The sequence below is a fragment of the Pseudomonas sp. GW821-FHT05H12 genome, assembly GCF_059419385.1.
This window is the reverse complement of record NZ_JBWKRS010000022.1, coordinates 1-57671: the sequence shown is the minus strand read 5'-3', so window position 1 is coordinate 57671 and position 57671 is coordinate 1. Positions and strand designations below refer to the sequence as shown.

Genomic DNA, 57671 nt, shown 5'->3' with positions numbered 1-57671 from the left:
CTCAGCCAATGGCCGACCATGCGCTCGGCGGTCGTGGCATCAAACAAGTCGGTGGCGTAGGTCAGGGAAGCCCAGATCCCGTCGCCCGTTTCCTGGGTGTCCAGGCTCAGGTCGAACTGGGCACTGCGGGTGTCCCATTCCAGGTTGGCCACTTGCAGGCCCGGTAGCTGGGGCGCGCGCGTGGCAGCCCGGGCCTGGTGGTTGAACATCACCTGGAAGAGCGGGTTGTGGCTCAAGCTGCGCTCCGGCTGCAGGGCTTCGACCAACTGCTCGAATGGCAAGTCCTGGTGGGCTTGGGCCTCCAGCGCGCGACGCTTGGTATGTTGGAGCAACTGGGCGAACGTCATCTGGCCGTCAAGGTTGGCCTTGAGCACCTGGGTATTGACGAAAAAGCCGATCAGCGACTCGGTCTCTACGCGGTTACGGTTGGCAATCGGCACCCCGACCCGAATGTCATGCTGGCCACTGTAGCGGTACAGAAAGGCCTGGAACGAAGCCAGCAGCAACATGAACAGCGTGACGCCTTCGCGCTGGGCCAGGGCCTTGATTTGCACCACCAGACCAGGCTCCAGGGCAATGTCCCGGCGTGCGCCACGGTAACTCTGCTGGGCCGGCCGGCCGTGGTCCAGCGGCAACTCCAGCACCGGCTGCACCCCACCCAGCAACTCGCGCCAGTAATCCAGTTGTCGCGCTTTTTCGCCGGCTTCCATCCAGCTGCGCTGCCACAGTGCGTAGTCTGCGTATTGGATCGGCAATGGCGCCAACACACAGTCCTGGCCTTGACTGCACGCGGCGTAGAACTGCATCAGCTCCTGCACCATCACGCCCATGGACCAACCGTCAGAGACGATGTGGTGCTGCACCAGCACCAACACATGCTCGTCATGCCCCAGGCTGAACAGATTGACCCGCAGCAATGGCCCCTGTTGCAGGTCGAAAGGGCGAGCGATCTCGGCTTCCACCCGGGCCTTGAGCTGGGCTTCCTCGACCGGGCTTTCCATGATCTGGACAGGCGCAACGTCCAGCACTTCCTGGGAGCGTTGCTCACCGTCCAGGTGCAGCCGGGTACGCAGGCTTTCGTGGCGAGCCACCAGCCGGTCAAAACTGCGCTGCAAGGCCGCCTTGTCCAGGGGCCCGCTCAGGCGCAGTGCCCCGGGTACGTGATAGGCGGCGCTGTGCGGGTCCAGTTGCCAGAGAAACCACTGGCGTTCCTGGGCATAGGACAAGGGCGCGTGCTGGCCCTGTTCACGGATCGAGGCAATGGGCAATTGAGCAAAGCTCATGCCCCGGGTTTGCAAGCGTTGGTAGAACTGCTGGCGTTGTTCCAGAGGCAGGCGAAGAAAGCGCGACACCAGGTCGATGTTAGGGTTGGAAAGCATGGTTCAAATCGCCTCTAGTTCGCTCAAAAAGTCACGAAGATCATCAAAATCTTCCGCGCTGCCGGCACGGAAGGTCGCTGCCGCCTGGACATAGGCGCGCAACGACTCGGTCTGGAACACTTCCACCAACGGCACCTCCAGGCCCAACTCGGCCTGGACCCGCGAGGTGATCTGGATCGCCAGCAGGGAATGGCCGCCCACTTCAAAGAAGTTGTCGTTCAGGCCCACCTGCGGCAGGTGCAGTACGTCGGCCCAGATCGTTGCGATCTGTTGCTCCAACTCGGTTTCGGGGGCCACGTAGTGTTGTTGCAATTGGCTGGCGTCCGGCTCGGGCAGGCCCTTGCGGTCGAGCTTGCCGTTGGGAGTCAGCGGCATCTGCGCGAGGAACATGAAGTGCGATGGCACCATGTAGTCGGGCAGACGGGTTTTGAGGGCGCGACGCAGGCTGTCGCGGAACTCGGCCTCGTTGGCCAGCAGTCCATCGGCGGGCACAACGTACGCCACCAACTGTTTGCCGGTCGGGCCCTCCTGGGCCACCACCACGGTTTCACCGACGCTGTCCTGCTCACGCAAACGCGCTTCGATTTCGCCCAGCTCAATGCGGAAACCACGGATTTTCACCTGGTGGTCGACACGGCCAAGGTAGTCCACCACGCCGTCCGGACGGCCACGGGTCAGGTCGCCGCTGCGGTACACGCGGCTGCCGGGTTTGCCGAACGGGTCCGGCACGAAACGTTCGGCCGTGAGCGACGGACGCTCCAGGTAACCCCGGGCCACGCCCTCGCCGCCCAGGTACAGCTCACCCGCCACGCCGATGGGTTGCAGGTTGAGTTGCGCGTCCAGCACATAGCCGCTGCGGTTGCCCAGCAGTGTGCCGATGGGGGCGTAGACAGCGCCGCAGGGGTCGCCTTTGCGGGCTTTCCACAGTAGTGGCGTAACCACCGTTTCAGTCGGGCCGTAGCCGTTGAACAGATACGTCGGCTTGAGTGCACGCCAGGCCAAGTCGTAGCTGGCCTGCGCCACGGCGTCGCCGCCGAAGCAGTAGACCCGCACGGCCGGAGGGTTGCCGTCACGTTCGGCATGCTCGGCCAGCTGTTGCAGGTAAACCGGCGGGAACACGGCCATGGTCACGTTGTGCCGATGCATCTGCGCGTAGGTGTATTCCGGCAGCCACAGGCTGTCGTCGCGGATCAGCACGCTGGCGCCGTTGATCAGCGGGTGCATCCAACCCTCGTGGGAACCGTCGAACGCGAAGGACATGAAGTGCAGTTCGCAGTCGGCCGGGCTGGTTTCATAGCGTTCGCCGGTGGCGATGATGTGCGCCACCAACGGGCCGTGGGACACCGCCACGCCCTTGGGCATACCGGTGGAGCCCGAGGTGTAGATCACGTAGGCCAGGTTGTCGCCGTCCAGCACGACGCTTGGTGCGGTGTCGCTGTAGTTGGCCCAGTCTTCGGTGCGATCAATCGCCAGGGCTTCCAACCCCTGAGGGATCGGCAGTTGCTGCAAGGCGCTGGTGTGGGTCAGCAGCAGTTGCGCGCGGCTGTCTTCCATCATGTACAGCAGGCGGTCGCGGGGGTATTCGATGTCCAGCGGTACGTAAACACCACCGGACTTGAGCACCGCCAGGAACGCCACCATGCTCTCGGCGCTGCGCGGCATGGCGATGGCCACGCGCACTTCCGGGCCGACACCACGGGCGATCAGCGCATGGGCCAGGCGGTTAGCCTGAGAGTCGAGTTCGGCGTAAGTGAGGGTTTGGCCGTCGAACTTGACGGCCACCGCATCGGGGGTTTCGCGGGCGCGGTCACCGACCAGTTCGTGCACCCAGCGTGTGGCCGGGAAGCCTGAGTCGGTACGGTCCCACAGTTGCAGGATGTGCTGTTGCTCTTCGGTGTCGAGCAGGTTCAATTGGCCGACGGTTTGCTGCTGGTCAGCCACCATCGCCTGCAACAGGTTCTGCCAGTGACGCGCCATGCGCTCGATGGTGCTGGCGTCGAACAGGTCGGTGGCGTAGCTCAGCGAAGCGCGCAGTTGCTCCTGGGACTCCTCGATATCCAGGGTCAGGTCGAACTGTGCCACGGCCTCATCCCAGAGAACCGGGCTGATGTCCAACTGCGCCAGGCGCCGCAAATGGCTGCCCGCCAGGCTCACATGGTGGTTGAACGCGACCTGGAACAACGGGCTCAAACTCAGGCTGCGCTCCGGTTGCAGCGCTTCCACCAGTTGTTCGAACGGCAAATCCTGATGGGCCTGGGCCTCCAGGGCACGCTGCTTGACCTGTTGCAGCAGTTGGCCGACGGTGGTGTGCCCGTCGATATCGGCCTTGAGTACCTGGGTGTTGACGAAGAAGCCCAGCAGGCGCTCGGTCTCCACACGGTTGCGGTTGGCAATCGGCACGCCGACGCGGATGTCTTGCTGGCCGCTGTAGCGGTGCAGCAACACCTGATACGACGCCAGCAACAGCATGAACAACGTCACGCCTTCACGCTGGGCCAGGCCCTTGAGGCCGTCGAGCAACGGCGCCGGCAACGCAATGCTCAAGCGCGCGCCACAGTGAGTGGGCACGGCGGGACGCTGGTGATCGAACGGCAGTTCCAGCACCGGCTGCTCGCCGCCCAGCAGGTCGCGCCAATAGTCGAGTTGACGGGCCTTCTCCCCCGCCTCCATCCACTGGCGTTGCCACACGGCGTAGTCGGCGTACTGGATCGGCAGGTCCGGCAGTTGCAGGGGTTGCGCCTGGCTGTAGGCGGCATAGAGCTGCACCAGTTCATCGACCATCACCTGCATCGACCAGCCATCAGAAATAATGTGGTGCTGCACCAACACCAACACATGGTCATCGTCGGCCAGGCGCAGCAAACCGGCGCGCATCAGCGGGCCCGAACGCAGGTCGAACGGCTGGGTGATGCGCGCTTCCACCAACGCCTTCAGGTTTGCCTCGTCGGCCTCGGCCGTGTCGAGCTGAATGCGGGCAACCGGGCTGATCACCTGCACGGTGCGATCAGCGTCCTGCTGCACGTGCGTGCGCAGGCTTTCGTGACGGCTCACCAAGGTATCGAACGCGCGCTGCAAGGCGTCCTGATCGAGCGCGCCCTTGAGGCGCAAGGCGCTCGGCACGTGATACGCCGCGCTGTGCGGGTCCAGTTGCCAGAGGAACCACTGCCGCTCCTGGGCATACGACAAGGCCAGCGGCTGGTCGCGCTCAACCGGTTCAATCGAATGGGTTTCCACCCGCTCGGCGCCCAAAGCCTGGACAAACGCCCCGAGCACCGGCTGATCGAACAGCGCCTTCAGCCCTACCTCAAGGCCCAGGCCGTGGCGCACGCGCGAGATGGCCTGGGTGGCCAGCAACGAATGCCCGCCCAGCTCGAAGAAATGATCGCTCAGGCCAACCCGCTCCACGCCCAGCACTTGCGCCCAGATTGCAGCAACCTGCTGCTCCAGTGCGGTGTGGGGCGCTAGATAATCCCGCGATTGGGCCTCCACTTTCGGCAAGGCCTTGCGGTCGAGTTTGCCGTTGGGGCTCAACGGCATTTGCTCCAACACCATCCACTGGGCCGGCACCATATAGTCCGGCAGGTGCTGGGCCAGGTGGGCGCTCAATACATCGCGCCAGTCGTCACCCGCCTGTTGCAGCACCAGGTAACCCGCCAGGGTTTGTCCGTCGACTGCCAACACGGCCGTTTCACGCACCCACTCGTGCTCCAGCAGGCGCGCCTCGATTTCCCCCAGCTCGATACGCAAGCCACGCAGCTTGACCTGGTGGTCGATGCGCCCGGCGTATTCGATCACGCCGTTGTCGCGGTAGCGCGCCAGGTCGCCGGTGCGGTACAGGCGCTCGCCTTTTACAAACGGGTGGGCAATAAAACGCTCCGCCGTCAGGGCCGGGCGACGGTGGTAACCCCGGGCCAGGCCGACACCGCCCAGGTACAGCTCGCCAAGCACACCAACGGGCGCAGGCTCGAAGTTGCTGTCGAGGATGTAGCACCCGAGGTTGGCAATTGGGCGGCCAATCGGCACCGCGTCGCGACCTTCATCGACGCAGGTCCAGTGGGTCACGTCGATGGCCGCTTCGGTCGGGCCGTACAGGTTGTAGAGCGCGGCCTGCGGCAGCTTGGCGAAGACTTGGATCTGCGCATCCACCGGCAAGGCCTCGCCGCTGCAAACGATGCGGTGCAGGGTATGGCAGGTGGAGACCATCGGGTCTTGCAGGAATGCCTGCAACATCGACGGTACAAAGTGCAGCGTGGTGACCTGCTCGGTGTTGATCAGGCTGACCAGCTTGGCCGGATCGCGGTGATCGCCGGGCGCAGCGACGACCAGGCGTGAACCGGTCATCAACGGCCAGAAGAACTCCCACACCGACACGTCGAAGCTGAACGGGGTCTTTTGCAGCACGCTGTCGCTGGCATCCAGCGCATAGGCTTCCTGCATCCACTGCAGGCGGTTGAGCAGCGCCGAATGACGGTTGCCCGCGCCTTTCGGCTGGCCGGTGGAACCGGAGGTGTAGATCACGTAGGCGAGGTTTTCGCCGTCCAACGTCACGTTCGGATTGGCTTCGCTGAAACCCTCGAAAGCAGACTCACCCAGCACCAGGCATTCCAGCCCGGTCGGGATCGGCAAATGCTCGAGCAGATGGGCCTGGGTCAACAGCAGCTTCACGCCACTGTCGTCGAGCATATAGGCCAGGCGTTCACGCGGGTATTCAGGGTCCAGCGGTACATAGGCGCCCCCGGCCTTGAGCACAGCGAGCAAGCCCACCACCATCTCGATGGAACGCTCTACGGCGAGGCCGACCAGCACATCCGGCCCTACGCCAGCCTCTATCAGGCGATGGGCCAGACGGTTAGCACGACGGTTCAACTCGCTGTAGCTCAAGCGCTGCTGGCCAAACACCAAGGCCGGGGCGTCCGGCGTGTTGGCGGCCTGCGCTTCAATCAGTGTGTGCACACACTGCTGCAACGGGTAGTCGCGGGCGGTGGCGTTCCACTGATGGATTACTTGCTCGCGCTCTGCCTCGGTCAGCGATGGCAGATCTCCCAAGCGTTGTGACGAATCCCTGGCCAGGCCGTGCAACAGGCAGTGGAAATGCTCGGCCAGCTGGTGGATTTCACCTTCAGCAAACAATTGCACGTCAAAGCTGAACTCAAACGCCAGGGACGCCCCAGCGCCCAGCAGTACCGTCAGCGGGTAATGGGTCTGTTCCACGTTTTGTACGTTACTGAACGCAAGCCCGGCCGGCGCCCCGTGGGCCAACGCCTCGGATACCGGGTAGTTTTCAACCACCAGCAGCGTGTCGAACAACGCGCCGCCGCTGGTGCCCGCCCAACGCTGGATATCGAACAACGGCGTGTGTTCGTGCTCACGCAGGGCAAGGTTCAGGTCCTGGACCTGCTGCAACCATTCGCCGACCCGCAACGTCGGACTTGGCGTGGCGATGACCGGCAGCGTATTGATGAACAGCCCCACCTGCTGCTCGACCCCTTGCAAACCCGCCGGGCGTCCGGAAACAGTGGCGCCAAAGGCGACGGTGTCCTGGCCGGTCTGGCGTTGCAGCAACAACAACCAGGCGGCTTGCACCAGCGTGTTGAGGGTGACTTTGTGCGCTTGGGCAAAGGCTTTGAGTTGCGTGGTTTGCGCCGCCGTCAACGCCAGATGCACCGCACCCTTGGCCAATGAAGGATCAGGCGATACCGTGCGAGCCAGGTGTGTAGGCGTTTGCAGCGCTGCCAACTGACCTTTCCAGAAGGCCTCGCTGGCGGACGCATCCTGCGCCTGCAACCAGGCGATGTAGTCGCGGTAATGCCCCTGAATCGGCGCCAACGACTGGCCGGCATAGTGCTGCAAAACCTCGCCGAACAACTGCGCACGGCTCCAGCCATCGAGCAGGATGTGGTGGTTGGTGTAGATCAAATGGAAGCGATCAACGCCCGTGCGGATCAACTTCAAGCTCAACAGCGGCGCCTGTTCCAGCACAAAACCCTGGGCCCGGGCCGACTCGCTCAGCTCATCGAGCGCCGCTTGCTGATCAGGTCGGGACTGCCAGTCATACGCGGCGAACGGCAAGGCGACCTCGCGGTAGACCGCCTGCAACGGTTGCGCTTGGGCGTCCTGCCAGACAAAGCCGGTGCGCAACATGTCGTGCCGGGCCACAACCTGCTCCCAGGCACGCTGGAAGCGTGCGACGTCCAGGCCCTGGATATCGGCGCGCAGCTGGCTGACATAGATGTCGTCCTGCCCTTGTTGATACAGGCTGTGAAACAGCATGCCCTGCTGCATCGCCGACAACGGGTACAGGTCCTGTACCCGACGGGCCGGCAGTGCCAACTCATCCAGTTGTGGCTGGGCCAGTTGTGCCAGGGGCACGTCGGCCGGCGTCAGGCCGCCCTGTTGCGGGTCCACGCAATGGGCGATCAGCGCCAGCAATTCGCGACGGTAATCGTCGGCCAGGCGTTCGATGGTCGCCGCCTGGAACATCTCGCGGCTGAACCCCCAGCTCAGGCTCAGCTCACCGCCGTACACCTGCCCTTCCACCGTCAGCCAGTTGGCCAAAGGCGCCTCGGCGTCCTGGGCCTGGCCGCTGCCTTGAGTGGCCGGCACAAACAGTGCCGAGTCATCGAACTGGCGGTCAAACTGCCCCAGGTAGTTGAAGGTGATACGAGGTACAGCCAACCCTGCAAGGGCTTGGTGAGACTCGGAGGTGCCCATATAGCGCAACAGGCCATAGCCCACCCCCTTGTCGGGGATTGCGCGCAGTTGCTCCTTGACCGCCTTGATCGCGCTCGACAATTCGCCATCGGCTTGCAAACGCACCGGGAACAGGCTGGTGAACCAGCCAACGGTACGGGTCAGGTCGACGTCGTCGAACAGGTCTTCACGGCCGTGGCCTTCCAGTTGGATAAGCGCCGCAGCCTGGCCGCTCCAACGGCCGATGACCCGTGCCAGCGCCGTCAGCAACAGGTCGTTGACCTGGGTGCGATAGGCGGCCGGCGCGTCTTGCAGCAGTTGGCGGGTGTCTTCGGCGTTGAGGCGGATTTCGAGCTGGGTGCCCAGGCGATTCTGCAAGCCGCCTTGAGGGTTATCGCACGGCAGGTCGGCGTCGAGTGACTGCGCCTGCCAGTAAGGCAGTTGAGCCTCCAGGGTCTGCGCATGAGCCTGCAGCCGCTGCGCCCAGTGCTGGTAGGCGCTGGTCTTGGCGGGCAGTGCCGCGTTGCGATAAGCCTGTTGCAAGTCTTCCAGCAGGATGCGCCACGACACACCGTCGACCGCCAGGTGATGGACCACCAGCAACAGGCGCTGAGTGCCATCGGCCAGGCTGATCAAGGCGGCGCGCAACAACGGGCCTTGCGCCAGGTCCAGGCTGCGCTGGGCTTCATCGCACAAGGCGGCCAGCGCTGCATCGTTTTGCGCATGGGACTGCCACAACCCGGACGCGCTGACCGGGGCCCCGTGAGTTTGCTGCCATCCGTCAGCCTGCGCCACAAAACGCAGGCGCAGGGCATCGTGGTGGTTGATCAATCGGTTCAGGGCCGCGTCCAGGCGTGCAGGGTCGAGCGCCTCACGCGGGGTCAGCAGCAACGACTGGTTCCAGTGATGCCGCGCCGGGATCGCCTCGCTGAAAAACGCCTGCTGCACCGGTGTGAGGATCACCTCACCGCTGACCGGGCCCTGGTCGATCACGATGGCCTGCTCGAAGCTTGCCACCCGCGCCAGGCTGCGCACGCTCTGGTACTGGAACAGGTCACGCGGGCTGAGGCGAATGCCCGCCTGACGGGCGCGGCTGACCACCTGGATGGAGATGATCGAGTCGCCGCCCAGTTCGAAGAAGTTGTCGTCCAGGCCGACTTGTTCAAGGCCAAGCACGTCCTGCCAAATCGCCGCCAAGGCGATTTGCAAGGGCTCTTGCGGCGCCTCATAAGCCTGTTGCGGCGCAGCATCCGGCACCGGCAGGGCCTTGCGATCGAGCTTGCCATTGGCGGTGACCGGCAGCTTGGCCAGCGGCACCAGATGGGTCGGCACCATGTATTCCGGCAGGCTGCTGAGCAGCCACGCTTTGAGGTCGGCAGGTTCTTCGTGTTCGAGTACCAGGTAAGCGACCAACTGTTTGCCGCCCTGCACCAGCACCACGGCTTCGCGCACGTGGGGGTGCTGCATCAAGCGCGTCTCGATTTCACCGAGCTCGATCCGCAAGCCGCGCAGCTTGACCTGATGGTCGAGGCGGCCGAGGTATTCGATCACACCGTCGGCGCGCTGGCGCACGCGGTCACCGGTGCGGTACAGGCGCGCACCATCGACAAAGGGGCTGGGCACAAACCGCTCGGCGGTCAGCCCCGGGCGACGATGGTAGCTACGGGCAAGGCCGACGCCGCCCAGGTACAACTCACCGGAAACACCGGCCGGCACCGGGTTGAGCTGGGCGTCGAGCACATAGGTGGCGAGGTTGGCGATCGGGCGGCCGATGGGCACGCTGTCGGCACCTTCGTCCAAGCAGGTCCAATGGGTCACGTCGATGGCGGCTTCGGTGGGACCGTAAAGGTTGTACAGGCCGGCGCCCGGCAGCTTGGCGAACACCTGCAGTTGCGCATCCAGCGCCAGGGCCTCGCCGCTGCACACAATGCGTTTGAGGCTCGAGCAGGCCTGCACACCCGGCTCATGGATAAACGCCTGGAGCATCGACGGCACGAAGTGCAACGTGGTGATGCCGTGGCGACCGATGGTTTCGATCAGCCGCGCCGGCTCACGGTGCTCACCCGGGGCGGCGACCACCAGGCGTGCGCCGGTCATCAGCGGCCAGAAGAACTCCCACACGGACACGTCAAAACTGAACGGCGTTTTTTGCAGCACCGCGTCACTGGCGTCGAGACCATAAGCCTGTTGCATCCAGCACAAGCGGTTGACCAGCGCACGGTGGCTGTTGCCGGCGCCCTTGGGCTTGCCGGTAGAACCGGAGGTGTAGATCACGTAGGCAAGGTTCAGCGCATCGAGGGCGACGGCGGGCGATGCACTGCTGTAACCGTCGAGCCACGACTCGGCCTGATCCAGCACAACCACGTCAATACCTGCGGTCGGCAACAGCGCCAGCAGGCTTTGCTGGCTGAGCAGCAACCGGATGCCGCTGTCCTCGATCATGTAGGCCAGGCGCTCCTGGGGGTATTCCGGGTCCAGCGGCACATAGGCGCCACCGGCCTTGAGAATCGCCAGCAGGCCGACCACCATTTCTACTGAACGCTCGATGCAGATACCCACCAGCCCATCCGGGCCTGCGCCGCGCTCGCGCAAGGCGTGGGCCAATCGGTTGGCGCGAGCGTCAAGCTGGGCATAGCTCAAGGTGGTGGCGCCAAATACCAGCGCCGGGGCATGCGGGGTGCGTTGCGCCTGAGCTTCGATCAGCTGATGGATGCCCTGCTCGGTCGGGTAGGCCTCGGCAGTCCGGTTCCAGCCGTGGATCAGCACCTGCTGTTCGTCGGCAGCCACCATCGGCAATTCGCCGATGCGTTGCTCACCGTCGGCGACCATGGCGTGCAACAGGCGGGTCCAGTGCTCGGCCATGCGTGCAATGGTGGGCGCGTCGAACAGGTCATTGGCATAGGTCAGCGCGGCGTGCAGCGTGCCGGACTTCTCAAAGGTGTCGAGGGTCAGGTCGAACTGGGTGGTACGGCCTTGCCATTCCACCAGGGTCAGTTCCAGGCCGGACGCAGTGCTCACCGAGCTGATATCCGCCACCACCGGCTGGTGGTTGTACATCACCTGGAACAGCGGCGTATGGCTGAGGCTGCGTTCGATCTTCAGCGCTTCCACCAAGCGCTCGAATGGCAACTCCTGATGGGCCTGGGCGCCCAGTGCGTGCTCCTTGATGCCTTGCAGCAGTTCGCTGACGCGGGTCTGCCCGGTCAGCTCGGTGCGCAGCACCAGGGTGTTGACGAAAAAGCCAATCAGCCCTTCGACTTCACTGCGGTTACGGTTGGCAATCGGCACGCCGACACGGATATCACCCTGCCCGGTGTAGCGATGCAGCAGTACGTTGAACGCGCCGAGCAGCAGCATGAACAAGGTGACATTGTGTTTTTGCGCGCAGCTGCGCAACTGCGCCGCCAGGCCCGGGTCGATGGCGAAGTTATGACGGGTGCCCTGGTAGCTCGGCATGGCCGGGCGCGACCGGTCTGTGGGCAGCTCCAATACCGGGTGCTCATCCCCCAGGCGCGCTTGCCAGTAGTCCAGTTGACGCGCCTGCTCCCCCGCTTCCAGCCAGCGCCGCTGCCACAGGGCGTAATCGCTGTACTGGATCGGCAGCGCCGGCAATTGTGGCTGCTCGTTGCGCTCGTGGGCGTCGTAGCAGCGGATGAACTCGTCGATCAGCACGTTCATCGACCAACCGTCGGAGACGATGTGGTGCAGGGTCAGCAGCAGCACGTGTTCGTGTTCGTCGAGCTTGAGCAACTGCACGCGCAGCAACGGGCCGTGCTCCAGGTCGAAGGGCAACAGCGATTGACGGGTCGCGGCCTCAACGACAGCCTGCTCGCGCTCGGCGGGCGCCAGCGCGCTCACATCCAACTGCTCGATGGTCACCTGCGACGTCATCGCCACCTGCAACAGGCGCTCATCGTCCTGGCGCTGGAACACCGTGCGCAGGGTTTCATGGCGCGCCACCAGGCTGGCGAACGCCTGCTCCATCGCGCCCAGGTTCAGCGCGCCCTTGAGCCGCACGGCGCCGGGCAGGTTGTAGGCACCGCTGGCCGGGTCCAATTGCCACAGAAACCACATGCGCTGCTGCGCGTAGGACAGCGCCTGGCGATCCTGTGCCTCCACCCCTGCCGGGATCGGGAACCGGGAAAAATCCACGCCCTCTTTCTGCAAGGCCTGCAGGAACAGTTGGCGTTTTTCCAGGGGCAACCCGATAAACCGGCGAGCAAGTTTCAAGGAGTCTTCAGCATTCATTTCTTGGAGTCCGGAGCAATAGGCGGGAAGCACAAAGGCACGTCGTCCCTATAAAACGAACCGGACAGCGAAAAATTAGCGGGGGATGGGAAGCGCGCAGCGGCGTGTCATCAAGGGTTACACCAAATTCGGCACGACGAATGAACCCGGGCTAGCATTGACGTAAACCACTTTTTGCAACTACATTTAGTTACACGCAGGGAACGCTGTGTCCAAAAATGAAAAATTGCTCGCCAAACTGCTCAATCCGCAGATGGGATTTACCTGGCAGGAGCTCGCCACGCTGCTGTGCCGGCTGGGCTACACACAGATTCAAGGGGCTGGAAGCCGGGTCAAATTCTACAACGGCGACCCCAGTGCAATGATTACGCTGCACAGGCCTCACCCCGGCAACGAAGTGAAACACTACATTCGGCGCCAGATCATCGAACAATTGAAATCAGGAGAACTGATTCAGTGAACAACCAACTGAAACACCAAGGCTACATCGGCTCCATCGAAGCCAGCCTCGAAGACAACTGCCTGTTCGGCAAAGTGCTGTTCATCAAGGCGCTGGTCAGCTACGAGGGCAAGACCGTCGCCGAGCTGGACGCGGCCTTTCGCGAAGCGGTGGACGACTATCTCGCCACCTGCCAGACCCTCAGGCAAGCACCGGAGAAACCCTGCAAAGGCTCATTCAACGTGCGCGTCGGCCACGACCTGCATCTGGCAGCAGCCCTGGAGGCAAGCCGCAAGAAAGTGACGCTGAACGATTTGACGCGCCAGGCGCTGAGCGAATTCCTGCTGCACCATCGCAGTGAGTCAACGCCTGCCGTCGGCTGAGCGCGGTATCAACCGTTTAAACTGCACACCCTGACCGCCTCGCGTGCCAACCTCCTTGCCTGGTGATCCTGCTCGAAAATATCGCTCAGGCTGGAGAGCGTCTGCAGGTTGATGCACTGTAAGGTGTGATCCACCACACGCGGGATCTGGGTGAACCGAACCCGTCGCCCCAGGAACGCCTCGACGGCCACTTCATTCGCGGCATTCAACGCCGCACTGGCGCGATTACCTTCGGCGAGCACTTGCAGGGCCAGGCCGAAACAGGGGAAGCGATGGAGGTCGGGATGCTCGAAGGTCAAGCCGCCAGAACGTGTGAGGTCCAGCGGCGACACTCCGGACTCGATACGTTGCGGATACGCCAGTGCGTGAGCCACTGGCATCCGCATATCCGGGTTGCCCAGTTGGGCCAACACGGATTGATCGCGAAACACCACCATGGAGTGCACCACGCTTTGCGGGTGAATCAACGCTTGGATGCGTTCGGCGGGCAAGTCGAACAGCCAGTGGGCTTCGATGATTTCCAGGCCCTTGTTCATCAGGGTGGCGCAATCCACGGAAATTTTGCGACCCATTGACCAATTGGGATGGGCACAGGCCTGGTCGGGGCTCACATCGTCCAGGCTGTCGAGGGGACGCTTCCTGAAAGGTCCACCCGAGGCCGTCAAGATCAGACGATCAACGTCCTCCAGCGAACCGTGACAGCCTTGCAGGCACTGAAAAATCGCGTTGTGCTCACTGTCGAGTGGTATCACCGTCGCTCCGCCGCTGGCCACGGTTTCGACGAACAAGGCGCCGGCCATGACCAAGGCTTCCTTGTTCGCCAAAAGGATTTTCTTGCCCGACTGCGCAGCACTCAAGGTCGGTAACAACCCCGCCGCCCCGACGATACCGGCCACCACCGTGTCGACATCCGACGAAGCGGCCACCGCACACAAGGCATCCAAACCACACAACACTTCGGTCGGCAGGCCGGCTGCCAGCAAGTGGGCCTGTAGCTCGATGGCATGCTGCGGTTCACTGACCACAGCGACGGGGGGACGAAATTGCAGGCACTGTCGGTACAACTTGTCGATGTTCCGATGAGCAGTAAGCCCTTGCACCATCAATGTCTCGGGGTGACGCGCGACTACATCCAGAACACTGTCGCCGACCGACCCGGTAGAACCGAGAACGAGCAGGCGTTGCAACATGATCAAACGTCCTTTGGAGGCGGCAGGTAATTGAAGTAACCGTAGCATCCGCCCACTACCTGACAAGTTAGCCACTCGACTAACTTGCGATAGGCAAGCACACTTTTATTTATATAACAGGCGACCTATAACGCGTTCAAAACTCGCTCATTCCAAATAAAACTATGCACGGACTTGCGCTGACGCCTGTTCCTTTCTAAAAATAACCTTCACCTCTTGCCTTTTCAGCCCATCTGTTTGGTCTGCAGTATCGTCCAATGGCTAGTCCCAATGAGACTGTACTGTGAACGCCTATAAAACATCACACGCAAGGTTTACCGAATCGCCGCCAGCAGACCAAAGCACGTGCTTCCACGGCAGCGGGCGTCACTCTTCTGCGCCTCGAAAACTAAACATAAATCCTGAAAAACGTTCAGCAAAACTAACTGCTGGCGAAGTAGCAGTCATGCGCCCACCCAATAAACTTGCTCTTCACAACATGAAAAACGGCAACTTTAATGTTTACACGGTCGATCCTTAGAACTTCGTTTTTTCTAGCGGTGAGCGTCAACACGGCTCGCAGGAGGCAACCATGTTCGAACTCCTCAATACCATTGATAACCCTGCCCGCCTGCGCACTTTGCACCCCGCCGCACTGCGGCCGCTGGCCGACGAACTGAGGGCCTTTATTCTGCACAGTGTCAGTACCACGGGCGGCCACCTGTCGGCGAACCTGGGCACGGTCGAACTGGCTATTGCGCTTCACTACACCTTCAATACACCGGATGACCGCATCGTGTGGGATGTCGGGCATCAGGCCTACGCCCACAAGATTCTCACCGGCCGCCGTGAAGACATGGCCGACATTCGCCAACTCGGCGGTATTTCGGGTTTTCCGCGGCGCAGTGAATCCGTTTATGACTGCTTCGGCACCGCGCACTCCAGCACTTCGATATCCGCCGCGTTGGGCATGGCACTCGCCGCACGCAACAAGGGTGAACACCGGCACTGCATCGCCGTCATCGGCGATGGTGCGCTAAGCGGCGGGATGTCGTTCGAGGCGCTGAACAATGCCGGCGTCTACCGCGACCTGCCATTCCTTGTGGTGCTCAATGACAATGACATGTCGATCTCCCCTTCCGTGGGCAGGTTGCGTGAACACCTGGGAGCATTGACGGCCAGCAGCGAAGCCCGCCACGAAGCCAACCTCTTCAAGACCATGGGGTTTGCCTATAGCGGGCCGATCGACGGGCATGACGTGGATGAACTGCAACGGGTACTGCGCCGCCTGAAATCACGTCGAGGGCCGCAATTGCTGCACATCATCACGGAAAAAGGTCACGGTTATTCTCCGGCGGCAGCCGACCCGGTGCGCTATCACGGGCCGACAAAGTTCGACCCCACCGAGGGCCTGCGCCCTGAGCCGCCAGGCAAACCCTCATACACCCAGGTGTTTGCTCGATGGCTGGCCGACGAAGCAGAACACGACCCACGGGTGATCGCCATCACCCCGGCCATGCGCGAAGGCTCCGGCCTGGGGGCGTTCGAACAACGCTTCGCGCAGCGCTATTTTGATGTCGGCATTGCCGAACAACACGCCCTGACGTTTGCCGCCGGGCTTGCAACGGAGGGCATGCGACCTGTGGTCGCGATCTACTCCACGTTCCTGCAACGGGGCTACGACCAGTTGATCCATGACATCGCGATCCAGAACCTGCCCGTCGTATTGGCCATCGACCGTGCCGGGATCGTGGGTGCCGATGGCGCCACGCATATGGGGGCCTTCGATGTGGCCTTTCTGCGCTGTATCCCCAACCTGACGATCATGGCACCCGCCGATGCCCAGGAATGCCGGCAGATGTTGCACACGGCCCTGCAACAACCCGGGCCGTGCGCCGTGCGCTTCCCGCGCGGCTGCGCACTGGGGGCTGTACCTTCGCAGGTGTTCAGTGAGCTGGCCATAGGCAAAGGCGAAATCCGCCGCCTCAGCCCCCGTGTGCCAGGGCAACGTGTGGCCATCCTGGCGTTTGGCTCGATGACGCAACACGCGCTGGAGGCCGCGGACCGCTTCGATGCCACCGTCGCCAATATGCGTTTCATCAAACCGCTGGACACCGAGCTGCTTCAAAACCTGGCGCGCAGCCATGACTTGCTGGTGACCGTTGAAGAAGGTTGCATCACCGGCGGCGCAGGCTCGGCTTGCCTGGAATACCTGGCCCGCAACAACCTGCACCGGCCGGTGCTGCAATTGGGTTTACCAGACCAGTTCATCGAGCACGGTGCGCCTGATCAGCTGTTGCGCCATTACGGCCTGGACGCCAACGGCATCAGCGCGGCCATCAACCGCTTTATCCATGAACACGCGCCGGGCGCGGCCATGCCCGTCATCACACCGCGTCAGGTGAGCGCCTGACCATGAACGTAATCATTGCCCAGCCACGGGGGTTCTGCGCCGGCGTCGTGCGTGCCATCGATGCCGTGGAACAAGCCCTGGACCAATTCGGCGCGCCGGTGTATGTGCGCCATGAAATCGTGCATAACCGCCATGTCGTGCAGACGTTGACGGACAAGGGTGCCACGTTCGTGGAAGAGCTGGACCAGGTACCCGTCGGTGCCGTGACCCTTTTCAGCGCCCACGGCGTAACCCGTGACGTGGAACGCGAGGCTCAGCAACGCCAGCTTCAGGTATTCGACGCCACCTGCCCGCTGGTGTCCAAAGTGCACAACCATGGACGCCAGTACGCGGCCAAGGGTTATTCATTGATCTTGATCGGCGAGCCCGGCCACCCCGAAGTCATTGGCATCCTGGGTCAGGTTGATGCACCAATCACCGTGATCCAGACCGTCAGGCAGGTCAGCGAGCTGCCGTTCGCCGAGGATGCGCCGCTGGCCTACCTGACCCAGACCACCCTGAGCGTTGACGACACACGGGCGGTGGTACAGGCGCTGACGCGGCGCTACCCCGGGATTGTCGGGCCCGCCAGCCGCGATATCTGCTACGCGGTGCAGAATCGCCAGCAAGCAGTGCGCGACCTGTGTACACAGGTGGAACGGCTGTTGGTGGTCGGCAATGCCAACAGCGCCAACTCGGTAACCCTGTGCGCACTGGCCAATGACCTCGGCGTACAGAGCTACCTGGTAGCCGACGGCAGTGAAATCGACAGCCAGTGGTTCACGCCCGACATGACCGTGGGCATTACCGCAGGTGCTTCAACCCCGGAAAGCTCGGTCGAGGACGTCATCGCCGCGCTGGCACGCATAGCCCCGCTGCAGGTCAGGGCCTTGCCCGGGCGCGAGGAACAGGTGCGGTTTCACCTCCCCGCCGGGTTGATTGCCCGGCAATAGCGCAGAGGCGTCATGAGCATGAACACTTTCCCTGTCCGTCGCACCACCCGCCAGGTCAACGTCGGGCCGGTTCACCTGGGCAGCGACGCGCCGATCGTGGTGCAGGCCATGACCAATACCGACACCGCCGATGCCCAGGCCACCGCAAGCCAGGTGGAAAGCCTGGCGCGTGCGGGGGCCGAGCTGGTGCGCATCACGGTCAACAGCCATGAAGCCGCGGCCCAGGTCGCACGCATCCGCGAGCTATTGGACCAGCGCAATGTGGACGTGCCTCTCGTGGGGGATTTTCACTTCAATGGCCATCGCCTGCTGGCCGCTTACCCCGACTGCGCCCAGGCCCTGGCCAAGTACCGAATCAACCCCGGCAATGTCGGCAAAGGCGAACGGCGCGATGAACAGTTCTGCCAGATGATCGAGGTTGCCTGTCGCTACGACAAACCGGTGCGCATCGGCGTCAACTGGGGCAGCCTGGACCCGGACCTGCTGGCCCGCCTGATGGATACGAATGCTGCCCTGCCCGCACCGCTGCCGGCCGACGCGGTGATGCGCGAAGCGCTGGTGGTCTCGGCCCTGGAAAATGCCGAGCGCGCCATGGACGTCGGGCTACCGGCAGACCGTATCGTGCTGTCGGCCAAGGTCAGCCATGTGCAGGACTTGATCACCGTCTACCGCCACCTGGCCGCTCGGTGCGACTTCCCACTGCACCTGGGCTTGACCGAAGCGGGCATGGGCACCAAGGGCATCGTCGCCTCCGCCGCGGCCCTGGCCGTGCTATTGCAGGAAGGCATCGGCGACACCCTGCGCATGTCCCTGACCCCGGAGCCGGGCGGCACGCGCACCCGTGAAGTCCAGGTGGCCCAACAACTGCTGCAAACCATGGGCCTGCGCGCCTTCAGCCCACAAGTGGTGGCCTGCCCCGGCTGCGGGCGTACCACCAGTGTGTTTTTCCAGGAACTGGCGCAGCGGATCGAGGCGTTCCTGAGCGCGCAAACGCCGGTGTGGCGCAGCCGCTACCCAGGCGTCGAGCGGTTGCATGTGGCGGTCATGGGCTGCGTGGTGAACGGTCCGGGGGAAAGCCGGTTGGCAGACATCGGTATCTCACTGCCCGGCGCCGGTGAACACCCTTCGGCACCGGTCTACATGGATGGCGAACGGGTGATGACACTCAAGGGCGCCACCATCGCCGAAGACTTTATCCGCTTGCTTGAGGCCTATGTCGCGGCGCGTTATGGCCACGACGAACAGGCCTTGCACGCGCTGCTTTCAGCCCAGGCGCCGGTAGCCCAGCAACGCTGAACCAAAAACCACTGCACCAGCCCCAAGTGCCACCCAGAACCCACTGGGGGCGCCGAAGTGGTCGATCATCCACCCGGAGCTGGCAGCGCCGATGGCCACGCCGATGCTCAGGCCGGTGATCAGCCAGGTCATACCTTCGGTGAGGCGGCTCGGCGGTACCACCCGCTCCACCAACGCCATGGACACGATCAGGGTCGGGGCAAAGAACAACCCGGAGATAAACACCGCCACCGCCAACCCAGGAATATTGGTCACCAGCAGCAAGGGCAAGGTGGTCAACGCCGTGGCCACGCCGCACAGCAGGAACTGGCGCGGCAGCGGTGCCTTGAGCTTGAGGGTGCCGAACGCCAGGCCAGCCAGGCAGGAACCGATGGCGTACACCGACAACACGATGCTGGCAGCCGCAGGCTGGCCCTGGTGCTGGGCGAACGCCACGCTGACCACATCCACCACGCCGACGATCACGCCCATGGCCAGCAGCAGGATCATCAGGATGAGCACCGAGGGCGAAGCAATCAGCCAGCCGCCGTGGTGCGCGTGGTGTTCGTGCACCGCAGGTTCGGTGTCACGTTGCAGCACAAAGGTGGTGACCCCAGCCGCCAGCAGCAACGCCGCCACCAGCGGCCCGGCTTCGGGGAACAGCACCACACTCAGGCCCACCGAGATCGGCGGGCCGATGATGAAACACACCTCATCGAGTACCGACTCCAGGGCAAAGGCAGTCTGCAACTTGGGTTGGCCCCGGTACAACTCGGTCCAGCGCGCCCGCACCATGGCGGACATATTGGGCATGCAACCGGCCAGCGCGGCAAACACGAAGAGGGTCCAACTGGGCGCCTGCAATCGCGTGCACAGCAGCAACATCAGCAACGCCCCGCCGCCGATCAATGCTGCAATCGGTAGCACCCGGCCCTGGCTGTAGCGATCCACCAGCCGCGACACCTGCGGCGCACAAAACGCCGTGGCCAGGGCAAACACCGCCGCCACCGAGCCCGCCAGGCCATAGCCACCATGCACCTGCGACAGCATGGTGATCAGGCCGATACCGGTCATGGACACCGGCATGCGCGCCAGCATGCCGGCCAATACAAACGCACGCGCGCCAGGCACCTGGAATAATTCGGCGTAGGGGTTTGCCATGTTGCTGAACCTCATTCTCTATGCCTTGAACCTTGCTATCTGAAGCGCCCGAGGCAAAATACATACGGTGCGTATGTGACAAATCATGATTAACATACGTAACGTATGTCAATCTTTTACTGACCCACAGCGAGCCTTAACCATGAGCCGAGCCCGAGCCGAAATGATCGAGGACACCCGCGCCCGGCTGATCGCCAGCGCCCGCCAAGCCTTTGCCAGCCAGGGCTATGCCAATACATCGATGGACGACTTTACCGCGCGCGCCGGGCTGACACGGGGTGCGTTGTACCATCACTTTGGTGACAAGAAGGGCTTGCTGGCGGCCGTGGTGGCCCAACTCGACGGTGAGATGGATGCGCACTTGCAAGGCATCACCGATCAGGCAAGCGACCCATGGGACGGGTTCCGCGAACGTTGCCGTACTTACCTGCGTATGGCACAAGATCCCGAAATACAACGGATTGTTTTCCAGGATGCGCCTGCGGTTCTGGGCGTCACCGAATCAAGCCACTCGCAACACTGCGTGGAGTCCCTGGCCGCCTTACTGGAAAGCCTGATGAGCGCGCACATCATCGTACCGGCCGCCAGCCAGGCGTTAGCGCGCCTGATCAATGGCAGCCTGGTGAGCACCGCCCTGTGGATTGCCGCAGACGAACACCCCAACCTGCGACTGGAAGAAGGCCTGCAAGGGCTGGAGCTGCTCTTGCGAGGGCTGAAGCAATAACCGCAAGCGCATCCATGCAAAGCGTGCACACTTAGACTGCCCGCCTGCCCTTTTCCCGGAGCCCATCATGCAGCGCATCGGTTTCATTACCTTTCCCGGTTTCGGCGTCATGAGCTTCGCCGCGCTGTCTGTCTTTGAGAGTGCCAACAGCGCCGTGGGCAAGGTTCATTACGATGTCAGGCTGCTCTCCGAAAATGGCGGGCCGGTACGCAGCTCCCTGGGTGTGGTGGTGCACACCGAAGGCTTCGATGACACCGCGTTCGACACGGTGATCATCGGCGGCGGCAGTGATCGCGAATTTACCGCGCCGCTGCTGGCTTATCTGCGACACGCCGCCGTGCACAGTCGCCGCCTTGCGGCCACCTGCTCCGGTACTTTCTTTCTGGCGCAGGCGGGGTTGCTCGACGGTAGGCGGGCGACCACTCACTGGTTTTTTGCCGGCGAATTTCGCGCGCGCTATCCAGAGGTCCAACTGGAAGAAGAGCGGTTGTTTGTGATCGACGGATCCATCTGGACCAGTGCGGGCATGACCGCAGGCATTGATCAGGCATTGGCCATGGTTGAAACCGACCTGGGGCCGGAAGTCGCCCGCGCTGTGTCGAAAACCTTCATTCTTCAGAGCCGCCGCGTCGCAGGCCAGCCGCAACGCTCGGTGCTGCTGGACATGGAGCAGAAGACCGATCGCATTCAGGCCGCCATGACGTATATGCGCAATAACCTGCATCGCGCGCTGCCGTTGAGCGAGCTGGCAGATGCCGCGCACTTGAGCCTGCGCCAGTTCAGCCGGGCGTTTCATGCACAAACCGGGCTTACACCGGCCAAGGCTGTGGAAAAGCTGCGGATCGAAGCGGCCGTGGTGTTGATCCAGGATGGGCGCCACCCCCTAGACAACATCGCCCGCCAAACCGGGTTTGGTGACAGCGAACGCATGCGTCGGGCGTTCGTTCGCCAATTCGGCGAGCCGCCACGGGTGATTCGGCGCACGGCTAGGAACCCCGCCGAGGCAAGCGCAACGTCCCGAAACGAGGGTTAAATGGCCTTTGTCGCCCTGTGAGTTGGCCTAAGCTTTACCTCAGACCATCCCTGAGGAATCCTTATGAAACGCTGTGCACTGGCCTTCGGCGCCCTGTTTTCACTCTTCACCCTCACCTGCGCATTCGCGACCCCGCAAGAGGACGAAACCCGAGCGTTCTTTACTCGATTTGTCGAGGCTCAGAATGCCCATGACCTCAAGCAGATCAAGGCCATGCTGTGGGATTCACCGAAAATGCTCTGGTTTGCCCGTGGTGAAGCCAGCTGGGGGCCGGATGCCGTCGTCAGCAAACTCAAGGAATACTACAAGGGCACCTGGCAACTACAGCCGGACATGAGCCACTTCAGTGTAGTGACGGTGAACGACGAAGTTGCCCAACTGATGGTGCCGGTCGCCTTTACCCGAGGCCATCCAGGCGAGCCCGCGCAGGTGGACACTTTCCTGATCAGCCAGACGTTATTGAAAGGCAAGGACGGCTGGCATGTCGCAAGCATCCTGCCGGTCGCCGATACCCATTTCAAATAATCACACCAACCGCTTGATCTGCTTGTGCCGCCACACCAGCCGGTAATACGCGGTCTGCAACACCAGCATCGCCAGGTAGGTCACCGGAAACGCCATCCACACCCCTTCCAGGCCAAAGTGCGCGTTGAACAGGTACGCCATCGGCAACTCGACGCACAGCACGCAAAAGATCGAGATGGCCACCGGCATCAGCACTACGCCACTGGCGCGCATGATCCCGCCGACCACCGCCTGGAAGCCGAATACCAGGATGCTCCACAGCATGATGTGCAACAGGTGCTCAGCGTTGCTGCGCGCCGTGTCGTCGGTGATGAACAGGCCCAGCAACCAGTGCGACAGCAGGTAACCGAGCACGATCAGGCCGCCGGTCAGGCAGGTGTTGATCATCAGCCCCGTGCGCAGGATCGGCCCGATACGCTCCAGGCGCCCGGCACCGATGGCCTGGGCGCCGAGGATCGATGCGGTGATGGCAATCGACAGCGCCGGGAACTGCACGTAGTTGACGATCTGCGTCACCGCGCCATAGGCCGCCGTGGCCTGGGAACCGTGCCCGTTGACCAGCGCGAGGATGACCAATTCCGACAGCGACAGCACCACCATCTGCAAGCCGGTGGGCAAGCCGATGCGCAGGACCTTGCCGAGGATCACCCGGTCCAGGCGCAAGGCGGCGAGCAATTCGCGGTCCGGCGCCATTACGTGGTTCTTATGGCGCAGGCGCAGGATCAAAAACAGCATTGCCAACGCGTTCCCCACCAGCCCCGCGTACACCGCACTCTGGATGCCCATGGGTGGCAGGCCGATCCAGCCGCGAATCAGCGCCGGGGTCAGCAGCAGGCCGGCCAGCGTGGACACCATCAACGCCAGCAACGGCGAAATCGTGTCGCTAACGCCGCGCAACAACTGGGTGTAGAGGATGAAGACCAGCAGCAGCGGCATGATCAGCATCATCATCTGCGCATAGCCGACCGCATCGTCCAGCACATCGACCGGCGTGCCCAAGGCCTGCAAGGCCGGACGCGCAAACAGGCTGCCGAGCACCGCCGCAATCAGCCCCACCAGCGCGCCCAGGGTCAGGGTGGCGCCGGTGATGACCTTGACCATCGCGGTTTCCTGGGCGCCCCACGCCTGGCCAATCAGCACCGACGCGCCCGCCCCCAGGCCGATCACCAGGGCGATAAAGAAAAACACGATGGGAAACATCCCCGACACCGCCGCCAGTGCCTGGGTACCGAGCATTTGCCCGACGTAAATGCCGTTGAGCGTGCCGGAAAAACTTTGCAGGAAGTTGGACAGCACCATCGGTGCCAGAAAGATCAGGTAGATCTGCCACAACGGCCTTTGCTGGGTGACTTCCATGAAGATTCAGGTCCGTGAATTATTGTTAGACGGGAAAAGCATTGCGCGACAGCCACGCCAGGTACGTCTGCACGTCCACCGGCCACTGCGCGATCTTGTGGGAAAAGTCTGCGGCGTCGTGGGCAAACAATGCGCGGGAAGCCTCCTCGAAGCCTGGCAAGTCACCGCCGATGGCGCTCATGAAACGATAGCTGGCTTCCTTGGCCTGGCGTATCTGATCACGGGAAGCACTGGCGGTGCGAGCGTCATCTACCAAGCGACGCAACGCCGCCGACGCGCCACCACGTTGCTGGCCCAGCCATTCCCAATGGCGCGGCAGCAGGGTGACTTCCCGCGCCACCACCCCCAGTTTCGGGCGACCCACCGATGGCGCTGCCGGAGGCTCGTCATCCGCCTCGGCCGATGCCGGTTGCGCAGGTGCATACCCCGCTGGCCAGGGGTAATCCACCTGGCTGCCGGTGGCGTCATCGAACACCAGGAAGCTGCCAGGCGCCAAGGCGGATTGGGCAAGGCTATGGGCAACGTCGGCATAGGTGCCCGCCGCCACGCGCTGGTGATGGACAAAGGCGGTGCAGAGCGAAAGGTTTTGCGTAGGCATGGATTATTACCCGGGTGTTATTTGTTTTACCCGGGTTATATTAGCCAAAATTTTACAACGCGCAAGCCTATTGACGCGAAACGTGCAACTGCTCATCCCGCACGGTCGCCCGCATGCCTTGCACACCAGGATCGTGCAGCACGCATTCGGCGATGGCGGGCTGCAACTCCACCCGCAGTCGCCGGCCCAAGGCCCTGGCGCCAAAACGCGCATCGTGCTGGCGGCACAACCATGCCCGCGCGGGCTCATCCACTTCCAGCCAACGCTGGTGTGCCGCCAGGCGCCCGTTGAGCTTGCCCAGTTCCACTTCCAGCAACGCCTCCAGCCACTGGCCGTCGATGGGTTCGAACATCAGGATGCGGTCGATGCGGTTGAGAAACTCCGGCTCGAAGTGACCGTGCAACGCGTCTTCCAGCACCGCCGCCTCGTCCCGGGCAAATACCCGCAGCAAGCGGCGCCAGCCGTGGGCGAACCGTTGGCGATGGCGGCGCGCCTGTTGTGCGCCGATGTTGCTGGTCATGAAGATCAGGCAATTGCGAAAGTCCAGGGTGCGCGTGCCACCGGCCAGGGTCAGCTGGCCGTTTTCCAGGATGCCCAGCAGGCTGCGCACCACCTCGTGACTGGCCTTTTCCAACTCGTCGAACAACACAATGCCCGGGCAACTGTAGGTGCCCTGGATCAATTCGCTGTTGAACAGGCTGATGCCCTCTTTGCTCCCCACATACCCCGGAGGCGCGCCCGTGAGCGCGGCGGCGTAATGCTCCTGGGCGAGGGTGTGCATGTCGATACGGCAAAAACCATCGGCACGGCCGTGCAGCGCCTGGGCCAACAGGCGCACGATCTCGGTCTTGCCCACACCGGTCGGCCCCATGAACAGGTTGACGCTCAAGGGCCGGTCACGCTCACCGATATCGGCCTTGACCACGTTGAGCAGGCCCTCCACCTGCGCCAGCGCCGCGTCCTGGCCGACAATGCGGCTGCGCAACAGCGTCATCACCCGGGCCGGCTCAAACGTAAAGCGCATGCCCTACTCCGCCGTCCACTCTTTACCGCCATGGGGCAGTTGGCCCACCGGGCATTCGGCGACACCGACGGTGCTGCGGGTGATTTTCTCGACATTCTCCTGAGCCTTCTGCGCATCCAGCACCCAGGTGCGGTAGAACTCGAACGGGCAGTCCGCCACGCCCTTGTCGCCATCGCCCGAGGCGTGCATGCCGGTGTAGCCCCGGTGCAGCAACTTGAACAGGTGGTTCTGCGACTGGTCATTGGCCCGCGCATCGCGGATCTGCGACACCGACAGTTGCGCATACTGGATGCCCATCTCCTCCTCGCCGCATTCGCCCAGGGTGCGCCCGTCAAAACCGATGATCGCCGAGTGGCCGAAGTACGAATACACCCCGTCGAACCCCGCCGCATTCGCCACCGCCACATAGCAGTTGTTGGCCCAGGCCATGCTCTTGGACATCTGCACCTGCTGCTCCTTGGCCGGGTACATATAGCCCTGGCAACGCACGATCAACTCAGCGCCCTTCATCGCGCAATCGCGCCAGATCTCCGGGTAGTTGCCGTCGTCGCAAATGATCAGGCTGATCTTCATGCCTTTGGGCCCGTCGCACACGTAGGTACGATCGCCCGGGTACCAACCTTCGATGGGGCACCAGGGAATGCACTTGCGATAGCGCTGCACGATTTCGCCGAGGTGGTTGATCAGCACCAGCGTGTTGTACGGCGCCTTGTGCGGGTGCTCTTCGTGGCGCTCACCGGTCAGGGAAAACACGCCCCAGGTGTTCGCCTGGCGACAGGCCGCCGAGAAAATCGCGGTCTCTTCGCCGGGAATGCTTGCGGCGGTGGCCATCATTTCATCATTGTCGTACATGATCCCCATGGTGCTGTACTCGGGGAACACCACCAGGTCCATGCCGGGCAGGCCCTGCTTCATGCCGACAATGATCTCGGCAATCTTCTTCGCGTTGTCGATGACCTCGGCCTTGCTGTGCAGGCGCGGCATCTTGTAGTTCACCACCGCGACACCCACGGTGTCCGGGCTGCTGGAAATGTCGCCATGACGCATAACAACGCTCCTGTTCTAGTGGCTGATCATCCACGGCCGTGGGCCGGTTTTGGTCTTGAGCCCCAAGGGGTTGGCCTTACTCGGCAGCACCTTTTTGCTCGTCCCACAGCAGCTGCAACCGGCCGGGTGCTTGCGGCTTTCCTGGTACTCGCCGACGGTTTGCGGCGCATGGCGGCTGCGTTCGTTGCCCTCGATGGCCTTGCGCTGGTTGCCCGACAGCGTTTGCAACGCGGGCGCGCAAATCAGCAGTTGCCCGCCCGGCCCGTCGCAATAGGGGCACTGGCTCGGTTCGTTGCGCTGGGCGATGGGCCGCAACATCGTGAAGGTGCCGCACGCCGCACAGGCGTATTCGTAGGTCGGCATGGCTACAGGTCCGGGGCGATGGGCAGGTCGATGCTGCCATCGAGAAACTTGGTCGGCCCGTTGGCGTTGGGGTTGATGTCGAACTCGAAGATTTCCGTGGGCAACCACAAGGTCGCGCAGGCATTCGGGATGTCCACTACGCCGCTGATATGCCCTTGTACCGGCGCCGAGCCGAGCAGCGCATAGCCCTGGGCCGGCGAGTAGCCGAACTTGGTCAGGTAGTTGATCGCGTTCAGGCACGCCTGGCGGTAGGCAACGTTGACGTCCAGGTAGTGCTGCTGGCCCTGTTCGTCCACCGAGATGCCTTCGAAGATCAGGTAGTTCTTGTAGTTCGGGGTGATCGGGCTCGGCTTGAACACCGGGTTCTTGATCCCGTACTTGGCCATGCCATCCTTGATCAGCTCGACTTTCATGTGCACCCAGCCGGCCATCTCGATGGCGCCGCAAAAAGTGATTTCGCCGTCGCCCTGGCTGAAGTGCAAGTCACCCACCGACAGCCCGGCACCCTTAACGTAGACCGGGAAAAAGATCTTCGAACCCCGGGACAAATCCTTGATGTCGCAGTTACCACCGTGCTCACGGGGCGGCACGGTACGCGCGCCGGTGGCAGCCGCATCGTCGCGTGCCTGGCCCTGCATCTTGCCCATGTGCGCCGTGGCCGCCAGCGGCGCGTTGGCCAGCGGCGGAACGCGGGTGGGGTTGGTGTCGATCAGTTCCTGCTCACGGCGGTTCCAGTCGGCGAGCATGACCGGGTCGGGCAGGCAGCCGATCAAGCCGGGGTGGATCAGCCCGGCAAAATTCACCCCCGGAATGTGCCGGGAGCTGGTGAACATGCCCTTGAAATCCCAGATGGCTTTTTGGGCGCTGGGGAAGTGATCGGTGAGAAAGCCGCCGCCGTTCTGGCGTGAGAAGAAACCGTTGAACCCCCACTGGGAATCGGCCTTGGCGCCGATGTCGAGCAGGTCCACCACGAGCAAATCACCCGGCTCGGCACCGTGCACGCCTACGGGGCCCGACAGGTAGTGCACGGTGGACAAATCCACGTCGCGCACGTCGCTGGCGTCGTCGTTGTTCTTGATGGCGCCGGCGGTCCAGTCGTAGGTTTCAAGGATGAAGTCATCGCCCGGCTTGACCCAGCAGGCCATCGGAATATCCGGGTGCCAGCGGTTGTGGATCTGCTCGTTTTCGGTGACAGGCTGGTTGAGGTCGACTTTGATCAGCGTTTCGGTCATGGACAGGCTCCTGGACGGATGGCGGGTGCGTGCAATCCAGTCTCAAGGGGCCAGGGAAAACGGGGAATACGTTGGATGACGTATAAAACCCAAGCGTGCGGTTTTATTCCATCAATTCGCTCAATGTCAGGGTCAGCAATTAGTGATTGGACGCGACGCCGAGGGGTGATTAGATTTCGCGAGACAGATAGCTTTTAGCCATCACCTCTAACTCCTTGAATATCGAGCCTTTCATGAAAAAACCTGTCTCGTTGGCAATGCGTATCGGACTGGGCTTTGCGTCCACCCTGTCGTTGCTGGTGCTGATCACTGCGGTCGGTATCCAGCGAGTGGGGTTTATCGACGGCACCCTCAAGGAGGTCGGTGAAAAAGCCGCCGTGGTGCAGCGCTACGCGATCAACTTCCGGGGCAGCGTGCACAACCGCGCCATCGCCATTCGTGACGCGGTGCTGGTCAAGGATGAGCCAGCGCTCAACCGGCACCTGGCCGAGATCGACCAACTCAAGCGCGACTATCAGGATTCCGCCGTGATGCTCGACCGCCTGTTCGCCAGCGCCGCCCCCAGCGCCGAAGAGGCGCGCCTGCTGGCCGATATCAAGGCCATCGAAACCCAGGCCCTGGCCTCCAGCGAACGGGTGATTGCCCTGCGTCGCGGCAACGACATCGCCGGCGCCCAGGACCTGCTGCTGGCCCAGGCATCGGCGCATTACACCGAGTGGCTCAAGCGCGTGAATGCGCTGATCGACTTCGAAGAAGCCCAGATCAAGCAACGCCTGGACACGGTGCAATCGGCCGCCAGCAACTTTGCCGTGCTGATGGTGCTGGCCAGCGCGATCGCAATCATCCTGAGCGTGCTGGTGTCGCTGCTGATCATCCGCAACATCAAGGCCACCCTCGGTGCCGAGCCGGAGGAAGTGGCCGAAGCGATCCGCCGCCTGGCCCAGGGCGAATTGAACCAGCCCATCGAAACCCGCTACCCCGACAGCGTCATGGGCATCCTGAAAAACGCCCTGGCGCGCCTGGGCGACACCATCACCGAAGTGCGCGCCGCCGCCCAGGCCCTGCGCCATTCCTCGGTGACCCTGTTGTCGGTGGCCAGCGACAACCGCCAGCAGATCACCCTGCAGACCAGCGAAGCCCAGCATGTGGCCGCCGCCATCACGCAGATGGCTGCCTCGGTCAGCGAGGTCTCGGGCTACGCCTCGGCGGCGTCGAAGGCCACCATCCTGGCCGACGCAGAAGTGGACAGCGGCCACCGCCTGGTGGGCGAAGTGACCGTGGCCATCGAAGAGTTGGCGACGATCCTTGAGCAAGCAACCACGCGGGTCAACCAGGTGTCCAGCGACAGCGAAAACATCGAAACCGTGATCGAGGTGATCAACGCCATCGCCGCCCAGACCAACCTGCTGGCGCTCAACGCGGCGATCGAAGCGGCGCGGGCCGGTGAGCACGGGCGTGGTTTTGCGGTGGTGGCCGATGAAGTGCGCTCCCTGGCCACGCGCACCCAGGAATCCACCCAGGAAATCCGCGACATGATCGGCAAGCTGCAAAGCGGCACCCAGGACGCCGCCGACATCATGCAGCGCAGCCGCAACCTGGCCCAGGTCACCGTGGCGCAGACCCGCGACTCTCAGGTGGCACTGGGCAAGATCAGCCAGGAAGTCGGCGCGATCAACGCGATGAACGCGCAGATCGCCAGCGCCTCGGTGCAGCAAAGCGCCGCTGCCGAAGAGGTGGCGCAGAACGTCACGCGCATCCACAGCTCCACCGTGCAATCGGCGGCCGGTTCCGAAGTGGTGGAAAGCTCCAATCAGGAATTGGCCGAGCTGGCGGACCGCTTGAGCACCAAGGTGGCGTTCTTCAACGTGGCCTAGAGCTTGTCGCGCCTCATCTGCATGGTCAGGGTGAAACGGTCTGCCGGGTAGACCGTTTCCGACACGGCAATCACCTCACCGGCGTCATCCCGGTACTGGCGGATGATGTTCAGCCCCAGTGCACCGCCCTGGGCCTTCAGACTGGCGGCCAGTTCGCTACTCAGCTGCACCGGCCGCACCTGCTGGTCGACCACATCGATGTGCCGCGCAAACGCCTTGCCGATCAACGCCGCGATCAACTCATCGGGGTGTTTGCGCGCTTCGGGGATCACCTCGGCGAAGGTCTGTTCGGCGTACACGTCGGTCCAGCACAACGGCGCATTGCCGTCGCCGGCATCCACCTTGATGCTCGACACGCAGAAGTAGTGCCCACCCGGCTCAAGCCCCAGGCGCCGGGCCAGAGCGATATCGGCGACGAATTCACGCACGCCCTGGATATCACGAATGTGGGTTTCGGCCACTTGCACCAGGTCGGCCACCGACGCCATCGCCTGGGAATAACCGCCCTTGGGTGACGACGCCTCGACCCGCGTGCCCACGCGCTTGCGCCGCGAGACCATGCCCTGCCCCTGCAACTGGTCGATGGCCGCGCGCACCGTGTGCCGGCTCACCGCGTACAGCGAACACAGCTCGAACTCCGTCGGCAACAACGACCCCACCGGGTAATGGCCGCTGCCAATCCTGTCGATCAAGTCCTTGGCCACCGCCGCATAACGCCTCTGGCTCACGCTTTCCATTTTTACCCTCGTTGTCGTGTTGACAGTGTATCAGCACAGGCGTAATCATAATGTACGGACATATTAATTATGTATGTTTTAAAAATAACAAATAGGACTTCGCCATGTCGAGTACCGTTTTTGATTCCGCCCTGTTCCGCGACATGTTCGGCACCGCCGAAATGCGTGGCGTGTTCTCCGACAAAGCGCTGATCGAGCGCTACATCGAAGTGGAAGTGGCCCTGGCCCGCGCCGAAGCCCGTTGCGGCGTGATCCCGAGCGAGGCGGCCGAGCAGATCACCGCGCTGTCACGCTACGAAGCCCTGGACCTGGCGCTGATGCAGCACGAGACCGAGATCGTCGGTTACCCGATCCTGCCGCTGGTGGAGCAACTGTCGAAGATCTGCGGCGAAGCCGGCCGCTATGTGCACTGGGGCGCCACCACCCAGGACATCATGGACACCGCCGTGGTCCTGCAGGTGCGCGCGGCCCTGGCGATTGTCGAGCGTGATATCCAGGCGGTACGCGGCCTGCTCGCCGGCTTGGCCGAGCGTTATCGCGACACGCCCATGGCGGGCCGTACCCACTTGCAGCACGCGCTGCCGATCACTTTCGGCTACAAGTGCGCGGTGTGGCTGAGCATGTTCGACCGCCACGCCGAACGCCTGTTGGAACTGCGCCCACGGGTGGAAATCGGCCAGTTCGCCGGCGCCGCTGGCACCCTCGCCTCCCTGGGCGACAAGGGCCTGGAGGTACAGCAAGCCTTGATGGCCGAACTCGGCCTGGGCGTGCCGCAAGCCACCTGGCACGTGGCCCGCGACGGCCTGGCCGAAACCCTGAACTTCCTCGGCCTGGTCACCGGTTCTCTGGGCAAGATCGCCCTGGACATCATGATGATGATGACCAGCGAGCTGGGCGAGGTGTACGAGCCCTTCGTCAAGGGCCGTGGCGCCAGCAGCACCATGCCGCAGAAGCGCAACCCGATTTCCTGCGAGCTGATGTACGCCGCCGCCAAGGGCGTGCGCCAACACGCAGGGCTGATGCTCGACGCAATGATCCAGGACTTCGAGCGTTCCACCGGCCCGTGGCAGGCGGAGTGGATCGCCATCCCCGAAGCCTTCGCCCTCAGCGCCGCGTCCCTGGGCCAGGCGACCTTCATGCTCGCAGGCCTGGAAGTGCGCCCCGAGCGCATGCGCAAGAACCTCGACATGACCCAGGGCTTGATCGTCGCCGAAGCCGTGATGATGGGCCTCGCCCCGGCCCTCGGCCGTCAGGTGGCCCACGACGTGGTCTATGCCGCCTGCCGCATGGCCAACGACCAGGGCACCAGCCTGCTCGACGCCCTGCTCGCCCAGGGCGAAGCCACGGCGCAACTGGACGTGGCCGAACTGCAACGCCTGACCGACCCGGCCAACTACCTGGGGCTGGCGCCGCAGATGGTGGATATCGCGCTGGCGCGCGAGGGTGCAGTCCCGCGCTGATCCAACACTCAATGCAAATCCAAATGTGGGAGCGGGCTTGCCCGCGATTGCGGTGTGTCAGTCACCGGATGCATTAGCTGACAGACCGCTATCGCGGGCAAGCCCGCTCCCACATTAGATCTACGGCGCTACACCGAACCATAACAACAACGAGATCACAGACATGTCATCCATCCCCGCCAAAAAACCGCTCTACAAGGACCTGACCTTCCAGGTCGTCGCCGCCATGTTCCTCGGCATTGCCTTCGGCTTTCTCGCCCCCGAGCTGGCCGCCAGTTTCAAGATCCTCGGCGATATCTTCCTCAAGCTGATCAAGACCGCCGTCGCGCCGCTGGTGTTTTTCACCGTGGTCCACGGCATCGCCTCGGCCGGTGATATCAAGCGCGTCGGCAAAGTCGGCCTGCGCGCACTGATCTACTTCGAAGTGGTGTCGACCATCGCCCTGGCCATCGGCCTGCTGTGGGGCAACCTGCTGCAGATCGGCTCCGGCATGCACGACGCCCACCCGAGCAGCGCTGCCGCTGCCGCGGCGAGTGCCGCCGTTGCCAAGGGCCATGCGCCGGCGTCGACCATGGACTTCATCTACGGCATCTTCCCCGACAACTTCGTCGGTGCCTTTGCCGGTGGCCAACTCCTGCAAGTGCTGGTGATCTCGGTGCTGTTCGGCTTTGCCCTGCTGGCCCTGAAACCCGAGCGCCGTGAAGTCATCGAAGACGGCTTGAACCGCATCTCCGAATGCTTCTTCGAATTCATCAACCTGATCATGAAGTTCGCGCCCCTGGGCGCCTTCGGCTCGGTGGCTTACGCGGTGGGCAGCAACGGCACTGCCGTACTGATGTCCCTGGCCAACCTGGTGCTGATGTTCTACGTGGGCATTGCCTTCTTCATCTTTGTGGTGCTGGGTGCGGTGTGCCGCTTGAGCGGCTTCAGCCTGTGGCGCTTCCTCACCTACATCAAGGATGAAATCTTCATCGTGCTCGGCACCGCCTCGTCGGAAAGCGCCTTGCCCCGCCTGCTGCAAAAACTCGAGAAGTTCGGCTGCTCCAAGCAGAGCGTCGGCCTGGTGCTGCCCACCGGCTACGCGTTCAACCTCGATGGCACCTCGATCTACATGTCGCTGTGCGTGCTGTTCATCGCCAACGCCTACGGCGTGCCCCTGAGCTGGGAGCAACAGCTGGGCATCATCGCGATCATGCTGGTGACGTCCAAAGGCGCGGCGGCGGTGTCGGGCGGCAGTTTCGTGGTGTTTGCCGCCACCGTCACGGCCATCGGCGTGCTGCCGGCCGAAGGCCTGGCCCTGCTGTTTGGCGTGTACCGCTTCATGTCGATGGCGATTGCCACCTGCAACACCATCGGCAACAGCGTGGCCACCGTGGTGGTGTCCAAATGGTCCGGCGAGTTCTCCCAGCAGACCGCCCAGGATGAATATCAACGCGTGCTCGGCCGAGCGGCTGGCGCGGCACTTTGACGGAGCAGCACGATGCCCACTCTGCGAATCGAACACGATGCGTTTGGCCCGGTGTCCATCCCGGCCGAGCGCTACTGGGGTGCACAGACCCAGCGCGCACTGGAGGTGTTCGGCGCCAAGCAGCCGTTCCCGGCCAGCCTGATCCGCGCCTTTGGCCAGCAAAAACGCGCCTGCGCCCGCGCCAATGCACGGCTCGGCGCACTCGCGCCCGCCCTGGCCGAGGCGATTGAGTTGGCCGCCCAGGACCTGGCCAACGGTCACTTTGACGCGCACTTTCCGCTGTCGATCTGGCAGACCGGCTCCGGTACCCAGACCAACATGAATGCCAACGAGGTGATCGCCAACGGCGCCAACCTGCGGCTCGGCGGCGAGTTGGGGAGCAAGTCGCCGGTGCACCCCAACGACCACGTGAACCGTTCGCAGTCGTCCAACGACAGCTTCCCCACGGTGATGCACCTGACCACCGTGCTGGAGTTGCGCGGTCGGCTGCTGCCTGCGCTCGGTCACCTGCGCAACGAGCTGAACGCCAAGGCCGACGCCTGGCAGGACGTGCTGAAAATCGGCCGCACCCACCTGATGGACGCGGTGCCGATGAGCCAGGGCCAGGCGTTCGGCAGTTTTGCCCAGCAGATCCACCACGGCATCGCGCGCATCGAGGCCTGCATGCCGCGCCTGCGCCTGCTGCCCCAGGGCGGCACGGCAGTGGGCACGGGGCTTAATACTCCCGTAGGCTTTGATGTGGCGTTTTGCGAAGAAATCAGCCAGTTGACCGGCGAGGCATTCCAGACCAACCCGTGCAAATTCGAAGGCATGGGCACCCACGATGCGTTGGTGGAGGTCTCCGGCGCGTTGAATGTGCTGGCGGTGTCGCTGACCAAGATAGCCAACGACATCCGCCTGCTGGGCTCAGGCCCGCGCTGCGGCCTGGGCGAGTTGATCGTGCCGGATGACGGCCTCACCTCCTCGATCATGCCCGGCAAGCGCAACCCGACCATCGCCGAAGTGCTGGTGCAGGCGGCCATGCAGGTGATGGGCAACCACACCACCATCACCCTGGCGGGCGCGTCCAGCACCTTCGAATTGAACGTGGCCAAGCCAGTGCTGATCCACAACCTGCTGCACTCGATCGAGGTGCTCACCGACTGCATCAGCCTGTTCACCCACAAGCTGCTCAACGGCCTGGAGGTCAACCGCCCGCAACTGGCGCGCAACGTGGAGCACTCGCTGTTAATGGCCACCGTGCTCAACCCGGTGCTGGGTTATGACCGGGTGGCGCAGATCACCCGCAAGGCCGCAGACGAAGGCTTGTCGCCCAAGGAAGCGGCGGTGCAACTGGGCTTCATGACCGCCGAGGAATACGCGCAACGCGTGCAGCCGGCCGCCATGATCCGCCCTACCCCATAGCCCCCGGCACCTGGAACCCACCGACCACCTCCGCAAGGTATTCGGCAAACTTGATCGTGGTGCGATCGGCAAACGGCGCACCGATGATCTGCACGCCTACCGGCAACCCCTGGCGTGTCAGGCCAATGGGCGCGCTGGTGGCCGGCAGGCCCATCAGGGTGGCCGGCGCAATCCACTTGTACAGGTCGGCGTAGTGACGCTTCTGGCCGTCAACCTGCAGGGTGCGCAGGCTGATGACCCTGGAGTGGTCATGGGCAAACGCCGTGGTGAAGGTGGGCGGCGCCAGGATCACGTCGACGTCATCGAAGGTCTTGAGGAAAGCTTCACGCAGGCGCAAGCCCGCCTCATGGGCCTTGAGCCAATCGGCATGGCCCATGGCGCTGCCCTGGTAGAACTTGTCGGCATGCTGCGGCGTGTCCATCACCCGGCCCAGTGCCCGCAACATCGGAGCCACCAACCCCATGAAACACCGCTTGGACGCTGGCAACGACACACCCAGCTCAGCGCCCAGTTGCAACAGGTAGGCGGCAAACAAGCGCTCCAGCGACGCCCCTTTGGGCGCGCCCTGCACCACCTCCACACCCGCCGCTTCCAGGCTCAGGCGCAATTGGCGGTAGGCCTCGGTCATGCCCGGGTCGAGGGGGCAATCGACATCGTCGGTCCACAGCAACACACGAAAGGTCTTCAGAGACGTAGGGCGCGGCGCTGGCAGCTGTAACTGCCAACCGGGTTGCCCGGCCGGTGGTGCGGCGGCGATCACGTCCAACATCAACTGCAGGTCGGCGGCACTGCGCGCCAAGGGCCCGACCACGTTCAACGCCCCCTCTGCCAGGTCACCCGGTGCTCCGGGGATATGCCCGCGCTGGGACACGATGCCGTGGGTGGGTTTGTGCCCATACACGCCGGTAAAGTGCGACGGGATGCGGATCGAGCCGCCAATGTCGCTGCCCAGTTCCAACGCGGTGAAGCCCGCCGCCAACGCAACCGCAGCGCCCCCTGAAGAACCGCCGGGTGTCAGCGCCAGGTTCCAGGGGTTGTGGGTGGTGCCGAACAGGCTGTTGTAAGTCTGGATATCCCCGGCCATGGTCGGCACGTTGGTCTTGCCGAACACAATGGCACCGGCATCTTCCAGGCGCTTGACCGCCACCGCCGACTGCGCCGGCCGATGCTCGCGCAACGCGGCGGCACCTGCGGTGCACGGCATACCGAGCACTTCAAAGGTGTCCTTGATAGTAATCGGCAAACCGTGCAGAGGCCCCAGCGGCAGGCCATTGCGCACTGCCGTGTCAGCCAGGTCGGCCTTGAGGCGCGCCTGCGCGAGGTCCAGGGTGACCACACTGTTGAGCGCCGGGTTGAGCATCTCCAGGCGCGCCAGGTAGCTGTCGAGCAAGGCGCGACTGCTTTGGCGGCCGGCCGCGATGTCGGCGAGCAGCTCGGTGGCGCTGCGGTAAGGGGTGTCGGTGCTCATGGGCGGCGGGCTCGGTGGTTGTTCAGGTCTACCGGTAAACACCTGAGCCCGCCCGGATATTCCATAGACGCCGATACGGTATGCGCCTGCCCGTTCAGGAAAGCGTTCGCCGGCCCCTCACCGCACCGGTGGCGCGTACTGGATACCGCCGTTGTTCCACAGGTTGTTCAAGCCCCGGTCGATGGCCAGCGGCGTCCCTGGCCCAAACGCACGGTTGAACACCTCGCCATAGTTGCCCACCTGCTTGACCACCTGCACCACCCAGTCCCGGGGCAGTTTCAGGTCCTTGCCGTACTCGCCATCGGCGCCGAGCAAGCGCGCCACGTCCGGGTTCCGGGTGGTCTTGGCTTGGGCCTCGACATTGGCCGATGTCACCCCGGCCTCTTCCGCGTTGAGCATCGCAAACAGCGTCCAGCGCACAATACTGAACCACTCATCATCACCGCGACGCACCGACGGCCCCATGGGTTCCTTGGAAATCGTCTCCGGCAGGATCACAAAGTCGGACGGCGTGGTCATCTGGCTGCGCTGGGCATTGAGTTGCGACTTGTCCGCAGTGATCACGTCACAACGCCCGGCCTGCAAGGCCTTGGCGGTTTCTTCGGAGGTGTCGAAGGTGATCGGCGTGTACTTGAGCCCGTGGCTGCGGAAGAAGTCCGAGGTGTTCAGTTCGGTGGTGGTGCCGGCCTGAATGCAGATCGACGCGCCATCCAGTTCAGTGGCACTGCTCACCCCCAGCTTCTTGTTGACCATGAAACCGGCACCGTCGTAGTAGGTGACGCCGGTGAAGACCAGGCCCATACCGGCGTCACGGGAGCTGGTCCAGGTGGTGCTGCGCGACAGGATATCGATCTCGCCAGACTGCAACGCGGCCAGGCGCTCCTTGCCATTGGTGGGGGTGAACCGCACCTTGCCCGCATCGCCGAACACCGCAGCGGCCACCGCGTGGCAGACGTCCACGTCGATGCCCTGTTGCTTTCCATTCTTGTCGGGCACTGAGAACCCCGGGATGCCGTCGGACACCCCGCATTGGATAAAGCCTTTCTTGTGAATCGCATCCAGGGTGGCGCCGGCCTGTACCAGGCCACTGGCACCCAGGACGGCGCCCGCAATCATCAAACGCGTGAAGGTTTTCATTGCCCATCTCCGTGGTTATCTGCTTGGGAAAACGCGTGTTCAAGGTCGGCGATCAGGTCGTCGACGTGCTCCAGGCCGATGTTGAAACGCACCAGCCGATCGCCGTACTGGCGCACATCGCGGTTAAGGTTGAAATGCGGCGCCACCAGGCTGGTCACGCCGCCCCAGCTGTAGCCGAGGTGAAACAGGTTGAGGCGGTCGATGAAGTCCAGCAGCGCCTCGCCCGACAGCGTCGGGCGGAACACCACCGAAAACACGCTGGTGGAACCGGTGAAGTCGCGCAGCCACAACGCGTGACCCGGGCAATCGGGAAATGCCGGGTGCAATACCCTTTCCACTTCGGGGCGGGTCTTGAGCCATTGCGCCACTTGCAAGGTGCTGGTCTGCAAATGAGCCAAGCGCACCCAAAGGGTCTGCAGGCCGCGCAAGGCCAGGCTGCAATCGTCGGGCGAGACCGCCATGCCCAGCAGCGAACGCGCCTGGCCAAGGGCCTGGTAATACACTTCGCTGCGGGTCGACACCGAGCCCAACAGCAGGTCGCTGTGGCCGCCGATGTACTTGGTGAGGGCTTGGATCGACACGTCCACACCGTGGGCATAGGCGTCGAAATACACCCCGCTGGCGTAGGTGTTGTCCAGCGCCAGCACCACGCCCGCCGCCCGCGCCACTTCAGCAATAGCGGGCACGTCCTGGATTTCCATGGTGGCCGAGCCCGGGCTCTCACACCAGATCAGGGTGGTGTTGGGGCGGATCAACGTAGCGATCTCGGCGCCGATCATCGGGTCGTAGGTCTGCACCGCGATGCCCAGCCTGGCCAGCAGGTCACGGGCCAGGTCGTTGTTGGGGCCGTAGGCGCTCTGCGGCACCAGCACATGGTCACCCGCACCGCAGAAAGCGAAGTACACCAGGGCAATCGCTGCCTGGCCGCCCGGAGTGATGAAGCAATGCTCGGCGCCCTCCAGTTGGGCAACGCGCGCGGCCAGCTCCAGGCTGGTGGGCGTACCGTGTAGGCCGTAGGCATAGGGCACGCGCTCGGGGCACCAGTCGTCGCGCACTTCGCGGGCACTGGCAAACAGGGTGGTGGAGCCGCGATGGGTGGCCGTGGCCAACGAGCGAAAACCGCCGGGTGCGCGGGGCGTGGGGTCGAGCAAGGTGGTTTGGATATGGCGAGGCATTACAGGGGTTCCACTTCCAGATGATGGAAAAAATCATAGGGAGTGGCACCACTGCGGCGATTGAACGTTCTTGCGCTTTACGAAAATAAACTCAGCGCCAGCGACCCGGCGTCACGCCAAAGCTTTTCTTGAAATGCCGGGTGAAATGGCTGAGGTCGGCAAAGCCGCTGGCACTGGCTACATCGGTGGCGGGCACGCCGTCGCGCAATAGGTGCAGGGCCAGGTTCAGGCGATATTGATTGCGCCAGGCATGGGGTGCCAGACCGGTTTCGCGGCTGAACAGGCGCGCCGCGTGAAACGTCGATAAGCCCACCTCCCCGGCCAGTTCGCTCAAGGTCAGGGGCTCGGCCAGGTCGCTCATCAAGCGCGCCTTGAGGGTCTCGACACGCGCCGCATCGCGCAGCAAATGCGCCACCGGCGGGCGCTGCCCGGCATGGCGGATCAACAGGGTGGACACCGCATCGAGCAACGCGTGCTCGGCACCAAGGGCGTCGTCCGGCTGCTGCAGGGCGTGGTGGGCCCGCAGCATTTTGCGGGTCAGGTCGGGGTCGCGCAGGATGTCGTCACGAAACCACGGCAGGTCGCACGGGCGGTCGCACAGGTCATTCATCACCTGTTGCACGAAGTTGATCGGCAGGTAGAACACCCGGTATTGCCAGCCACCGTCCATGGCCGGCGAACCGGTGTGCACCTCACCCGGATTGAGCACCGGCACGCAGCCCGCATCGGCCACGTGACGGCTGCCACGGTAGTCGTAACGCTGGGCACCGGCTTCGATCACCGACACGGTGTAGGTGTCGTGCCAGTGCGCCGCGAAACGCTGTCGATGGTAGGTGGCACTCAGCAGGTCGGCGTCCGGCAGGATCGGCGAACGCCAGTACCTCACGGAATCGGCGGTGGTCATCGGGCAGCCCTCCTCTGAGCGAATACCGAGCACCGCCGCCACCGATCAGGCTTTGCCGAACGGTGCGAGCGCCCTGGCGATGGTGCCGGCCAGGCCGCGACCACTGAGGTGGCCCGGGTCCATGTCGGGGTTGTAGATGGTGAATTGAATGCCAATGGCCTGTGGCGACTGCATGGCCGTGCGCAGCGTCGTGGCCAGGTCGTCCCAGGAGAAACCGTCCGGCTGCGGGTGGTCACAGGCCCACATGATGCCCTGGTCCAGCACGTCGACGTCCACGTGAATCCAGAAACCTTCCGGGCCGTCGACACGGGTCAGGTGGGCCACCGCTTCTTCAGCAGCAGTTTGCGTGCCGAGTATGCGCACTTCGTTGCGGTTGAACGCCAGCAGGTCTTCGGGGATCGGCTGGCAACGGTTGCGCGCCTGGATCGCACCGTCGCGGTAGCCGAACAGCACCACATCGTCGTCACGCAACAGTGGACGGCGGCCTTCGATGTCGGCCACCACCGCCGGGCCACGGCCGGTGGCATAGCCCAGGTCGCTGGCCGACGCGGCGCCGGAGATCGGGTTCTTTTCGGCCTCATAGAAGTCTGCATGGCCGTCCAGGTAAAACAGCCCGAAGCGCCCACGGCGGCGCAGCGACAACAAGGTGCCCAGCAGGATCGAGCAATCGCCGCCGATCACCACCGGGAACTCGCCCTTGTCCAGCACCTCCCCTACTTTATTCGCCAGGGTGATGGAGTATTCGTTGATGGCGTGGGGGTTCATGATCTGGGTTTCCGGATCGCGCTCCTCGCGCCACGGCGGCGACTCCACGCGGCCGGCGTGGCGCGCCCCCAGCCGCTCGGCCAGGCCGGCCTTGAGCAGCACATCCGGCATGCGGGCCACGCCCAAGTGAGTGGGGATATGCCCGAGCACGGACGGGGCTTCAATGATTGCGAAGTTACGCATGGAACATCCTCTCTGGTGTGTTCAACGGCATGGCGGCTGGTTTTTATCGATGTGCCGCTACACCGGGACCTTCGCAGGGAGTGCGCCAGTGTTGGTTTTAAACGTGGATATTGATTTTTTAAACCGCCCTTTCGGTCATTTATCAACGGTTATATGACCGAATCACTTTTGCTCTAAAACACCGTTACGGGCGTTAGTGACGCCGCAACTTAGTCATAGTGGGTGCACAACTAAGCGAACGCCTCACTTGAGTGCACTTGTAACGTTACTTCGCCCCACTGTGTCGCAAAGTAGCAATGTTAAAACCTTCAACAACCCACATAGAAAACCAATAAAACCAATGCCCTATAGGTTTAAGGCGCGCTTTATCCTTTTATGACCGAATTGAACGCCTTAAAAACAACAACCCCACAGTCAATACCTCGACTGGCACAGTCACTGCTCCGTTACCGGCATTCAAGTCACGTTATCGACACAAGGACTACGCCGCACAATGAGCCCATCATTTGCCCCCCCCACCGACACGTATGATGTCGCGATCATCGGCGCCGGCGTCGTGGGTTGCGCCATGGCGCGGCGCTTCACCCTTGAAGGGGCACGGGTGCTGTTGCTGGAAAAAGGCACCGACATCCTCTCGGGTGCGAGCAAGGGCAACAGTGCCATCTTGCACACCGGTTTCGATGCGCCACCGGGTAGCCTTGAGCTGGCGTGCATGAGAGCGGGTTACCAGGAATACCTGGAGATCCACGGGCACATGAACCTGCCGCTGCTCAAGGCCGGCGCCTTGGTGGTGGCCTGGAGTGACGACGACCTGGCCAAGCTCGACGGCATCCTGCAACAGGCCCATGCCAACGGCGTGACCGATGCGCACCTGATCGGCCCGCAGCAGCTCCAGCACGCCGAACCCCACCTGGCCCACGGCGCCCTGGGGGCCGTGGCGGTGCCCGGAGAATACCTGATCGACCCGTGGTCGGCGCCCCTGGGTTACCTGCAGCACGCCATGGCCCACGGCGCCCGCGTGCACACCGGTACCGAAGTCGAAGCCGGGCATTTTGACGGCCAGGCGTGGCAGCTACGTACCTCGCGCGGCAGTTATATCGCCAACACCGTGATCAACTGCGCCGGGCTGTTCGGCGACCACCTGGAACACCGCCTGCTGGGCGACAGCACCTTTAGCATCCACCCGCGCAAAGGCCAGTTCGTGGTGTTCGACAAGGCCGCGTCCGCCCTGCTCGGCAACATCATCCTGCCGGTGCCCAATGAGCGCACCAAAGGCATCGTCATCACCCGCACCGTCTTTGGCAACTTGCTGGTGGGGCCCACCGCCGAAGAACAGGACGACCGCGTTCACGCCGGCCTGACCCCCGCCATCCTCAACCAATTGATCGACGCCGCCGTGGCCCGCATTCCGGCGCTGGAGGGCATGCCCGTCACCGCCACCTACGCCGCCCTGCGCCCCGCCAGCGAGAAGAAGGAATACCGCATCCACGAAGTGACCGGGCAGCACTGGATCACCGTCGGTGGTATCCGCTCCACCGGGCTGACAGCCGCGCTGGGCATTGCCCGGCATGTGTTCGAGCTGTACAGGCAGCGCGTCCAGCACGCGCCCGTCACACACCTGAGCTGGCCGCACTTGCCCAACCTCGCCGAGCACTTGCCACGGGACTATCAACAGCCGGGCTTTGGCGAAATCGTCTGCCACTGCGAGTGGGTTACCTCGCGGGAAATCCAGGCCACCTTTGCCAGCCCCCTGCCCCCCGGCGACCTCGGTGGCCTCAAGCGTCGCACCCGTGTGTGCATGGGCCGCTGCCAGGGTTTTTACTGCGGCGCCCGCGTGGCCGAACTGAGCGCCGGGCACCTCGCATTGCCACTGGCCACGGGAGCCGCCCATGAAGACTGAGTACGTGGACGTGGCAATCATCGGCAGCGGCCCGGCCGGGTTGTCGGCCGCCGTTGAGCTGCGCCGCCAGGGCGTGGACAACGTGGTGGTGATCGAACGCGACAGCGTGGCCGGTGGCGTGCCGCGCCATTGCGGCCACCCGCCGTTCGGCTTTCGCGAATACGGCCGCCTGTATACCGGGCCCGACTATGCGCGCCGCAACGTCGCCGAAGCCTTGGCCGCCGGTGTGCAACTGCGCCTGGGCCACACCGTGACCCAACTGGGCCATGGCGGTTGCCTGCAGCTGGTGAGCGATGCCGGCGCCGTCACCCTGCAAGCCAAGCGTGTGCTGCTGGCCACCGGCGTGCGCGAGAACCCACGCTCGGCGCGCCTGATCGGCGGTGACCGGCCCCTGGGGGTGATCAACACCGGCGCCCTGCAAGCCTACCTGTACCTGCAACACCTCAAGCCGTTCGAACGGCCGCTGATTATCGGCAGCGAACTGGTGAGTTTGTCCTCGGTGTTCAGTTGCCGCCGTGCCGGGATCAAGCCGGTGGCGATGATCGAGTCGAACTTCCGTGCCACCGCGCGTTGGCCGTTATCGCTGTTCCCATGGCTGTGCGGCGTACCGGTGCATTACGGCGCGCAGCTATTGGAGATCCACGGCACCGGTCGCGTGGAGGCCGCCAGCGTGCGCCTGGCCAACGGGCAGGTGCAGCGCCTGGACTGCGATGGCGTACTGCTCACCGGGCAGTTCCTGCCGGAAGCCAGCCTGGTGCGCCAGAGCCACCTGCTGCTGGACCCGGGCAGCCGTGGCCCGGTGATCGACCAGTACGGCCGCTGCTCCGACCCGGCCTACTTCGCCGCCGGCAACCTGCTGCGCCCGGTGGAAACCGCCGGCTGGTCGTGGCGCGAAGGGGCCCGCGTGGCACACCTGCTGGCCAAGGACTTGCGCGGTGAAATCCCCGCGGCCCAGCGCACCCTGGCCATCCGCTGCCGCCCGCCGTTGAAGCTCTGCGTGCCGCAACGTTTTGCCCCAACCGGCGTGGCCGGCCTTGAGCACCTGCAATTGCGCGTCAGCACAGCCTGCGAAGGCAAATTGACGGTGTATGCCGACGGCGTGCCGATCTGGAGCAAGGCCCTGGCCTGCCTGCCGGAGCGACGCATTTTGATCCCCATTGCCGCACTCAAACTCAACGCCCGTATCACGCAACTGGATGTCGACTTTGTCGGCCATGAACACCCCGCGCCGAACAAAGGAGAGACGCCATGAGAATTGCCGCCCTGGACCAAGGCACTACCAGCACCCGCGTGCTGGTGGTCAGCGATGACGGCTCGGCCGATATCCAGCTCGCCTTGCGCCACCAGCAACACCACCCGCAGCCGGGCTGGGTCGAGCATGACCCGCTGGAGCTGCTGGCCAACCTGCAACGCTGCCTGGAGTCCACCGGGCGCGTGGATGCCATCGGCCTGGCCAACCAGGGCGAAAGCTGCCTGGCATGGGACGCGATCACCGGCAAGCCGCTGTCGCCGGTGATCGTCTGGCAAGACAACCGCACCGGCCTGGCCATCGAACGGCTGCGCGCCGAAGGTGGCGAAGGCCTGACCCTGGCCCGTGCCGGGCTGCCCCTGGACCCGTACTTTTCCGCAAGCAAGCTGAGCTGGATCATCAACCACCTGCCCGCCGCCCAGCAGGCGCTCAAGGCCGGGCGCCTGCGCCTGGGCACCAGTGACGCGTGGTTTCTCGACCGCCTTACCGGGGTGTTCGCCACCGATGTCACCACCGCATCGCGCACCTCGCTGATGAACTTGGCCACCGGGCAATGGGACGCCGAACTCTGTGAACTGTTCGGGGTACCCATCGAGACCCTGCCACCGATTCTCGACACCGTCGGCCATTTCGGTGAGATCGGCGCCACGCCGGTCACCGCCGCCGTGGTCGACCAGCAAGCCTCGTTGTATGGCCACGGCTGCCGCAAGGCCGGCGATGCCAAGATCACCTTTGGCACCGGCGCGTTTGCCCTGACCCTGACCGGCGACGAGATCATCCGCGCCCCGGACAAAGGCCTGCTCGCCACCATCGCCTGGCAGATCGACGGCAAGCCGGTGTACGCCATGGACGGCGGTGTGTACGACGCCAGCGCCGCCGTGGAATGGGCTGGCCGGTTGGGCTTGTTCAGTGATTTTTCCGAACTGGCCGGCTTCGACCAGCCCCCGGCGATTGCCCGCCAGCTGGCGTTCGTGCCGGCATTGTCGGGCCTGGCCTGCCCACACTGGGATCGCAGCGCGGCCGCCTTGTGGGTGGGCATGCACGGCGGCACCACGCGTCAGGACATGTGCCAGGCCGTGCTGGAAGGCGTGGCCCTGCGCAGTGTCGAGGTGATCAGCGCCATGGACCAGTTCCTCAGCGTCACCGACCGCCTGTCCATCGACGGCGGCCTGGCGCGCAGCCCCTATTTCGCGCAGTTCCTCGCCGACGCCTTGCAACGGTGCATCGTGACCCAGCGTTTCGACGAACTTACCGCCTTTGGTTGTGCAGCACTGGCCGCCCGTGGACTGGGCAAAACCCTGGTGGCACCGCGCAACACCTGCACCGAGTTCCACCCCAGGGTCAGCGCGGCCACCGCCCGCGCGTGGAGGGACACCTTCAGCGACGCGGTCAGCCGCTGTCGCACCTGGCGCTAGCCACAGGCAACCGGTGACAACAGGCAGTTGCCACCCGCTTCACCGCCAGGGAATTGACCGGCTCACAACGCCGAAAAAGGCAAAACCACAACAAAAAACACGCTGGCATATGAAGTGCGTCACCCCGTCGGGCCCCGGGCGTCGCAGGTTGCCCTGTCAACCCGTGCGCCGAGCCTTGTCCTGTGCATTTTTTGAAGGAGACATCCCCATGTCTGACACTCTTTCGAGTCCGCAAACCGTTTTACCCGATAAAGGTGCCGACAGCGGCACCGGCTACAAGGAACAGTTCGAACGCTCTCTGGGCAAGTTCGAATCCTTTGCCGTGGCGTTTTCGTTTATCTCGATCACCACCGGGCTGTTTTCCACCTACGGTTCGGTGCTGGTCTCCAGCGGCCCCATCGGCATGTGGACCTGGCCCATCGCAACCCTCGGCACGCTGCTGGTGGCACTGGTGTTCGGGCTGCTGGCGAGCAAGATCCCGCTGTCCGGTTTCAGCTACCAGTGGGCCAGTCGCCTGGTCAACCCGGTGTTGGGCTGGTGGTTTGGCTGGATGAGTTTCGCGTTCATCGCGGTGGTGCTGCTGGCGGTGGATTACGGGCTGGCCCAGGTGGCACTGTTCCCCTTGCTCGGGCTTGAGTACTCACCGGCGGCGGGCGCCATCACCACTGTGGTGGTGCTGTTTATCCAGATGCTGCTGATCATCTGGTCGACGCCGATCCTGACCAAGATCAACAACATGGCCGTGGGGGCGGAAGTGATCGCGATGATCGGCCTGATCGTCGGCATCGGCATCGCCGTGACCTTCTTCGGCAAGGGCCAGGCGTCCAACCTGCTGTCCACCGGCATTGCCCCCACCGAGCACTACTACGGCTGGCTCGGCCCGTTCATGCTCTCGGGCCTGCTCGGCGCCTTCACCCTGGTGGGTTGGGAAGCGGCGGCCAACCTGGCCGAAGAGACCCTCAACCCCAAGCAGGTGGTACCTCGGGCGATGGTCCACGCGGTGCTGGCCAGTGGCGTGATGGGCACGTTGTTCCTGATGGTGATCGGCATGGGCCTGGGCGATCAGGTGGCTGAGTTGAGCAAGAGTTCGGCACCGGTGGCCGACGTGATCCGCATCACCCTGGGCGAAACCCTGAGCAAGCTCATCCTGTTGGTGGTGTGCGTGGCGATCTTTGCCTGTGGCCTGGTGATCATGACCAGCAACAGCCGCCTGGTGCACGCCATGGCCCGCGACGGACGCCTGCCGTTCGCCGAAGCCTTGAGCTACGTGCCACGCCCCACCGGCGGCCCGCTGTGGGCGACGATCCTGGCAGCGCTGATCCCGATGATCATCGTGCTGAGCTTCTACAGCGACCCCGACGCCCTCACGCAAATCCTCGGTGCGGCCACCCTGCTGCCGGCCCTGCTCTACAGCGCCACCGTGCTGCTGTACATCGGCACCCGCCACAAACAGCTGCACCACGCCGACGACTTTACCCTGGGCAAATGGGAGTGGCCGGTGGTGGCTGGCGCGTGCCTGTGGCTGTTCGTGGAGCTGTGCGTGTTCATGATCCCGGCGGACTTTCGCGTGGCACAGATGTACGTGCTGGGCCTGATCGCGGTCGGCGCCGTGGTGTTTGCCTGCGTGTGGGTCACCCGTCGCAAGCAACTGGAACAGATGCCGCCGATCCAGCATTACCTGTAAGCCACACCCCCTTCGCCCACCTGATACGGCAGAGGCTGCCACCCAGCCTTGCGGCATTCGGCTGCGCGCGATTCCTCGGCTGCCCCTGGGCAGCCGGGGTTTACCAATCGGTTTTCGGAGTGACCTGCGCCTCATGCACGTCCACATTGGCCCGCGCCAACGCACTGCCCAGCTCGCCCACCGGCTTGCGATCGATGATCAAGCGGTCGATGCGTTCCAGGGGAAACACCTGGAACAACGCACTGCGGCCGAGCTTGGACGAGTCGGCGATCACCGTGAGGTAGCGCGCCCGGGCAATCATTGCACGGGCGATCTCGGCCTCTTCGATGGAGAAGTCGAACGCACCGTCCACGCTCAGCGCGCCGATGGTGACCACGGCGTGCTCGGCGTTGAAACGGGCGATCTGCTCCAGCGCCAGCGGCCCGCTGTTCTGGTTGGATTCGGGGCGGTACTCGCCACCGATCATGAACACCCGGTTGCCACTGGCGCCGATGCTGTCGGCGATCTGCAAGGAGTTGGTGATCACCGTGATGCGGTTGAGCCGCGCCAGTTCGCGGGCGAAAAACAAGGTGGTGGTGCCGGTATCGATCAGCAGGCTGTCGCCCGGCGAATACAAGCCGGCGGCATAGCGCGCCACTGCGCGTTTTTCCTGGGAGAACTCGTTCATGCGGGTCTGGAACGCGTTCTCGTGTTCACCACGGGGCGGCAGCGAGGCCCCGCCATGAAACTTGGTGACCTGGCCGCTATCGGCGAGGTCCGCGAGGTCGCGGCGAATGGTTTCCTGGGAGGCGCTGAGGGTACGGGCCAGTTCGTCGACGGAGATGCGCTCGCGCTGGCGAAGCAGTTCGAGGATGTGTTGGCGGCGCTCGTTGGGACGCATGGCGGTCTCCGTGTCGGTGCTGAGGTGACGGCAAAACTAAGTGGATTCGGTCACCAATTCAACAGATAAGCCACAGAATTTTATTCATTCATCAAAAAAACAGAGGTATTTATGCGCAAGATTTTTCTCGCCTGCCCTTACAGCCACGCCGACGCAGCCGTGGTCGAGGAACGGTTTATCGCTTGCAACAAGGTTGCTGCCGGGATTATCGAGGCGGGTCATGCCGTGTTCAGCCAGGTGTCGATGTCTCACCCGATCAACCAGGCGTTCGTGGGCAAGGACAACGCAGCCATCGGCAAGTTATGGGCGCCAGTGGATGCGGTGTTCATGGCGTTGCTCGACGAGCTGATCGTGCTGGACCTGCCGGGGTGGGAATTGAGTGGGGGGATCAAGCGCGAGATCGCGTTTTTTGAAGCGAGGGGACGCCGGGTAAGCCTGTGGTCGAACGTTGCAGCACAATTCACCTGACCCTGACGGCTAATTCCTATCCCCCCTGTAGGAGCTGGCTTGCCAGCGATGGCGGCAGGTCAGGCAACTTCGCGTCCACTGACAGATCGCCATCGCCGGCAAGCCGGCTCCTACAGGTCCAACACACCGGCAATAAAGGTGGGTGGTGGGTCAGACAGACAGGTAGCGGCTGATCGTGGCCTCGTCCACGCGGTCACGGGTCTCTTCGATCACGAAGCGGCCCTTCTCGATGACGAGGAAGCGGTCGGCGATTTCCAGGGTGAAGGACAGCACCTGCTCGGACACGACGATGGTCAGGTCCCGCAGGTTGCGGATCTCCTTCAAGGTGCGGGCGATGTCCTTGATGATCGACGGCTGGATGCCCTCCGTCGGTTCATCGAGCAATAACACCTTGGGGTTGGTCGCCAGCGCGCGAGCAATTGCCAGCTGCTGTTGCTGCCCACCCGACAGGTTGCCGCCCTTGCGCGACTGCATGTCGTGCAGCACCGGAAACAACGCATACAAGTCCTCCGGCACCTTGCCCCGCGCCGAGGCCGGCAAGCCGGTCTGGATGTTTTCCAGCACGGTCATGCTCGGGAAAATCATGCGGCCCTGGGGCACATAGGCGATGCCCCGCTCTACCCGCTCGTGGGTTTCCAGCGCCGACACATCGTGCCCGTCCACACTCACCTGGCCTTTCCATTGCGGCAGGATGCCCATCAGGCTCTTGAACAAGGTGGTCTTGCCCATGCCGTTGCGGCCCATCACCGCGACAATCTCGCGCTTGGCCACGTTCAGGTCCAGATCGTGGAGGATCTGGCTCTGCCCGTAGCCGCAGGACAATTGGTCGATCTTGAACATGCCTGCTTCCTCAGTGGCCCAAATACACTTCGATGACTTTAGGGTTGCTTTGCACCGACTCCATGCTGCCCTCGGCGAGCACCTTGCCCTGGTGCAGCACAGTGACCTTGTGGGCGATGCTTTTGACGAACTCCATGTCGTGCTCGATCACCAGCACCGAACGGCCCTGGCTGATGCGGTTGAGCAGCTCGGCGGTCTGCGCACGTTCGTTGACGCTCATGCCCGCCACGGGCTCGTCGAGCATCAGCAGCTCGGGGTCTTGCATCAGCAGCATGCCGATCTCCAGCCACTGCTTCTGCCCGTGGGACAACAGGTCAGCCTGCTGTTGCAGCAAGTCGCCGAGGAAGATCTCCCGCGCCACCTCCTCCACTCGTGCAATCACTTGGGCGTTGCGCTTGAAGAACAGCGCGCCCCACACCTTGCGCCCGGCCGGGTAGGACATCTCCAGGTTTTCGAACACCGTGAGGTTCTCGTAGATCGACGGGTTCTGGAACTTGCGCCCAACGCCTGCGCGCACGATGTTGTACTCGCGCATTTTGGTCAGTTCCTGCCCATCGAACTGGATGCTGCCGCTGGTGGCGCGGGTCTTGCCGCAGATCAGGTCGAGCACGGTGGTCTTGCCGGCGCCGTTGGGGCCGATCACCACGCGCACTTCATTGCGGTCGATATACAGGTTGAGGTTGTCGACCGCCTTGAAGCCGTCGAACGACACGGTGAGGCCTTCGATGGCCAGCACCGGTTTTTTCATCTCAAAGCCGACGGCGGTCATGGCTGGGTCTCCAGGATTTTGGTTTTGGCCTTGGCTTTAACCGGGGCTTTCACCACCGGTGTGCGCCGCAGCAGTTTGGCCAATGCCTGGCGGCCATGGCTCTCCCACAACCCGGCCAGGCCGTTGGGGAAGTACATCACCACGGCAATGAACAACCCGCCCATCAGGTACAGCCACAGTTCGGGAAACGACTCGGAAAAGTAGGTCTTGCCGTAGTTCACCAGCAACGCGCCATACACCGCGCCCAGCAGCGACATGCGCCCGCCCACGGCGGCAAAGATCACCATCTCGATCGACGGCACGATGCCCACGAACGACGGCGACATAAAGCCCACCTGCAAGGCAAACATCGCCCCGCCCATCGCCGAGAACGCAGCAGCCACGCAAAACACGAAGATCTTGAAGCTGGCCACGTCATAGCCGGAAAAACGCACGCGCTCTTCCTTGTCGCGCATCGCCATCAGCAACCGACCGAGCTTGGACGCGAGGATGAAGCGGCCAATGAATATGCAGCCAAACAGCAAGCCCGCATTGATGAAATACAGGATCAGCTTGGCGCTGTCGGTGCGCAGGTCCCAGCCGAGCAGGGTCTTGAGGTCGGTGATGCCGTTGACGCCACCGGTCAGGCCTTGCTGGCCGACGATCAGCACGGTGAGGATCAGTGCAATCGCCTGGGTGACGATGGAGAAATACACATCCCCCACCCGCCGTTTGAACAGCGCCAGGCCGATCACGAACGCCAGCAAGACCGGCACGGCGATCACCGCCACCAGGGTAAAGCTGAAACTGTGGAACGGCTGCCACAACAGCGGCAGTTCGGTGATCTGGTTCCAGTCCATGAAGTCCGGGATGCCAGGGGTGGATTGGATTTTGGTGCTCTCCGGGTCCGATGCCTCCAGCTTGAGGAACATCGCCATGCAATAGCCGCCAACGCCGAAGAACACGCCCTGCCCCAGGCTGAGAATGCCGCCATAGCCCCAGCACAGCACCAGGCCCACCGCGACGAACGCGTAGGTCAGGTACTTGCCGACCATGTTCAGGCGGAACGCGTCCAGGGTCAGGGGGAATACCACCAGGATCAACAGCGCCAGCAGCACGATGCCGATCAGGTTTTGCTGGCCGCCCAGCAGCTTGTCTAAAGCCTTCATCTGCTCGCCTCTACTTGCGCACTTTGATGGAGAACAACCCTTGCGGGCGCAGCATCAGGATCAGGATCACCGAGGACAAGGTCAGTACCTTGGCCATCGAGCCACTGAGGAAAAACTCCGACAGCGATTGGGTCTGGGCAATCACGAACGCCGAGGCGATGGTGCCGAACAGGCTCTGCGCACCGCCAAACACCACCACCAGGAAGGTGTCGACGATGTACTGCGACCCCGCCGTGGGCCCGGTGGAGCCAATGGTGGTGAACGCCGCACCCGCCACCCCGGCCACACCACAGCCGAGGGCGAAGGTCATGCGGTCGACCTTGCGCGTATTGATGCCCACCGCCCGGCTCATCAGGCGGTTCTGCACCGTGGCGCGCACCTGCAAGCCCCAGCGCGAGCGGTAGAGCATGATGAAGATCGCACCGGTCAGCAGCAGGGTCAGGCCCATCATGAACAGGCCGTTGCGCGGGATCTCGATGGCGTCGGTGAAGTTTACCGAGCCCATTAGCCAGGCCGGCGGTTCGGCGCTGACTTCACGGGCGCCGAACACCGAGCGGAAGGTTTGCTGCATCACCAGGGACAGGCCCCAGGTGGCCAGCAAGGTGTCCAGCGGGCGCTTGTACAAACGGCTGATCATCGCCCACTCCACCAGCCAGCCGATGGCGCCGGCGACGAGGAATGACAGGGCGATGGCAAAGAAGAAGTAATAGGGTTGGAAGCTCGGCGCAAAGTGCGCAGTCAGGCTGGAACACACGTAGGTGGTGTAGGCGCCAATGGTCAGGAACTCGCCGTGGGCCATGTTGATCACGCCCATCTGACCAAAGATGATCGCCAGCCCCAATGCCATCAGCAACAGCACGCAGAACACGGACAAGCCGTTGAACCCCTGCATTGCCGCGATGGCTCCAAATTCCGATAGCCATTCCATGATGATGGTCTCCTGAGAACCAGGTGATAATTGAAATGCGGTCTGCTGTTGCTTTATGTGGGAGCTGGCTTGTCGGATCGCCGCACCGCTGCGATGCAGGCACCTCGGTCTCTAGGTGATACAGAGGTGATGCAATCGCAGGCAAGCCAGCTCCCACACAAAGCCCGTTCCCACAGGTGGATCGGTGTGTTCCGCAGGGTTATTGGTAGCCTTTCGGGAACGGGTTCGGCTCGATCAGATCCGACTCGTAGATCACCTTGAACTGGCCGTTGGGCTGCACTTCACCGATGCGCGATTTGCTCCACAGGTGATGGTTCTCGTGGATCTTCACGTAGCCTTCCGGCGCCGTTTTCAGTTCGATGCCCGGGGACGCGGCGACGACTTTATCCACGTCGAAACTGCCGGCCTTCTCCACCGCGGCTTTCCACAACCAGGGGCCGAGGTAGGCGGCCTGGGTCACGTCGCCGATCACCGCGTCCTTGCCGTACTTGGCCTTGAAGGCTTCGACGAAGGCTTTGTTGTTCGGGTTGTCCAGGCTCTGGAAGTACTTCATCGAGGCATAGAAACCGGCCATGTTTTCACCGCCGATGCCGAGCAGTTCGTCTTCGGTGACCGACAGCGTCAGCAAGGTCTGCTTGGACGCGTTCACGCCGGCCGCGTTGAGCTGTTTGTAGAAGGCCACGTTGGAGCCGCCCACCACCGCAGCGAACACCACATCCGGCTTCTTCAGCTTGACCTTGTTGATCAGCGAGCCGAACTGGGTGTTGCCCAGCGGGTAGTAATCTTCGCCGACCACGGTGCCGTGCAGCACGTTTTCAATGTGCTTGCGTGCGATCTTCATCGAGGTGCGCGGCCAGATGTAGTCCGAGCCCACCAGGTAGAAGGTCTTGGCGCCTTTGGTCTTGGCGATCCAGTCGAGGCTGGCGAGGATCTGCTGGGTGGCTTCCTGCCCGGTGTAGATCACGTTTTTCGACTGCTCCAGGCCTTCGTAGAAGGTCGGGTAGTAGAGCAAACCGTTTTCTTTTTCGAAGATCGGCAGCACCGCCTTGCGCGACGCCGAGGTCCAGCAGCCGAACACGGCGGCGACCTTATCGTTGACCAGCAGCTTCTTGGCTTTCTCGGCGAAGGTCGGCCAGTCGGATGCGCCGTCTTCCTGGATCACCTTGATCTGCCGACCGAGAATACCGCCCGACGCGTTGATCTGCTCGATGGCCAGGCGCTCGGCCTGGATCGAGCCGGTCTCGGAGATGGCCATGGTGCCGGTGGCCGAGTGCAACTGGCCGACGGTGACTTCGGTGGGGGTCACGGCCAAGCCTTCGTTATCGGCCAGCACGCCCTGGCTGAACAGAGCGGCCGCCAGTAATGACAAGGCCAACAGCGGTGTGGAGCGGATCAATCTTCGTGCCATGGGGCGACTCCTCTGCAATGAGGGGTCCAGCATGGCGGCAGGGGGCCAGCGCGGGTATACGCAGCCTGACGTAAGCGGGTACGTCATTTGACGTATGCCGCTGCGCACCATTTTCGCGCAGGATCGCGCCCGCCCACCGCCCCAAAACCCTGTGGGAGCTGGCTTGCCTGCGATAGCGGTGTGTCAGCCGACCTCTCCAGTGCCTGATCCACCGCTATCGCAGGCAAGCCAGCTCCCACATTTTGAATCGGGGCATGGAACTTGCTCATCCGATTTAGCCTTCTTTGCGGAGTCCCCCCACCGTGCATCCCCCTCCCGGCACCCAGCGCATCGTCAAGATCCGCCGCGACTACAACACCTGGGTCGCCGACGAGACCATGGAAGACTACGCCCTGCGCTACACCCCCAAGTCCTTTCGCAAATGGTCGGAGCTGCGCATCGCCAACACCGCCTTGGGCGCGGTGTCGTTCCTGGCGCTGGAGGCCATCGGCGGCGTCTTGGCCTTGAGTTATGGGTTCACCAACACCTTCTGGGCGATCCTGGCGATCAGCCTGGTGATTTTCCTCACCGGCCTGCCCATCAGTTATTACGCCGCGCGCTATGGCGTGGACATGGACCTGCTCACCCGTGGCGCCGGTTTCGGCTACATCGGCTCCACCATCACCTCGCTGATCTACGCCAGCTTCACCTTCCTGTTCTTCGCCCTCGAAGCGGCGATCATGGCCCTGGCCCTGGAGCTGTATTTCCACATCCCGCTGGCGATTGCCTATGTGATCTGTTCATTGCTGGTGATCCCCTTGGTGGCCTACGGCGTGACCCTGATCAGCCGCCTGCAACTGTGGACGCAGCCGATCTGGCTACTGTTGCTGGTACTGCCCTACGGCTTTGTGGCGTGGAAAAACCCCGACGCCTTCAGCGACTGGACCAGCTTTGTGGGGCGCAGCGGCGAAGGGGGCGGGTTCAACCTGCTGGCTTTCTGCGCCGCGTGCACCGTGGCGTTGTCCCTGGTGACGCAGATCGGCGAACAGGTGGATTACCTGCGCTTCCTGCCGGAAAAAACCGCCGCCAACCGCAAGCGCTGGTGGGCCGCCCTGCTCTGCGCCGGCCCCGGCTGGATCATCCCCGGCGCGTTGAAGATGTTTGCCGGGGCGTTCCTGGCGTTTCTCGCCCTGCAACACGAAATCCCCATGGAGCGCGCCGCCGAGCCGACCCAGATGTACCTGGTCGCCTTCCGCTATGTGTTCAGCTCGCCGGAATGGGCCCTCGGCGCCATGGTGCTGTTCGTGTTCATTTCGCAGATGAAGATCAACCTGACCAACGCCTACGCCGGCTCCCTGGCCTGGTCGAACTTCTTCGCCCGCGTCACCCACAGCCACCCCGGCCGCGTGGTGTGGCTGGTGTTCAACGTGGCCATCGCGCTGATGCTGATGGAGCTGGGCGTGTTCGATGTGATCGACCAGGTGCTGGGGCTCTACGCCAATGTGGCGATAGCCTGGATCGGCACGCTGGTGGCGGACTTGGTGATCAACAAGCCGTTGGGCCTGTCGCCCAAGCACATCGAGTTCAAACGCGCGCACCTCTACGACATCAACCCGGTGGGGGTCGGTTCGATGCTGATCGCGTCGTTGCTGTCGATCCTCGCCCACTTCGGCCTGTTCGGTGCCCTGGCCCAGGCTGCGCCCCCCTTTGTCGCGCTGGGCACAGCGCTGGTGATGGCGCCGTTGTTGGCCTGGCTGACCGGGGGCAAGTACTACATCGCCCGCACCAGCGATGTGCAGTTGATTCACCCGGTGGCGCCGGCCACCCACGCGGTGTGCGGGCTGTGCAGCAACCCGTTCGAAACCGCCGACATGGCGTTCTGCCCGGCCTACAGCACGCCAATCTGCTCGTTGTGCTGCTCGCTGGATGCGCGTTGTGGCGACCGCTGCAAACCCCACGCGCGCCTGGTCACCCAGTTCGAAGGCGTGTTGCGCTGGCTGCTGCCGAATACGATGATGCCGCGCCTGCACACGCGCCTGGCGCATTACCTGGGGTTGCTGCTGGCGCTGGTGTTGATGCTCGCTGGCGCCCTGGCGTTGATCTACGTGCAGGCTGCCCAGGGGCTGCCTCATTCGGAAACCTTGTACCAGGCGTTCTTCAAAGCCTTCCTGACCCTGTCGGTGTTGGCCGCTGTGCTCGCCTGGTGGGTGGTACTCACCCGTGAAAGCCGTGGCGTGGCCCAGCAGGAATCCGACCGCCAGACCCTGCTGTTGATGCAGGAAATCGACGCCCACAGCCTCACCGACCAGGCCCTGCAACAGGCCAAGGAAGCCTCGGAAGCAGCGAATGCCGCCAAGAGCCGCTACGTCACCGGGCTGTCCCACGAGCTGCGCACACCGCTGAACAGCATCCTCGGTTTCACCCAGATCCTGCAGCGCGACAGCGCCATGCCCGAGCAGCATCAGGACGCCCTGGCGACCATCCTGCGCAGCGGCTCGCACCTGGTGTCGCTGATCGACGGGCTGCTGGATGTGGCCAAGATCGAGGCGGGCAAGTTGCGCCTGGAACTCACCGAAATTCCCTTCCCGGAACTGCTTCACGACCTGGAACAGATGTTCACGCCCCAGGCCCAGGACAAGGGCCTGCGCTTTCGCCTGGACTGCGCGGGCAATATCCCGGCGGTGGTCCGCGGCGATGAGAAGCGCGTGCGGCAGATCCTGATCAACCTGCTGGGCAATGCGGTGAACTTCACCGACAGCGGCGAGGTGTGCCTGCGGGTGAGCTACAGGCGCGAGACGGCCAATTTTGAAATCATCGACACCGGCATCGGCATTGACCCGGGGCAGCTGGAGCGGATTTTCCAGCCGTTCGAGCGCGGCGACCTGATGCGCCAGGACAAGGGCGTGGGCCTGGGGCTGACCATCACGCGCATGCTCACCGCGTTGATGGGCGGCGAGTTACGCGTCACCAGCGAACTGGACAAGGGCACGTGCTTCCAGGTGCGGCTGTTCCTGTCCCAGGTACGTGCGCCGCAAGCGGTGGTGCATGTGGAGCACGACATCATCGGCTATCTCGGTTCACGCCGGCGCATTCTGGTGGTGGATGACCACGTGGACCATCGCAAGGTACTCAGCGGCATGCTCACGCCCCTGGGGTTTGAAGTGATCCAGGCCAGCAACGGCCAGGACGCGATCCGCCAGGTGGCGCTGCTGGCCCCTGACCTGATCCTGATGGACCTGTCGATGCCGACGCTGGACGGCTATGAGACCAGCCGCCTGATCCGGCGCAACGCGCTGTCGACCGCACCGATCATCGTGATCTCGGCCAATGCCTTTACCGACGACCGCGAACGCAGTATCGCGGCTGCCTGCAACGACTACCTGGCCAAGCCGGTGCGCACGCCGGAACTGCTCGGGCGCCTGCAAACACACCTGGGCCTGGAGTGGCTGCGGCGCACCCAAAGCCGCGTGCCGCCTGCGCCACCCAGCGTGCTGCCCAGCCCCGAAGACCTGGCTGCCCTCGCCGAACTTAGCGCCATCGGCTATGTGCGCGGCCTGCACGAACGACTCGACACGATCCTTGTACAAACTCCCGACGCCGCGCCTTTCATCAGCAAAGTGCGCGGTTTGCTCAAGGGCTTTCGCCTGGATGAACTCAACCGAACCCTCAAGGAGGCCGTAGATGAATGCACTCACCCGCAGCACTGAACCTGGCGTGGTGCTGATCGTCGATGACACGCCGGACAACCTGGCGATGTTGTCCGATGCCCTCGACGACGCCGGCTACATGGTGCTGGTGGCCCTCGATGGCCTCAGCGCATTGAACCGCGTACAGCGCCGCCGCCCGGACCTGATCCTGCTCGACGCGATGATGCCGGGCCTGGACGGTTTCGAGACCTGTCGCCGGCTCAAGGCCCAACCGGCCAGCGCGGATATCCCGGTGGTGTTCATGACCGGGCTGACTGACAGCAAGCATGTGGTGCAGGGGTTTGAAGTGGGTGGCAGCGACTACGTGACCAAGCCGATCCAGACCGACGAGGTGCTGGCACGGGTGGCAGCGCATTTGCGCACATCGCGCATTTTGCTGTCGGCGCGGGAGGCCAAGCAGCCGAGTGTGCTGACGCTGGAGGATGAGCCGGCGCACCGCTTGTTATCGGCGCGGTTTGCGTTGACGGAACGGGAGGTGGAGGTGCTGCGCTGGGTGGCGTGCGGCAAGACCAATCGGGATATCGGTGACATTTTGGGGTTGAGCCCGAGGACAGTAAACAAGCACCTGGAGCATGTGTATGTGAAGCTCGGCGTGGAGACCCGCACCGCTGCCACCTCCGTAGCGTTGGCTGCGATCTGACCCCTGTAGGAGCCGGGGGGGGGGGGGGGGGGGGGGGGGGGGGGGGGGGGGGGGGGGGGGGGGGGGGGGGGGGGGGGGGGGGGGGGGGGG

The 57671-nt window shown here is 63.5% G+C and carries 42 protein-coding genes (1 of these 42 running past the window's edge); 20 read left to right on the top strand and 22 right to left on the bottom strand.

Annotated elements, in window-relative coordinates; translation table 11 throughout:
• Positions 1 to 1379: the 5' end (the start) of an amino acid adenylation domain-containing protein gene (locus tag AC07SU_RS19570; RefSeq protein WP_494997948.1), read on the bottom strand. Its footprint begins 6403 nt before the window's first position; the window shows 1379 of its 7782 coding nt (coding positions 1-1379); it begins with the start codon at positions 1377 to 1379; its stop codon lies off the left edge, out of view.
• A gap of 3 nt (positions 1380 to 1382) precedes the next feature.
• A complete protein-coding gene (locus AC07SU_RS19565; RefSeq protein ID WP_494997947.1) occupies positions 1383 to 12317 on the bottom strand; it encodes a non-ribosomal peptide synthase/polyketide synthase in 10935 nt (3644 codons plus the stop codon).
• A 208-nt stretch (positions 12318 to 12525) separates the two neighbouring features.
• Between AC07SU_RS19565 and AC07SU_RS19560 the strand changes: the two genes are divergently transcribed.
• Complete coding sequence (locus AC07SU_RS19560; protein ID WP_176996507.1) at positions 12526 to 12777, top strand: type II toxin-antitoxin system HicA family toxin; 252 nt, start codon at positions 12526 to 12528, stop codon at positions 12775 to 12777.
• Positions 12774 to 13139, top strand: a complete 366-nt coding sequence (locus AC07SU_RS19555; RefSeq protein ID WP_176996508.1) for a type II toxin-antitoxin system HicB family antitoxin — start codon at positions 12774 to 12776, stop codon at positions 13137 to 13139. Before AC07SU_RS19560 ends, AC07SU_RS19555 begins: the two co-directional genes overlap by 4 nt.
• Before the next feature lie 8 nt (positions 13140 to 13147).
• Here the strand turns inward: AC07SU_RS19555 and ispC are convergent, their stop codons facing one another.
• Complete coding sequence (gene ispC, locus AC07SU_RS19550) at positions 13148 to 14335, bottom strand: 1-deoxy-D-xylulose-5-phosphate reductoisomerase (RefSeq protein ID WP_494997960.1); 1188 nt, start codon at positions 14333 to 14335, stop codon at positions 13148 to 13150.
• Positions 14336 to 14612: 277 nt separating this feature from the next.
• Here ispC and AC07SU_RS19545 point away from each other — a divergent pair, with 277 nt between their 5' ends.
• From AC07SU_RS19545 to ispG, 4 genes are read left to right on the top strand one after another with little or no spacing between them, the layout of a single operon-like run.
• A complete protein-coding gene (locus AC07SU_RS19545; RefSeq protein ID WP_494997946.1) occupies positions 14613 to 14849 on the top strand; it encodes a hypothetical protein in 237 nt (78 codons plus the stop codon).
• A gap of 51 nt (positions 14850 to 14900) precedes the next feature.
• Positions 14901 to 16721 (top strand): 1-deoxy-D-xylulose-5-phosphate synthase, encoded by a 1821-nt coding sequence (gene dxs / locus AC07SU_RS19540; protein WP_494997945.1) that lies wholly within the window; start codon positions 14901 to 14903, stop codon positions 16719 to 16721.
• Positions 16722 to 16723: 2 nt separating this feature from the next.
• The gene (ispH, locus tag AC07SU_RS19535) at positions 16724 to 17653 is read left to right on the top strand and encodes a 4-hydroxy-3-methylbut-2-enyl diphosphate reductase (RefSeq protein ID WP_494997944.1); all 930 of its coding nucleotides are present in this window, start codon (positions 16724 to 16726) and stop codon (positions 17651 to 17653) included.
• An 18-nt stretch (positions 17654 to 17671) separates the two neighbouring features.
• Complete coding sequence (ispG, locus tag AC07SU_RS19530; RefSeq protein ID WP_494997943.1) at positions 17672 to 18949, top strand: flavodoxin-dependent (E)-4-hydroxy-3-methylbut-2-enyl-diphosphate synthase; 1278 nt, start codon at positions 17672 to 17674, stop codon at positions 18947 to 18949.
• On the opposite strand, the gene AC07SU_RS19525 is transcribed toward ispG, so the two are convergent.
• Positions 18917 to 20089 (bottom strand): MFS transporter, encoded by a 1173-nt coding sequence (locus AC07SU_RS19525; protein ID WP_494997942.1) that lies wholly within the window; start codon positions 20087 to 20089, stop codon positions 18917 to 18919. The genes ispG and AC07SU_RS19525 overlap by 33 nt on opposite strands.
• Before the next feature lie 142 nt (positions 20090 to 20231).
• Here AC07SU_RS19525 and AC07SU_RS19520 point away from each other — a divergent pair, with 142 nt between their 5' ends.
• From AC07SU_RS19520 to AC07SU_RS19510, 3 genes are all read left to right on the top strand, one after another.
• On the top strand, positions 20232 to 20813 hold the full coding sequence (locus AC07SU_RS19520; RefSeq protein ID WP_176996514.1) for a TetR/AcrR family transcriptional regulator: 582 nt from the start codon (positions 20232 to 20234) through the stop codon (positions 20811 to 20813).
• Between the two features lie 67 nt (positions 20814 to 20880).
• Positions 20881 to 21846 (top strand): GlxA family transcriptional regulator, encoded by a 966-nt coding sequence (locus AC07SU_RS19515; protein WP_494997941.1) that lies wholly within the window; start codon positions 20881 to 20883, stop codon positions 21844 to 21846.
• Positions 21847 to 21909: 63 nt separating this feature from the next.
• Positions 21910 to 22371 carry a nuclear transport factor 2 family protein gene (locus tag AC07SU_RS19510; protein WP_494997940.1) on the top strand — a complete coding sequence of 154 codons (462 nt, stop codon included), beginning with the start codon at positions 21910 to 21912 and terminating at the stop codon, positions 22369 to 22371.
• Here AC07SU_RS19510 and AC07SU_RS19505 read toward each other — a convergent pair whose 3' ends face one another.
• The 6 genes from AC07SU_RS19505 to fmdA form a co-directional block, all read right to left on the bottom strand.
• Positions 22372 to 23727: an MATE family efflux transporter gene (locus tag AC07SU_RS19505; protein ID WP_178919774.1), complete on the bottom strand. Its 1356-nt coding sequence runs from the start codon at positions 23725 to 23727 to the stop codon at positions 22372 to 22374.
• A gap of 25 nt (positions 23728 to 23752) precedes the next feature.
• A complete protein-coding gene (locus AC07SU_RS19500) occupies positions 23753 to 24325 on the bottom strand; it encodes a DUF2239 family protein (RefSeq protein ID WP_176996518.1) in 573 nt (190 codons plus the stop codon).
• A 67-nt stretch (positions 24326 to 24392) separates the two neighbouring features.
• Positions 24393 to 25349, bottom strand: coding sequence for an AAA family ATPase (locus AC07SU_RS19495; RefSeq protein ID WP_494997939.1), 957 nt, complete (start codon positions 25347 to 25349; stop codon positions 24393 to 24395).
• 3 nt (positions 25350 to 25352) lie between these two features.
• Positions 25353 to 26396 (bottom strand): aliphatic amidase, encoded by a 1044-nt coding sequence (locus tag AC07SU_RS19490; RefSeq protein WP_494997938.1) that lies wholly within the window; start codon positions 26394 to 26396, stop codon positions 25353 to 25355.
• A gap of 15 nt (positions 26397 to 26411) precedes the next feature.
• Entirely contained in the window at positions 26412 to 26759 is a 348-nt protein-coding gene (locus AC07SU_RS19485) for an FmdB family zinc ribbon protein (RefSeq protein ID WP_176996521.1), read from the bottom strand.
• A 2-nt stretch (positions 26760 to 26761) separates the two neighbouring features.
• Complete coding sequence (fmdA, locus tag AC07SU_RS19480) at positions 26762 to 27991, bottom strand: formamidase (protein ID WP_494997937.1); 1230 nt, start codon at positions 27989 to 27991, stop codon at positions 26762 to 26764.
• Positions 27992 to 28224: 233 nt separating this feature from the next.
• Between fmdA and AC07SU_RS19475 the strand changes: the two genes are divergently transcribed.
• Entirely contained in the window at positions 28225 to 29865 is a 1641-nt protein-coding gene (locus AC07SU_RS19475; RefSeq protein ID WP_494997936.1) for a methyl-accepting chemotaxis protein, read from the top strand.
• Here the strand turns inward: AC07SU_RS19475 and AC07SU_RS19470 are convergent.
• Complete coding sequence (locus tag AC07SU_RS19470; protein ID WP_494997959.1) at positions 29862 to 30593, bottom strand: GntR family transcriptional regulator; 732 nt, start codon at positions 30591 to 30593, stop codon at positions 29862 to 29864. The genes AC07SU_RS19475 and AC07SU_RS19470 overlap by 4 nt on opposite strands.
• A 113-nt stretch (positions 30594 to 30706) precedes the next feature.
• Between AC07SU_RS19470 and AC07SU_RS19465 the strand changes: the two genes are divergently transcribed.
• The 3 genes from AC07SU_RS19465 to AC07SU_RS19455 all read left to right on the top strand — a co-directional run bounded on the left by AC07SU_RS19465 (position 30707) and on the right by AC07SU_RS19455 (position 34934).
• Positions 30707 to 32062: a class-II fumarase/aspartase family protein gene (locus AC07SU_RS19465; RefSeq protein ID WP_494997935.1), complete on the top strand. Its 1356-nt coding sequence runs from the start codon at positions 30707 to 30709 to the stop codon at positions 32060 to 32062.
• Between the two features lie 163 nt (positions 32063 to 32225).
• Complete coding sequence (locus AC07SU_RS19460) at positions 32226 to 33530, top strand: cation:dicarboxylate symporter family transporter (RefSeq protein ID WP_494997934.1); 1305 nt, start codon at positions 32226 to 32228, stop codon at positions 33528 to 33530.
• A 12-nt stretch (positions 33531 to 33542) separates the two neighbouring features.
• Positions 33543 to 34934 (top strand): class II fumarate hydratase, encoded by a 1392-nt coding sequence (locus tag AC07SU_RS19455; protein WP_494997933.1) that lies wholly within the window; start codon positions 33543 to 33545, stop codon positions 34932 to 34934.
• Here AC07SU_RS19455 and AC07SU_RS19450 read toward each other — a convergent pair.
• From AC07SU_RS19450 to AC07SU_RS19430, 5 genes are all read right to left on the bottom strand, one after another.
• Positions 34924 to 36402 carry an amidase family protein gene (locus AC07SU_RS19450; protein ID WP_494997932.1) on the bottom strand — a complete coding sequence of 493 codons (1479 nt, stop codon included), beginning with the start codon at positions 36400 to 36402 and terminating at the stop codon, positions 34924 to 34926. The genes AC07SU_RS19455 and AC07SU_RS19450 overlap by 11 nt on opposite strands.
• Positions 36403 to 36519: 117 nt before the next feature.
• Positions 36520 to 37539 (bottom strand): amino acid ABC transporter substrate-binding protein, encoded by a 1020-nt coding sequence (locus tag AC07SU_RS19445; RefSeq protein WP_494997931.1) that lies wholly within the window; start codon positions 37537 to 37539, stop codon positions 36520 to 36522.
• The gene (locus AC07SU_RS19440; RefSeq protein ID WP_494997930.1) at positions 37536 to 38714 is read right to left on the bottom strand and encodes a cystathionine beta-lyase; all 1179 of its coding nucleotides are present in this window, start codon (positions 38712 to 38714) and stop codon (positions 37536 to 37538) included. The genes AC07SU_RS19445 and AC07SU_RS19440 overlap by 4 nt, the downstream gene beginning before the upstream one ends.
• 91 nt (positions 38715 to 38805) lie before the next feature.
• The gene (locus AC07SU_RS19435; RefSeq protein ID WP_494997929.1) at positions 38806 to 39618 is read right to left on the bottom strand and encodes an AraC family transcriptional regulator; all 813 of its coding nucleotides are present in this window, start codon (positions 39616 to 39618) and stop codon (positions 38806 to 38808) included.
• 45 nt (positions 39619 to 39663) lie between these two features.
• Positions 39664 to 40566 (bottom strand): arginase family protein, encoded by a 903-nt coding sequence (locus AC07SU_RS19430; RefSeq protein WP_176996530.1) that lies wholly within the window; start codon positions 40564 to 40566, stop codon positions 39664 to 39666.
• Positions 40567 to 41059: 493 nt separating this feature from the next.
• Between AC07SU_RS19430 and AC07SU_RS19425 the strand changes: the two genes are divergently transcribed.
• The 4 genes from AC07SU_RS19425 to AC07SU_RS19410 all read left to right on the top strand — a co-directional run bounded on the left by AC07SU_RS19425 (position 41060) and on the right by AC07SU_RS19410 (position 46814).
• Positions 41060 to 42466, top strand: coding sequence for an NAD(P)/FAD-dependent oxidoreductase (locus AC07SU_RS19425; protein WP_494997928.1), 1407 nt, complete (start codon positions 41060 to 41062; stop codon positions 42464 to 42466).
• A complete protein-coding gene (locus tag AC07SU_RS19420) occupies positions 42456 to 43718 on the top strand; it encodes an NAD(P)/FAD-dependent oxidoreductase (protein WP_494997927.1) in 1263 nt (420 codons plus the stop codon). Before AC07SU_RS19425 ends, AC07SU_RS19420 begins: the two co-directional genes overlap by 11 nt.
• On the top strand, positions 43715 to 45130 hold the full coding sequence (locus AC07SU_RS19415; RefSeq protein WP_494997926.1) for an FGGY family carbohydrate kinase: 1416 nt from the start codon (positions 43715 to 43717) through the stop codon (positions 45128 to 45130). Before AC07SU_RS19420 ends, AC07SU_RS19415 begins: the two co-directional genes overlap by 4 nt.
• A gap of 208 nt (positions 45131 to 45338) precedes the next feature.
• The gene (locus AC07SU_RS19410) at positions 45339 to 46814 is read left to right on the top strand and encodes an amino acid permease (protein WP_176996534.1); all 1476 of its coding nucleotides are present in this window, start codon (positions 45339 to 45341) and stop codon (positions 46812 to 46814) included.
• Between the two features lie 100 nt (positions 46815 to 46914).
• Here the strand turns inward: AC07SU_RS19410 and AC07SU_RS19405 are convergent, their stop codons facing one another.
• Positions 46915 to 47694, bottom strand: coding sequence for a DeoR/GlpR family DNA-binding transcription regulator (locus AC07SU_RS19405; RefSeq protein ID WP_176996535.1), 780 nt, complete (start codon positions 47692 to 47694; stop codon positions 46915 to 46917).
• A gap of 111 nt (positions 47695 to 47805) precedes the next feature.
• Between AC07SU_RS19405 and AC07SU_RS19400 the strand changes: the two genes are divergently transcribed.
• The gene (locus AC07SU_RS19400; RefSeq protein WP_494997925.1) at positions 47806 to 48162 is read left to right on the top strand and encodes a DUF1937 family protein; all 357 of its coding nucleotides are present in this window, start codon (positions 47806 to 47808) and stop codon (positions 48160 to 48162) included.
• A gap of 150 nt (positions 48163 to 48312) precedes the next feature.
• On the opposite strand, the gene urtE is transcribed toward AC07SU_RS19400, so the two are convergent.
• The 5 genes from urtE to urtA form a co-directional block, all read right to left on the bottom strand.
• Positions 48313 to 49002 (bottom strand): urea ABC transporter ATP-binding subunit UrtE, encoded by a 690-nt coding sequence (urtE, locus tag AC07SU_RS19395; RefSeq protein WP_138815132.1) that lies wholly within the window; start codon positions 49000 to 49002, stop codon positions 48313 to 48315.
• A gap of 10 nt (positions 49003 to 49012) precedes the next feature.
• On the bottom strand, positions 49013 to 49771 hold the full coding sequence (gene urtD / locus AC07SU_RS19390) for an urea ABC transporter ATP-binding protein UrtD (RefSeq protein ID WP_025855702.1): 759 nt from the start codon (positions 49769 to 49771) through the stop codon (positions 49013 to 49015).
• Positions 49768 to 50919 (bottom strand): urea ABC transporter permease subunit UrtC, encoded by a 1152-nt coding sequence (gene urtC / locus AC07SU_RS19385; RefSeq protein WP_494997924.1) that lies wholly within the window; start codon positions 50917 to 50919, stop codon positions 49768 to 49770. Before urtC ends, urtD begins: the two co-directional genes overlap by 4 nt.
• Positions 50920 to 50929: 10 nt before the next feature.
• On the bottom strand, positions 50930 to 51847 hold the full coding sequence (gene urtB / locus AC07SU_RS19380; protein WP_176996539.1) for an urea ABC transporter permease subunit UrtB: 918 nt from the start codon (positions 51845 to 51847) through the stop codon (positions 50930 to 50932).
• A gap of 199 nt (positions 51848 to 52046) precedes the next feature.
• Positions 52047 to 53255: an urea ABC transporter substrate-binding protein gene (gene urtA / locus AC07SU_RS19375; RefSeq protein WP_494997923.1), complete on the bottom strand. Its 1209-nt coding sequence runs from the start codon at positions 53253 to 53255 to the stop codon at positions 52047 to 52049.
• A gap of 302 nt (positions 53256 to 53557) precedes the next feature.
• Here urtA and AC07SU_RS19370 point away from each other — a divergent pair, with 302 nt between their 5' ends.
• On the top strand, positions 53558 to 56941 hold the full coding sequence (locus tag AC07SU_RS19370) for an ATP-binding protein (protein ID WP_494997922.1): 3384 nt from the start codon (positions 53558 to 53560) through the stop codon (positions 56939 to 56941).
• Complete coding sequence (locus AC07SU_RS19365; protein WP_494997921.1) at positions 56916 to 57581, top strand: response regulator; 666 nt, start codon at positions 56916 to 56918, stop codon at positions 57579 to 57581. Before AC07SU_RS19370 ends, AC07SU_RS19365 begins: the two co-directional genes overlap by 26 nt.
• Positions 57582 to 57671 lie beyond the last annotated feature (90 nt).

Bases quoted from the DNA above. Each gene is read 5' to 3' on its own strand.
- AC07SU_RS19565 (WP_494997947.1), bottom strand. From the start codon at position 12,317: ATGAATGCTGAAGACTCCTTGAAACTTGCTCGCCGGTTTATCGGGTTG.
- dxs (WP_494997945.1), top strand. From the start codon at position 14,901: ATGTTCGAACTCCTCAATACCATTGATAACCCTGCCCGCCTGCGCACT.
- ispH (WP_494997944.1), top strand. From the start codon at position 16,724: ATGAACGTAATCATTGCCCAGCCACGGGGGTTCTGCGCCGGCGTCGTG.
- ispG (WP_494997943.1), top strand. From the start codon at position 17,672: ATGAACACTTTCCCTGTCCGTCGCACCACCCGCCAGGTCAACGTCGGG.
- AC07SU_RS19525 (WP_494997942.1), bottom strand. From the start codon at position 20,089: ATGGCAAACCCCTACGCCGAATTATTCCAGGTGCCTGGCGCGCGTGCG.
- AC07SU_RS19520 (WP_176996514.1), top strand. From the start codon at position 20,232: ATGAGCCGAGCCCGAGCCGAAATGATCGAGGACACCCGCGCCCGGCTG.
- AC07SU_RS19515 (WP_494997941.1), top strand. From the start codon at position 20,881: ATGCAGCGCATCGGTTTCATTACCTTTCCCGGTTTCGGCGTCATGAGC.
- AC07SU_RS19510 (WP_494997940.1), top strand. From the start codon at position 21,910: ATGAAACGCTGTGCACTGGCCTTCGGCGCCCTGTTTTCACTCTTCACC.
- AC07SU_RS19505 (WP_178919774.1), bottom strand. From the start codon at position 23,727: ATGGAAGTCACCCAGCAAAGGCCGTTGTGGCAGATCTACCTGATCTTT.
- AC07SU_RS19500 (WP_176996518.1), bottom strand. From the start codon at position 24,325: ATGCCTACGCAAAACCTTTCGCTCTGCACCGCCTTTGTCCATCACCAG.
- AC07SU_RS19495 (WP_494997939.1), bottom strand. From the start codon at position 25,349: ATGCGCTTTACGTTTGAGCCGGCCCGGGTGATGACGCTGTTGCGCAGC.
- AC07SU_RS19490 (WP_494997938.1), bottom strand. From the start codon at position 26,396: ATGCGTCATGGCGACATTTCCAGCAGCCCGGACACCGTGGGTGTCGCG.
- AC07SU_RS19485 (WP_176996521.1), bottom strand. From the start codon at position 26,759: ATGCCGACCTACGAATACGCCTGTGCGGCGTGCGGCACCTTCACGATG.
- fmdA (WP_494997937.1), bottom strand. From the start codon at position 27,991: ATGACCGAAACGCTGATCAAAGTCGACCTCAACCAGCCTGTCACCGAA.
- AC07SU_RS19475 (WP_494997936.1), top strand. From the start codon at position 28,225: ATGAAAAAACCTGTCTCGTTGGCAATGCGTATCGGACTGGGCTTTGCG.
- AC07SU_RS19465 (WP_494997935.1), top strand. From the start codon at position 30,707: ATGTCGAGTACCGTTTTTGATTCCGCCCTGTTCCGCGACATGTTCGGC.
- AC07SU_RS19460 (WP_494997934.1), top strand. From the start codon at position 32,226: ATGTCATCCATCCCCGCCAAAAAACCGCTCTACAAGGACCTGACCTTC.
- AC07SU_RS19455 (WP_494997933.1), top strand. From the start codon at position 33,543: ATGCCCACTCTGCGAATCGAACACGATGCGTTTGGCCCGGTGTCCATC.
- AC07SU_RS19450 (WP_494997932.1), bottom strand. From the start codon at position 36,402: ATGAGCACCGACACCCCTTACCGCAGCGCCACCGAGCTGCTCGCCGAC.
- AC07SU_RS19445 (WP_494997931.1), bottom strand. From the start codon at position 37,539: ATGAAAACCTTCACGCGTTTGATGATTGCGGGCGCCGTCCTGGGTGCC.
- AC07SU_RS19440 (WP_494997930.1), bottom strand. From the start codon at position 38,714: ATGCCTCGCCATATCCAAACCACCTTGCTCGACCCCACGCCCCGCGCA.
- AC07SU_RS19435 (WP_494997929.1), bottom strand. From the start codon at position 39,618: ATGACCACCGCCGATTCCGTGAGGTACTGGCGTTCGCCGATCCTGCCG.
- AC07SU_RS19430 (WP_176996530.1), bottom strand. From the start codon at position 40,566: ATGCGTAACTTCGCAATCATTGAAGCCCCGTCCGTGCTCGGGCATATC.
- AC07SU_RS19425 (WP_494997928.1), top strand. From the start codon at position 41,060: ATGAGCCCATCATTTGCCCCCCCCACCGACACGTATGATGTCGCGATC.
- AC07SU_RS19420 (WP_494997927.1), top strand. From the start codon at position 42,456: ATGAAGACTGAGTACGTGGACGTGGCAATCATCGGCAGCGGCCCGGCC.
- AC07SU_RS19415 (WP_494997926.1), top strand. From the start codon at position 43,715: ATGAGAATTGCCGCCCTGGACCAAGGCACTACCAGCACCCGCGTGCTG.
- AC07SU_RS19410 (WP_176996534.1), top strand. From the start codon at position 45,339: ATGTCTGACACTCTTTCGAGTCCGCAAACCGTTTTACCCGATAAAGGT.
- AC07SU_RS19405 (WP_176996535.1), bottom strand. From the start codon at position 47,694: ATGCGTCCCAACGAGCGCCGCCAACACATCCTCGAACTGCTTCGCCAG.
- AC07SU_RS19400 (WP_494997925.1), top strand. From the start codon at position 47,806: ATGCGCAAGATTTTTCTCGCCTGCCCTTACAGCCACGCCGACGCAGCC.
- urtE (WP_138815132.1), bottom strand. From the start codon at position 49,002: ATGTTCAAGATCGACCAATTGTCCTGCGGCTACGGGCAGAGCCAGATC.
- urtD (WP_025855702.1), bottom strand. From the start codon at position 49,771: ATGACCGCCGTCGGCTTTGAGATGAAAAAACCGGTGCTGGCCATCGAA.
- urtC (WP_494997924.1), bottom strand. From the start codon at position 50,919: ATGAAGGCTTTAGACAAGCTGCTGGGCGGCCAGCAAAACCTGATCGGC.
- urtB (WP_176996539.1), bottom strand. From the start codon at position 51,847: ATGGAATGGCTATCGGAATTTGGAGCCATCGCGGCAATGCAGGGGTTC.
- urtA (WP_494997923.1), bottom strand. From the start codon at position 53,255: ATGGCACGAAGATTGATCCGCTCCACACCGCTGTTGGCCTTGTCATTA.
- AC07SU_RS19365 (WP_494997921.1), top strand. From the start codon at position 56,916: ATGAATGCACTCACCCGCAGCACTGAACCTGGCGTGGTGCTGATCGTC.